This is a genomic window from Nonomuraea sp. NPDC051941 (assembly GCF_044593615.1).
Window position 1 is genome coordinate 1 of the sequence record NZ_JBIUCF010000018.1, and the last position, 57,671, is coordinate 57,671.

50 protein-coding genes and 1 pseudogene (1 of these 51 running past the window's edge) are annotated in these 57,671 nt (G+C 70.4%); 27 read left to right on the forward strand and 24 right to left on the reverse strand.

Features of this window, described 5'->3' with window-relative positions:
- Positions 1-1,231, reverse strand: a 1,231-nt coding sequence (locus tag ACIHFD_RS28540; protein ID WP_397369466.1) for an ABC transporter ATP-binding protein, incomplete at its 3' end; no start/stop codon positions are given.
- A gap of 163 nt (positions 1,232-1,394) precedes the next feature.
- Between ACIHFD_RS28540 and ACIHFD_RS28545 the strand changes: the two genes are divergently transcribed.
- Positions 1,395-1,916 carry a snapalysin family zinc-dependent metalloprotease gene (locus tag ACIHFD_RS28545; protein WP_397369467.1) on the forward strand — a complete coding sequence of 174 codons (522 nt, stop codon included), beginning with the start codon at positions 1,395-1,397 and terminating at the stop codon, positions 1,914-1,916.
- A gap of 456 nt (positions 1,917-2,372) precedes the next feature.
- Here ACIHFD_RS28545 and ACIHFD_RS28550 read toward each other — a convergent pair whose 3' ends face one another.
- Both ACIHFD_RS28550 and ACIHFD_RS28555 read right to left on the reverse strand, forming a co-directional pair.
- Complete coding sequence (locus tag ACIHFD_RS28550; protein WP_397369468.1) at positions 2,373-4,328, reverse strand: glycoside hydrolase family 3 protein; 1,956 nt, start codon at positions 4,326-4,328, stop codon at positions 2,373-2,375.
- A 123-nt stretch (positions 4,329-4,451) separates the two neighbouring features.
- Positions 4,452-4,859, reverse strand: a complete 408-nt coding sequence (locus tag ACIHFD_RS28555; protein WP_397369470.1) for a nuclear transport factor 2 family protein — start codon at positions 4,857-4,859, stop codon at positions 4,452-4,454.
- Between the two features lie 109 nt (positions 4,860-4,968).
- On the opposite strand from ACIHFD_RS28555, the gene ACIHFD_RS28560 reads away from it, so the two are divergent.
- On the forward strand, positions 4,969-5,547 hold the full coding sequence (locus ACIHFD_RS28560) for a TetR/AcrR family transcriptional regulator (protein ID WP_397369664.1): 579 nt from the start codon (positions 4,969-4,971) through the stop codon (positions 5,545-5,547).
- 102 nt (positions 5,548-5,649) lie between these two features.
- Complete coding sequence (locus ACIHFD_RS28565) at positions 5,650-6,675, forward strand: polysaccharide lyase family 1 protein (protein ID WP_397369471.1); 1,026 nt, start codon at positions 5,650-5,652, stop codon at positions 6,673-6,675.
- Positions 6,676-6,681: 6 nt separating this feature from the next.
- Here the strand turns inward: ACIHFD_RS28565 and ACIHFD_RS28570 are convergent.
- Positions 6,682-7,886: pseudogene (locus ACIHFD_RS28570) on the reverse strand (RNA-guided endonuclease InsQ/TnpB family protein); the annotation flags it as partial.
- 345 nt (positions 7,887-8,231) lie between these two features.
- On the opposite strand from ACIHFD_RS28570, the gene ACIHFD_RS28575 reads away from it, so the two are divergent.
- The gene (locus tag ACIHFD_RS28575) at positions 8,232-8,657 is read left to right on the forward strand and encodes a peptidase inhibitor family I36 protein (protein ID WP_350733751.1); all 426 of its coding nucleotides are present in this window, start codon (positions 8,232-8,234) and stop codon (positions 8,655-8,657) included.
- Here the strand turns inward: ACIHFD_RS28575 and ACIHFD_RS28580 are convergent, their stop codons facing one another.
- Positions 8,658-9,248 (reverse strand): TetR/AcrR family transcriptional regulator, encoded by a 591-nt coding sequence (locus ACIHFD_RS28580; protein ID WP_397369472.1) that lies wholly within the window; start codon positions 9,246-9,248, stop codon positions 8,658-8,660.
- Between the two features lie 84 nt (positions 9,249-9,332).
- On the opposite strand from ACIHFD_RS28580, the gene ACIHFD_RS28585 reads away from it, so the two are divergent.
- Both ACIHFD_RS28585 and ACIHFD_RS28590 read left to right on the forward strand, forming a co-directional pair.
- Positions 9,333-10,382, forward strand: a complete 1,050-nt coding sequence (locus tag ACIHFD_RS28585) for a saccharopine dehydrogenase NADP-binding domain-containing protein (RefSeq protein WP_397369473.1) — start codon at positions 9,333-9,335, stop codon at positions 10,380-10,382.
- Positions 10,379-11,287, forward strand: coding sequence for an NAD(P)H-binding protein (locus tag ACIHFD_RS28590; RefSeq protein WP_397369475.1), 909 nt, complete (start codon positions 10,379-10,381; stop codon positions 11,285-11,287). The genes ACIHFD_RS28585 and ACIHFD_RS28590 overlap by 4 nt, the downstream gene beginning before the upstream one ends.
- On the opposite strand, the gene ACIHFD_RS28595 is transcribed toward ACIHFD_RS28590, so the two are convergent.
- Genes ACIHFD_RS28595 through ACIHFD_RS28610 form a run of 4 tightly spaced genes read right to left on the reverse strand, consistent with a single transcriptional unit; the run spans position 11,254 to position 16,847 of the window.
- The gene (locus ACIHFD_RS28595) at positions 11,254-12,966 is read right to left on the reverse strand and encodes an ABC transporter family substrate-binding protein (RefSeq protein WP_397369476.1); all 1,713 of its coding nucleotides are present in this window, start codon (positions 12,964-12,966) and stop codon (positions 11,254-11,256) included. The two genes, ACIHFD_RS28590 and ACIHFD_RS28595, sit on opposite strands and share 34 nt — an antisense overlap.
- The gene (locus ACIHFD_RS28600; RefSeq protein WP_397369477.1) at positions 12,963-15,032 is read right to left on the reverse strand and encodes a dipeptide ABC transporter ATP-binding protein; all 2,070 of its coding nucleotides are present in this window, start codon (positions 15,030-15,032) and stop codon (positions 12,963-12,965) included. The genes ACIHFD_RS28595 and ACIHFD_RS28600 overlap by 4 nt, the downstream gene beginning before the upstream one ends.
- A complete protein-coding gene (locus ACIHFD_RS28605) occupies positions 15,029-15,868 on the reverse strand; it encodes an ABC transporter permease (RefSeq protein ID WP_397369478.1) in 840 nt (279 codons plus the stop codon). The genes ACIHFD_RS28600 and ACIHFD_RS28605 overlap by 4 nt, the downstream gene beginning before the upstream one ends.
- A gap of 1 nt (position 15,869) precedes the next feature.
- Positions 15,870-16,847 carry an ABC transporter permease gene (locus tag ACIHFD_RS28610; protein ID WP_397369479.1) on the reverse strand — a complete coding sequence of 326 codons (978 nt, stop codon included), beginning with the start codon at positions 16,845-16,847 and terminating at the stop codon, positions 15,870-15,872.
- 827 nt (positions 16,848-17,674) lie between these two features.
- On the opposite strand from ACIHFD_RS28610, the gene ACIHFD_RS28615 reads away from it, so the two are divergent.
- The 4 genes from ACIHFD_RS28615 to ACIHFD_RS28630 all read left to right on the forward strand — a co-directional run bounded on the left by ACIHFD_RS28615 (position 17,675) and on the right by ACIHFD_RS28630 (position 21,890).
- The gene (locus tag ACIHFD_RS28615) at positions 17,675-18,682 is read left to right on the forward strand and encodes a cytochrome P450 (protein WP_397369480.1); all 1,008 of its coding nucleotides are present in this window, start codon (positions 17,675-17,677) and stop codon (positions 18,680-18,682) included.
- Positions 18,683-18,693: 11 nt separating this feature from the next.
- Positions 18,694-19,320 (forward strand): sulfotransferase family protein, encoded by a 627-nt coding sequence (locus ACIHFD_RS28620; RefSeq protein WP_397369481.1) that lies wholly within the window; start codon positions 18,694-18,696, stop codon positions 19,318-19,320.
- Between the two features lie 14 nt (positions 19,321-19,334).
- Positions 19,335-20,090, forward strand: a complete 756-nt coding sequence (locus tag ACIHFD_RS28625; RefSeq protein WP_397369482.1) for a class I SAM-dependent methyltransferase — start codon at positions 19,335-19,337, stop codon at positions 20,088-20,090.
- A 213-nt stretch (positions 20,091-20,303) separates the two neighbouring features.
- Positions 20,304-21,890, forward strand: coding sequence for an FAD-dependent oxidoreductase (locus ACIHFD_RS28630; protein ID WP_397369483.1), 1,587 nt, complete (start codon positions 20,304-20,306; stop codon positions 21,888-21,890).
- An 11-nt stretch (positions 21,891-21,901) separates the two neighbouring features.
- On the opposite strand, the gene ACIHFD_RS28635 is transcribed toward ACIHFD_RS28630, so the two are convergent.
- The 6 genes from ACIHFD_RS28635 to ACIHFD_RS28660 all read right to left on the reverse strand — a co-directional run bounded on the left by ACIHFD_RS28635 (position 21,902) and on the right by ACIHFD_RS28660 (position 26,699).
- Entirely contained in the window at positions 21,902-22,654 is a 753-nt protein-coding gene (locus ACIHFD_RS28635; RefSeq protein ID WP_397369484.1) for an SDR family NAD(P)-dependent oxidoreductase, read from the reverse strand.
- A 185-nt stretch (positions 22,655-22,839) separates the two neighbouring features.
- Positions 22,840-23,232: a type II toxin-antitoxin system VapC family toxin gene (locus tag ACIHFD_RS28640; protein ID WP_355201028.1), complete on the reverse strand. Its 393-nt coding sequence runs from the start codon at positions 23,230-23,232 to the stop codon at positions 22,840-22,842.
- Entirely contained in the window at positions 23,229-23,489 is a 261-nt protein-coding gene (locus ACIHFD_RS28645; protein ID WP_350733771.1) for a type II toxin-antitoxin system VapB family antitoxin, read from the reverse strand. The genes ACIHFD_RS28640 and ACIHFD_RS28645 overlap by 4 nt, the downstream gene beginning before the upstream one ends.
- A gap of 33 nt (positions 23,490-23,522) precedes the next feature.
- Positions 23,523-24,785: a four-carbon acid sugar kinase family protein gene (locus ACIHFD_RS28650; protein WP_397369485.1), complete on the reverse strand. Its 1,263-nt coding sequence runs from the start codon at positions 24,783-24,785 to the stop codon at positions 23,523-23,525.
- Between the two features lie 22 nt (positions 24,786-24,807).
- Entirely contained in the window at positions 24,808-26,055 is a 1,248-nt protein-coding gene (locus tag ACIHFD_RS28655; RefSeq protein ID WP_397369486.1) for a RuBisCO large subunit C-terminal-like domain-containing protein, read from the reverse strand.
- Positions 26,052-26,699, reverse strand: coding sequence for an aspartate/glutamate racemase family protein (locus ACIHFD_RS28660; RefSeq protein WP_397369488.1), 648 nt, complete (start codon positions 26,697-26,699; stop codon positions 26,052-26,054). Before ACIHFD_RS28660 ends, ACIHFD_RS28655 begins: the two co-directional genes overlap by 4 nt.
- An 83-nt stretch (positions 26,700-26,782) precedes the next feature.
- On the opposite strand from ACIHFD_RS28660, the gene ACIHFD_RS28665 reads away from it, so the two are divergent.
- Genes ACIHFD_RS28665 through ACIHFD_RS28690 form a run of 6 tightly spaced genes read left to right on the forward strand, consistent with a single transcriptional unit; the run spans position 26,783 to position 32,210 of the window.
- Positions 26,783-27,493, forward strand: a complete 711-nt coding sequence (locus ACIHFD_RS28665) for a FadR/GntR family transcriptional regulator (RefSeq protein WP_397369489.1) — start codon at positions 26,783-26,785, stop codon at positions 27,491-27,493.
- Between the two features lie 26 nt (positions 27,494-27,519).
- Positions 27,520-28,284 carry an enoyl-CoA hydratase/isomerase family protein gene (locus ACIHFD_RS28670; RefSeq protein WP_350733780.1) on the forward strand — a complete coding sequence of 255 codons (765 nt, stop codon included), beginning with the start codon at positions 27,520-27,522 and terminating at the stop codon, positions 28,282-28,284.
- Positions 28,284-29,474, forward strand: coding sequence for a CaiB/BaiF CoA transferase family protein (locus ACIHFD_RS28675; protein ID WP_397369490.1), 1,191 nt, complete (start codon positions 28,284-28,286; stop codon positions 29,472-29,474). The genes ACIHFD_RS28670 and ACIHFD_RS28675 overlap by 1 nt, the downstream gene beginning before the upstream one ends.
- A complete protein-coding gene (locus ACIHFD_RS28680) occupies positions 29,462-30,478 on the forward strand; it encodes a hypothetical protein (protein ID WP_397369491.1) in 1,017 nt (338 codons plus the stop codon). The genes ACIHFD_RS28675 and ACIHFD_RS28680 overlap by 13 nt, the downstream gene beginning before the upstream one ends.
- The gene (locus ACIHFD_RS28685) at positions 30,475-31,173 is read left to right on the forward strand and encodes an SDR family oxidoreductase (RefSeq protein ID WP_363966678.1); all 699 of its coding nucleotides are present in this window, start codon (positions 30,475-30,477) and stop codon (positions 31,171-31,173) included. The genes ACIHFD_RS28680 and ACIHFD_RS28685 overlap by 4 nt, the downstream gene beginning before the upstream one ends.
- The gene (locus ACIHFD_RS28690; RefSeq protein ID WP_397369492.1) at positions 31,170-32,210 is read left to right on the forward strand and encodes an aldose 1-epimerase family protein; all 1,041 of its coding nucleotides are present in this window, start codon (positions 31,170-31,172) and stop codon (positions 32,208-32,210) included. The genes ACIHFD_RS28685 and ACIHFD_RS28690 overlap by 4 nt, the downstream gene beginning before the upstream one ends.
- Before the next feature lie 25 nt (positions 32,211-32,235).
- Here ACIHFD_RS28690 and ACIHFD_RS28695 read toward each other — a convergent pair whose 3' ends face one another.
- Together ACIHFD_RS28695 and ACIHFD_RS28700 are read right to left on the reverse strand one after the other, a co-directional pair.
- Entirely contained in the window at positions 32,236-33,066 is an 831-nt protein-coding gene (locus ACIHFD_RS28695; protein ID WP_397369493.1) for an amidohydrolase family protein, read from the reverse strand.
- 3 nt (positions 33,067-33,069) lie between these two features.
- On the reverse strand, positions 33,070-33,948 hold the full coding sequence (locus tag ACIHFD_RS28700) for an aldo/keto reductase (protein ID WP_350733790.1): 879 nt from the start codon (positions 33,946-33,948) through the stop codon (positions 33,070-33,072).
- A gap of 193 nt (positions 33,949-34,141) precedes the next feature.
- Between ACIHFD_RS28700 and ACIHFD_RS28705 the strand changes: the two genes are divergently transcribed.
- Complete coding sequence (locus ACIHFD_RS28705; RefSeq protein ID WP_397369494.1) at positions 34,142-36,544, forward strand: glycosyl hydrolase family 95 catalytic domain-containing protein; 2,403 nt, start codon at positions 34,142-34,144, stop codon at positions 36,542-36,544.
- A gap of 43 nt (positions 36,545-36,587) precedes the next feature.
- Here the strand turns inward: ACIHFD_RS28705 and ACIHFD_RS28710 are convergent, their stop codons facing one another.
- Positions 36,588-37,676, reverse strand: a complete 1,089-nt coding sequence (locus tag ACIHFD_RS28710; protein WP_397369495.1) for an FCD domain-containing protein — start codon at positions 37,674-37,676, stop codon at positions 36,588-36,590.
- Between the two features lie 161 nt (positions 37,677-37,837).
- Here ACIHFD_RS28710 and ACIHFD_RS28715 point away from each other — a divergent pair, with 161 nt between their 5' ends.
- Genes ACIHFD_RS28715 through ACIHFD_RS28740 form a run of 6 tightly spaced genes read left to right on the forward strand, consistent with a single transcriptional unit; the run spans position 37,838 to position 45,365 of the window.
- Positions 37,838-39,109, forward strand: coding sequence for an ABC transporter substrate-binding protein (locus tag ACIHFD_RS28715; protein WP_397369496.1), 1,272 nt, complete (start codon positions 37,838-37,840; stop codon positions 39,107-39,109).
- Positions 39,106-40,038: a carbohydrate ABC transporter permease gene (locus ACIHFD_RS28720; RefSeq protein ID WP_397369497.1), complete on the forward strand. Its 933-nt coding sequence runs from the start codon at positions 39,106-39,108 to the stop codon at positions 40,036-40,038. The genes ACIHFD_RS28715 and ACIHFD_RS28720 overlap by 4 nt, the downstream gene beginning before the upstream one ends.
- A gap of 32 nt (positions 40,039-40,070) precedes the next feature.
- Positions 40,071-40,841 (forward strand): carbohydrate ABC transporter permease, encoded by a 771-nt coding sequence (locus ACIHFD_RS28725; RefSeq protein WP_397369498.1) that lies wholly within the window; start codon positions 40,071-40,073, stop codon positions 40,839-40,841.
- 2 nt (positions 40,842-40,843) lie between these two features.
- Positions 40,844-42,778: a hypothetical protein gene (locus ACIHFD_RS28730; RefSeq protein ID WP_397369499.1), complete on the forward strand. Its 1,935-nt coding sequence runs from the start codon at positions 40,844-40,846 to the stop codon at positions 42,776-42,778.
- 8 nt (positions 42,779-42,786) lie between these two features.
- Positions 42,787-43,554, forward strand: coding sequence for a hypothetical protein (locus ACIHFD_RS28735; RefSeq protein ID WP_363966693.1), 768 nt, complete (start codon positions 42,787-42,789; stop codon positions 43,552-43,554).
- Complete coding sequence (locus ACIHFD_RS28740) at positions 43,551-45,365, forward strand: right-handed parallel beta-helix repeat-containing protein (RefSeq protein ID WP_397369500.1); 1,815 nt, start codon at positions 43,551-43,553, stop codon at positions 45,363-45,365. The genes ACIHFD_RS28735 and ACIHFD_RS28740 overlap by 4 nt, the downstream gene beginning before the upstream one ends.
- A gap of 144 nt (positions 45,366-45,509) precedes the next feature.
- Here the strand turns inward: ACIHFD_RS28740 and ACIHFD_RS28745 are convergent, their stop codons facing one another.
- Positions 45,510-46,706 (reverse strand): RNA-guided endonuclease InsQ/TnpB family protein, encoded by a 1,197-nt coding sequence (locus ACIHFD_RS28745; RefSeq protein WP_397369501.1) that lies wholly within the window; start codon positions 46,704-46,706, stop codon positions 45,510-45,512.
- A 175-nt stretch (positions 46,707-46,881) separates the two neighbouring features.
- Here ACIHFD_RS28745 and ACIHFD_RS28750 point away from each other — a divergent pair, with 175 nt between their 5' ends.
- The 3 genes from ACIHFD_RS28750 to ACIHFD_RS28760 all read left to right on the forward strand — a co-directional run bounded on the left by ACIHFD_RS28750 (position 46,882) and on the right by ACIHFD_RS28760 (position 50,935).
- Complete coding sequence (locus ACIHFD_RS28750) at positions 46,882-49,788, forward strand: glycosyl hydrolase (protein ID WP_397369502.1); 2,907 nt, start codon at positions 46,882-46,884, stop codon at positions 49,786-49,788.
- Between the two features lie 526 nt (positions 49,789-50,314).
- On the forward strand, positions 50,315-50,584 hold the full coding sequence (locus tag ACIHFD_RS28755) for a hypothetical protein (RefSeq protein ID WP_397369503.1): 270 nt from the start codon (positions 50,315-50,317) through the stop codon (positions 50,582-50,584).
- Between the two features lie 132 nt (positions 50,585-50,716).
- Positions 50,717-50,935: a helix-turn-helix domain-containing protein gene (locus ACIHFD_RS28760; RefSeq protein WP_397369504.1), complete on the forward strand. Its 219-nt coding sequence runs from the start codon at positions 50,717-50,719 to the stop codon at positions 50,933-50,935.
- 65 nt (positions 50,936-51,000) lie between these two features.
- Here the strand turns inward: ACIHFD_RS28760 and ACIHFD_RS28765 are convergent, their stop codons facing one another.
- From ACIHFD_RS28765 to ACIHFD_RS28780, 4 genes are all read right to left on the reverse strand, one after another.
- Complete coding sequence (locus tag ACIHFD_RS28765; protein ID WP_397369505.1) at positions 51,001-51,441, reverse strand: hypothetical protein; 441 nt, start codon at positions 51,439-51,441, stop codon at positions 51,001-51,003.
- A gap of 81 nt (positions 51,442-51,522) precedes the next feature.
- Positions 51,523-53,472, reverse strand: a complete 1,950-nt coding sequence (locus ACIHFD_RS28770) for an alpha/beta hydrolase (protein WP_397369506.1) — start codon at positions 53,470-53,472, stop codon at positions 51,523-51,525.
- 403 nt (positions 53,473-53,875) lie between these two features.
- Positions 53,876-54,259 (reverse strand): hypothetical protein, encoded by a 384-nt coding sequence (locus ACIHFD_RS28775; protein ID WP_397369507.1) that lies wholly within the window; start codon positions 54,257-54,259, stop codon positions 53,876-53,878.
- A 49-nt stretch (positions 54,260-54,308) separates the two neighbouring features.
- Positions 54,309-55,538 (reverse strand): plasmid pRiA4b ORF-3 family protein, encoded by a 1,230-nt coding sequence (locus tag ACIHFD_RS28780; RefSeq protein ID WP_397369508.1) that lies wholly within the window; start codon positions 55,536-55,538, stop codon positions 54,309-54,311.
- Between the two features lie 232 nt (positions 55,539-55,770).
- Between ACIHFD_RS28780 and ACIHFD_RS28785 the strand changes: the two genes are divergently transcribed.
- On the forward strand, positions 55,771-56,868 hold the full coding sequence (locus ACIHFD_RS28785; protein ID WP_397369509.1) for a LacI family DNA-binding transcriptional regulator: 1,098 nt from the start codon (positions 55,771-55,773) through the stop codon (positions 56,866-56,868).
- A 64-nt stretch (positions 56,869-56,932) separates the two neighbouring features.
- Here the strand turns inward: ACIHFD_RS28785 and ACIHFD_RS28790 are convergent, their stop codons facing one another.
- Positions 56,933-57,671 carry the end of an ATP-binding protein gene (locus tag ACIHFD_RS28790; RefSeq protein WP_397369510.1) on the reverse strand. It continues 1,364 nt past the right edge of the window, so the window shows 739 of its 2,103 coding nt (coding positions 1,365-2,103); its start codon lies off the right edge, out of view — the gene reads right to left on this strand; it ends in the stop codon at positions 56,933-56,935.

The window sequence follows — 57,671 nt, forward strand, 5'->3', positions numbered from 1 at the left end:
CGACGAAGGCGATGACCTCGCCGCGTTTGATCTCGATCGAGACCTCGCGCAGGGCGGGCGCCTCGGCGCCGGGGTAGGTGAAGGTGATGTCCGTGCCCGTGATGCGGTCGAAGCCGATCGGGGCCGCGGCCGGGCGGGGGGCGGTCAGGCGGCGCTCGGCGTCCTCGCAGAACTCGAGGAAGTCGGTGAAGTAGAGGCCCTGCTCGTAGAGGCGGTTGGTGGCGTACAGGAAACTGCTCAGCGAGCTCTGGCCCGATCTGATCGCCAGGACGGCGGTGCCCGCCACCGCCAGCGGGATCGCGGCCAGGGCCAGGAGCACGCCGAGGGCCACGTAGACGAGGGCGGTGCCCAGGCCGCCGAGGGCCTCGCCGACCAGGCGGGCGACGGTCTGGCGTCTGGCCAGTTGGAGCAGGACGTCCTGCTCGGCCCTGGCCACCGCGTCGTACATGCGCAGCAGGAAGCCGCGCATCGTGAACGAACGGACCTCGGCCGCGGCCTCTCGCTCGGCCAGCAACTCCGCGATGATCCACTTGCGGCGGCGGGCCGGGATGAGGCCGTACATGGTCGCGTAGCGCATGCGCGCGCTGCGGACCGCCGCCCAGGCGTCGGGCAGGACGGCGAGCAGCAGCAGCGGCAGGAGCACCGGGTGGAGCAGGCCGAGCACGCCGGCCGCGGCCGCGATGCCGACCGCGGCCGTGACCACGTCGATGGCCGACGACACCACGGAGTCGGCCACGCCCGCGCCCCGGCTCCTGGCGCGTTCCAGGGCGTCGTGGAACTCGGGGTCGTCGTAGGCCACGAGCTCCACCCGGCTGGTCAGCCCGTACAGGCGCTCCTCCGTCAGCCGGGTGATCTGCGGGTTGAGGCGCGACTCCGCCCAGCCCGCGCCCGCCTGAACGGTCGTGCGCAGCACGGCCGCGCCGCCGACCAGGGCGAGGCTGGGCAGCGCGGCCAGCACGCGATCGGGGGTCGGGCCCTCGCTGAAGAGGGCGCTGAGGACGCCGGTGGTCGCCAGCAGGCCGAAGGCCGTGAAGACGCCGCCGAGGAGGTTGAGCGTGATCGTGGCCAGGGTGTCGCGCGGGCTCGCGCCCCAGGCCATGCGCATCGCCTGTGTCACGAGCGACGGCAGCCGCCTGGCGATGGTCAGGAAACCGACCTCCGCCATCTTGTCGTTGTGAACATTCCAGGTGGGGGTGGCGATCTCGCCGAGTTCGAGAGGCTCATCCTGCATGCTCTGAGTATGCGTTCGGCCACTGACAGTTTTCATTCGGCTGTTCTCCGCGATGGCCGGGGCCCGCACGCCATATCACCGCGATAGGGGCAATCTGGTACCTCTCCCGGAGCCGGGGTGCGTGCATACCGTGGCGGCACCCCCAACTCCCGGAGGAGGCTCCGTGCCCAGACCCCTTCGTCTCGCGCTCTCCCTCTTACTCGGCCTCACGTTCCTGCTCGTCACCGCGCCCGCGCAGGCCGCGGCCCTGGTCAGGGTCGTCAGGTACGACGCGAGCAGGGCGGCCGAGTTCGTGTCCGTGGTGAACCAGGCGGCCCAGCTCTGGAACTCCAGCGTCGTCAACGTCCGGCTCGTCCAGGGAACGCCCGCCGACTTCGTCGTGTACGCCGACAACGGCTGGCCGCGCGCGCTGCCCACCAGCCTGGGCCGCGGCACGGTCTGGATCGGCCGGCAGGCCACCACGCAGGGCTACAACCCGCTGCGCATCTCCACCCACGAGATTGGCCACATCCTGGGCCTGCCCGACCGGCGCACCGGGCTGTGCTCCGACCTGATGTCGGGGTCGAGCGCGCCCGTGAGCTGCACCAACGCGAACCCCAGCGCCGCCGAGCGGGCCGAGGTCGACCGCAACTTCGCCGGCAGCACGCCGGCGGTCGAGTTCGACCGGCTGCACGTCGACCGCTGACCGTGACCGGGCGGCGGAGGGGCCGGGCGGCCCTTCCGTCACCCGCAGGCGTAGCCGGACGGCAGGCGGTTGTCGCCGTCGTCCCCATCGAGCCCTGTACGCGCACCACGTCGTACCCGGTCACCGTTCCTCGACACCGAGCGGGAGTGAGTCCCGCACAGCGGCACGCCCCGAACGGTCTTGGGCGCACTGGTCCCCCACGTACAACCCTGGGCGGCGACGCACGTCCCGCGTGCGGTCCCGATCCAGAGCGGCAGGCTCCCTGGCGACCTGGCCACACCGACGCGGCCAGAGGCAGCCGGGGAGGCCCCGGCCCATCGCTCCGGTGGAACGGAGGCCCCGAAAGCCGACACCGCACCAGTCGTGCCAGATCGCACACGCAACGTACACGCACCGTTTCAGACTGTCAACGCAAACACTCGCCCAAGCGACCTCATGTACACGGGAATGCCTTCCTCAAAGAACAGTTCCAAGCCCCACGTCGTCGCCGGAGGCGGCCCACGTCAGAGTGGCGGACGACGAGGTGACCGCGGAAGCGGCCGGAGTGCCGGGCGCGGTGGGCGGGGTGGAGTCCCCCTGCCCGTACGTCAGACCGAACCCGTACGGGAACAGCGGCGTCTTCCCGTCCCCGGAGTTGATCGGCTGCTGGGACGCGCTGCTCATCCAGGTCACCGGCAGCTTGCCGGTCGGCTGGACGGTCCCGAACAGCACGTCCGCCACGCCCTGCCCCTCGGTGCCCGGCAACCAGGCGGCGACCAGTGCGTTCCAGCCGGACAGCTGGGAGGCGACGTCGAGGGGGCGGCCCGAGACCAGCACCACGACGACCGGGACGCCGGACGCGCGCAGGTTCGCGATGGTGTTGAGGTCCACGGCGTCCAGGCCCAGGCTGCCGGGCCGGTCACCCTGGCCCTCGGCGTACGGCGGCTCGCCGACCACCGCGACGGCGACGCGGTAGGAGGAGTCGATGCCGGTGCCGTCCTGGCTGTAGGTGACGGTCGTGCCGGAGCCCGCGCCGTTCCTGATGCCCTGCAGGATGGTGGTGCCGGGGGTGATGTTGCCGGACGAGCCCTGCCAGGAGATCGTCCAGCCGCCGCTCTGGTAGCCGATGTTGTCCGCGCTCCGGCCCGCCACGAAGATCTTGCCGCTGCGGGCGAGCGGCAGCACGTTGCCCGCGTTCTTCAGCACGACCTGCGACTTGGCGACCGCCTCGCGGGCCAGCGCGCGGTGCGCGGCGCTGCCCACGGTCGAGGTGTACGAGCGGTCCGTCAGCGGCTTCTCGAACAGCCCGAGCTCGAACTTCTTGGTGAGGATGCGCCGTACCGCGTCGTCGACCCTGGCCGTGGTCACCCGGCCGGCCTGGACCTCGGCCCGCAGCAGGTCGATGAACTGGCGCCAGGCCGTGGGGACCATCACCATGTCGATGCCCGCGTTCACGGCGGTGCGCACGTCGAGCGCGGACGTGCCGGGGGCGCCGTCGATCTGGTCGATGCCGTTCCAGTCGGAGACCACGAACCCGGAGAAGCCCAGCTCACCCTTGAGCACCGTGGTGATCAGGTACTGCTGTCCGTGCAGCCTGGCGCCGTTCCAGCTGCTGAACGAGATCATCACCGAGCCGACCCCGCGCTCCACCGCGGCCCTGAACGGCGGCAGGTGGATCGCCCGCAGGTCGGCCTCGGACAGCCGGGTGTCGCCCTGGTCCACGCCGCCCGTGGTGCCGCCGTCGCCGACGTAGTGCTTGGCGGTGGCGAGCACGGACGCGGGGCCGTTCAACGCGGTGCCCTGCAGGCCCGTCACGATCGTGGCCATGGACGAGGGCAGCTCCGGCGTCTCGCCGAACGACTCGTACGTGCGGCCCCACCGGTCGTTGCGCGCCACGCACAGGCAGGGGGCGAAGTCCCAGTCGACGCCGGTGCCCGACACCTCCTCGGCCACCGCCCGGCCGATGCGCTCGACGAGGGCGGGGTCCCGGGTGGCGCCGACGCCGATGTTGTGCGGGAAGATCGTGGCGCCGGCGACGTTGTTGTGGCCGTGCACGGCGTCCGCCCCGTAGAGGATGGGGATGCGGAGCGGCGTGGCCAGGGCCGCGTTCTGGTATCCGTCGTACATGTCCGCCCAGGACGCGGCCGTGTTGGGCGACGGCGTGGAGCCGCCGCCCGACAGTACCGAGCCGAGCCGGTACGTGGTGACGTCGGAGTTGCCGACCGAGCCGCGTTCGGCCTGGGTCATCTGGCCGAGCTTCTCGTCCAGCGTCATCCTGGACATGAGGTCGGCCACCCGCGTGGGCACGGGGAGGCTGGGGTCCTGGTAGGGGGCGGCCGCATACCAGGACACGGCGGACGCCCGGGGAACGACCAGTCCGGCGGCGACGAGCAGCGGCACGGCCGCCCTGATCGCCCACTGTCTGCTGATCATGGCACGTCCAGAGGTTGTGGGCCGCATGTGGGAGCGCTCCCATGACTCTAGAACACGCCGGTGCCGCCGCCCAGGGCCCAGCCCGCACCCACAACCCCCAGCAGCGCAAACGAGGTGAAAGTTTCACCCCTGCTTACGGGCGAACGGCGGCGGCGCGGACGGGTCCTGGAGCGGGCCGCTGAGCTGGATGTTGGCGATCACCCAGCGCTCGCCCTGCTTGACGGCGACCAGGGTCAGCCGGAACGAGTCGTTGACCTCGTGCCCTCTGACCGAAGTCCGCTGCTCCTGCACGCCGCCCACGATCGCGGTGTCGCCGTGGAGGCGCACCTGCGGGTCGAGAATCTCGAAGTGGTGGTTCTTCAGGTCGCCCCGGTGCCGGCCCGCCCACTGCCGTTTGTCCAACTTGAACCCCACAGGACCGATTCCGGCGAAGTCGTCGCCGAGGAGGTCGTCGAAGGCGTCCGCGTCACCGTCGAACTCGGCCCGCGCCCAGCGGCGGACGAGGTCGAGCACCTGCTCCTGACTGTTCATGATCTGCCCCTCTCTTAACCGGGGAAAATCTCCCCATTTAAATCTGGCAGATACCGGCAACTGGCACAACCCCAACCGGGGAGTTTTCCCCCATATGCTGGTGAGTGTGATGACCAAGCCCATGCGGGCCGACGCGCGGCGCAACCTGGAGCAGATCCTGCTCGCCGCCCGCGACATGGTCGCCGAACGCGGCCCCGACGTCCCGCTCGACGACATCGCCCGGCGCGCCGGGGTCGGCAGCGCCACGCTCTACCGCCGCTTCCCCGACCGCGACGCCCTGCTCCGCGCGGTCGCGCTCGACGCCCTGACCAGGACGGCCGCCGCTGCCAGGGCGGCGGCCGAGGAGGAGCGCGACCCGTTCGAGGCGCTGGCGCGCTACCTGCGCGCGGCGCTCGAACTGCGCGTCTCGGCCGTGCTCCCGGCCCTGCTCGACGCGGTGGACCCGGCGAACGACCCGCTGCTGGCACCCGTGCGCGAGGAGTCCGCCCGCACCATACGCCGGATGATCTCCGACGCCCACGCGGCGGGCACGCTGCCGGAGGGTGTCACGTTCATGGACATCACGACCATGCTCGTACGGATCTCCCGCCCCATCCCCGGGCCGCTCCCGGACGAGGCCAAGCACGCGCTCGCCCGGCGCCACCTGGAGCTGTTCATCCACGGCCTCCGGGCGATGGGGGCGGCGTGAAACTTTCATCGCGGCTTTACCGCCTGTGAGACTGTGCAGATAATATCCAAAGGAAAGCGCTTTCCGACGACCCTTGGAGGCACCCGGCAGACGGAGAGCACTATGCCCTTCACCTCGTTACGCGCCCCACGCTGGACGGCCGTCCTCGTGGCGGCCGCGATCGCCGTACCGTCGATGCGGGCCGTTCCCGCGCAGGCGGTCGCCGCCGACGGACCGACCGGTTTCGCGGCTGTCAACGCCCTCGGCCAGAACGGCACCACCGGCGGCGCCGGCGGCAGGACCGTCACCGCCACGAACGCCACGCAGTTCCTCGAGTACATCGACAGCCTCGAACCCCTGGTCATCCAGGTGTCGGGCACGATCTCGATCACCAGCAAGCAGGGGGTGCGGCCCAACAAGACCATCGTCGGCGTCGGCACCACCGGCCACATCACCGGCGGCGGGCTGGACTTCTACCGCTCGTACAACGTGATCGTGCGCAACCTCCGCTTCACGAACGCCGAGGACGACGCGGTCAACATCGGCCAGCAGTCCCACCACATCTGGATCGACCACAACACGTTCTCCGGCGCGGTGGACGGGTCCGTGGACATCGTCAGGGGCGCCGACTACGTCACCGTCTCCTGGAACCACTTCGACCATTCCGACAAGTCCATGCTGATCAGCCACTCCGACGGCGCCGCCGGCACGGACGTCGGCCACCTCAAGGTGACCATCCACCACAACTTCTTCGACCACAGCCGCCAGCGGCATCCGCGCATCAGGTTCGGGGAGCCGGTGCACGTCTACAACAACTACTTCCTGGGCAACGAGCTGTACGGGGTGGCCTCCACCGAGAACGCCGGAGCCGTCGTCGAGGGCAACTACTTCGAGAACGTGGCGCACCCGCTCTACTCGGCGAGCGGGTACGGCGACAGCGGCCCCGGCCGGGCCGTCCAGCGCAACAACGTCTTCGTGAACTCGGGCACGCCCGAGAGCGCCGGATCCGTCGTCGAGCCTGGCACGTACTACGGCTACACGGTCGACCCGCCGCAGAACGTCCCGGCGGCGGTCCGGACAGGGGCGGGCTACGGCAAGATTCACCCACCGCGGTCCAACATCCAGATCTTGACTTCCTCCTCCTCGTAGACGAAGGGGAGTTCCCACGGTCACCCGTGGAAGTTCCTGTTTCACCGCCGGTCGCCCGCCCGAGAGGACTCTCGTTGAGGTCTTGCACCAGCTCCACAGGCGTTTTACTTGTCCGCCAGCCCGGCGGCCAAGAGGTTGCGGGCCGCGTTGACGTCCCGGTCGTGGATCGCGCCACAAGCGCAGGCCCATTCCCGGACGTTCAGCGGCATCTCGTCTTGCACGCTCCCGCACGCCGAGCACAGTCTCGAGGAGGGGAACCAGCGGTCCACTGCGACCACGGCCCGCCCATACCAGGCGGCCTTGTCCTCCAGCATCGAGCGGAGTTCCCGCCATGAGGCGTCGGAGATAGCACGGGCGAGCTTGCCGTTCTTGACCATGTTGCGGACTGTGAGGTCCTCGATCACGACCGTTTGGTTCTCGCGGACGAGTCGAGTGGTGAGCTTGTGCAGGAAATCCCGGCGGCGGTCGGCGATCCTGGCATGGATGCGGGCGACCTTGAGCCGGGCCTTGGCCCGGTTCGCGCTCCCCTTGGCCTTGCGGGCGAGCGCCCGCTGGGCCCTGGCCAGCTTGCGCCGGTCGCGGCGTTCGTGGCGGGGATTGACGATCTTCTCTCCGGTGGAGAGCGTGGCCAGGGCGGTGATGCCGGCATCCACCCCCACCGCCTGCTCCACTGGCGCGAGAGGATTGATCGTCTCTTCCACGAGCAGGGAGACGAACCACCGGCCCGCCGCGTCCCGGGAGACGGTGACCGTGGACGGATCGGCGCCCTCCGGCAGCGGACGCGACCAGCGAATGTCGAGCGGCGCGTCCATCTTCGCCAGCGTCAACCGGCCGTTGCGCCAGCGGAAGGCCGAGCGGGTGTACTCGGCCGAGGCCCGCGACTTCTTGCGCGATTTGAACGTCGGGTATTTGGCCCGCTTGGCGAAGAAGTTCGCGAACGCGGCCTGGAGGTGGCGAAGCGCCTGCTGCAACGGGACGGAGGAGACCTGCGAGAGGAAGTCGTATTCGCCGCTGCTTTTCCACGCGGTCAGGGCCGCCGACGACTCCACGTAGGAGACGCGACGCCCTTCGACGGTGTAGGCGCGGGTGCGCTCCTCCAGTGCCTTGTTGTAGACGAGACGGACGCAGCCGAACGTCCGGGCGAGCTCTTCAGCCTGCTCGGGGGTCGGGTAGAAGCGGTATCGGTAGGCCCGCTTCACGGTCTGCGCCACGGTTCACATTCTAGTACACGATCAGTCACGCATCGTGCACACGTTCGATCCCGCCACGCCATTCCCCTTCCTCTCCTTGCCCTGCCCGATTACACCGCTGACGGCGACAGCCTCGAGCCAGGCGGCGGAACGAGGACGTACCGACCGCGCACCGAGCCCGGCGGCGGGAGGGGCACCTCGGCGGTACAAGCACAACGGCGATGTGGGCACTACCTCAGCACGGACGCGGCCCGGCGGCTGCACCGGGCGTCATGAGGGCTGCGGCGGCGTTGCTCAACCCCCTTTCCTGACAAGATCCCGCCCTGTATGTTCGATCCGAAAGAAAGTTTCACCCATGGAGGAACGTTGGGCAAGAAGCTTCACATTCTGGCATTACCGATCGCCGCCGCGGCCCTGGCGCTGACGGCCGTTCCCGCGCAGGCGGCCGACGGCTATGACCGTTGCCCCACCAACTACTACTGCCTGTTCTCCGGCCTGGACGGCACCGGCGACATCGTCCAGATCCAGAGCAACACCCCCGACCTGGCCGCCCTCAACATGGCCGACCGTGCCAAGTCCGACTGGAACCGCACGGGATCGACCATCCACCTCTACTCGGAGGCGAACTACGGCGGTTGCTCGGCCGTGACCAGTGCCGGCGGGAAGGGCAACTTCTACACCCCGTTCCGCGACTTCTTCAACTCCGTCCGTTTCGACGGCCCGAACGGCCCGTCGTGCTTCCCCCCTGAGGGGGCGACCGTCAAGGCGGCACAGACCGACTCGCACGGCTGATCACGGCCTGAGCGCCGCCAGGAAGCGGTCGGCCTCCGCGGCGAGCCGCGGCAGGTCGGCCGCCGGGTCGGCGGAGCGGGCCAGCAGCATGCCGCCTTCGCACAACGCGCCGAAGACGAGCTGCGCACGCATGGAAAGGTCGCCGTTGGGGGGCTGTTCGGCTGCCGTGGCCAGGTGGAGGCCGGTGAGCAGGACCCGTAGCGTGTGGGCGTACTCGATCTCGCGGACCGTCTCCCACCCCAGCACCGACGGCGCGTCAAGAAGGACGATCTGCCGGAATCCCGGGTCGAGGCAGCGCTCGAGGAAGGTGCGGCAGCCGCGCCGCAGCGCCGCCCAGGGGTCGGGCTCCGACAGGGCCGCCAACTCCAGTGCGGCGGCGACCTCCTCCTGCTCCCCCACGAACGCCGCCCGAAATAGCGCGAGTTTTCCGTTGAAGTGATGGTAGGCCGCACCCTTGGTCACCCCGGCCTCTGCAGCCACCGCGTCGATCGACGTGAGCGCGTAACCATGGGCCCCGAACAGCTCCCGCGCGGCCCGCACCAGCCGCCCCGTCGTCTCGTCCGAACGCTCAGCCTGGGTACGGCGGATCATCGTGCTCCCATTGACTTACATACTCGCGGTACGTAACTTCGAAGAACAGTTACGTACCGCCAGTATGAAACATGGAGGTGAGTCGTGTCCCCCTCGTCCTCACCGCGCATCGCCGTCTACGGCGCCACCGGCCACACCGGGCGGCTGGTCGCGGCGGAGCTCAGCGCCCGCGGCAAGGAGGTCATCCTGGCCGGTCGCGACGACGGAGCGCTCAAGGCCCTGTCCGACGAGCTCGGCGGGGCGCCCGTGCACCAGGCCCCGCTGGACGACCCCGCCGCGTTACGCGCGCTCGCGGAGCAGGCGACCGTGCTGATCCACTGCGCGGGCCCGTTCACGCACGCCGGCAAGCCCGTCGCCACGGCGGCGGCCGAGGGCGGCTGCCACTACGTGGACCACGCCCTGGAGCAGCACCACACGAAGTGGATGTTCGACACGATGCAGGAGCCCGCGCGGAGAGCGGGCATCACCATGGTCACGGCGATGAGCTTCTACGGCGGGACGGGCGATCTGCTCGCCGCCGCCGTGGCCGACGGCCTGACGGACGTCGAACGGGTGATCGCCGCCTACGCGGTGTCCGGCTGGCGGCTGACCACGGGGGCGAAGCAGACCGCCGAGCTGCTGTTCGCCGACACGCGGCGCATCACCTACACCGACGGCGAGCAGCACGTCGGCTATGTCGAGCCGCGCAACGCCGTCTTCCCGTTCCCGCCGCCGCTCGGCCCGCGCACGATGATCGCCCCCGTCCCGTTCTCCGAGGTCGTCACGGTCCCCAGGCACGTACGCGCGCGAGTGGTCGAGGCGCAGCTCACGGCGGACACGTTCCAGGAGGAGCAGGTGTTCAGCAGCGAGGACGCGGACGCCGACACGCGGGCGAGCTCCGCGTTCACGGTCGCCGCGCAGGTGATCACCGCGGACGGCGGCAGGGCCGGGCAGGTCAGCGGGCGCGACCTGTGGCGCATGAGCGCGCTGACCTCGGTGGAGGCCGCCGTCCGCCTGGCCGCGGACCCGGGGAGCCCCGGCGTGTACGGCCCGGCCGAGGCGTTCCCGGCGAAGCCGTTCCTGCGCGACCTGGAGCGGCTCGGCCTGTTCACCCTCACCCTGCCGAAGAAGCCGGACAAGGAGGAGGAGCGATGATCCTGGTCACGGGCGCGGCCGGCGGCCCGCAGGGCTCGACCGGCCGGCACGTCACGAACCTGCTGCTGGAGCGCGGCGAGGCGGTGCGCGCCTTCGTGCACTCCGACGACCATCGGGCCGAGGAGCTGCGCAAGCTCGGGGCCGAGGTGGTGGTGGGCGACCTCAAGGAGATCACGTCGGTGCGGCCCGCCATGCGCGGGATCAGCAGGGCGTTCTTCACCTATCCGGTGACGGCGGGGCTGCTGGACGCGACCGGCGTGTTCGCCGCCGCGGCCAGGGAGGAGGGGGTGGCGCGTGTCGTCGAGGTGTCGCAGCTCGACGCGTCCCCCGGTGCCCTGACGCCGCGCATGCGCCGGCACTGGGTGGCGGAGCAGGTGTTCGACTGGGCCGGGGTGGGCGCGGTGCACCTGCGGGCCGCGGTCTTCTTCGAGAACCTGTCCGTCGCCGCCTCGGGCGGCACGCTGGCGCTCCCGCTGGGGCCGCGCGACACGCGGATCCCGCTGGTCGCGGGCGAGGACGTGGCCAGGGTCGCCGCCGGGCTGCTGCTCGACCCCGGACCCGCCGACCCGGTGTGCCTGGTGACGGGGCAGATGGCGACGATCGGCGAGGCGGCGGACGCGCTCGGGCTCTCGTACGCCGATCTGCCGCCCGAGGAGTGGGAGGCGCGGGCGCTGGGCGTCTACGGCGACCCGTACACGGTCGAGCATCTGACGCACCTGTGGGCGATCTTCCGCCTCATCGGCTCCGGCGACCACCCGCTGTACCGGGTCACCGAGAGCATCGCGCGCTACGGCGGCCGCCCGCCCATGACGCTGCACGAATGGGGAAACCCCCGGCCGAGGAGCGGCCGGGGGTTCCGTGCGGGCGGGGATCAGCCGGTGAAGCCGACCGCCGACCAGTCGTAGTACTTGTAGCCGCGAGCGCCGAAGTTGGCGATCGTCTTCTTCGTCGCCCAGATCTCCGGACGCTGGTACAGCGGGATGGTGTGCACCAGGTCCCAGATCATCTTGTCGGCGGCGTTCGCCAGCTCGTTCGCCTTGGTCTGATCCGTCTCGTTCCCCACGGCCTCGATGGCCTTGTCGAGCTCCGGGTCGTTGCTCTTGGGGAAGTTGCTCTCGGAGCCGGTCTTGTAGATCTGCGGCAGGCCACCGAGCGGCAGCGGCGTGCCGATCCACGTGAACGGCACCAGGTCGAAGTCGCCCTTGATGATGTAGTCGGTGAAGAACTTGTCGACGGGGACCGGGCGGACCGTGACCTTGACCCCGGCCTCCTTGAGCATGGCCTGCGTGAGCTCGCCCTCAGTCTTCGCGACGGGGGTGTCCGTCGGGATGACGAAGGTCAGGTCCAGCTCCTTGCCGTCCTTCTTGCGGTAGTCGCCCTCCTGCTTCCAACCGGCCGCGTCCAGCATTTGCTTGGCCTTGTCCAGGTTGTACTTGCCGATGTCGCCGGAGTTGTCGACGTAGGCCTTGTGGTTGTTCATGAAGACGTGGTTGCCGAGCGTCTGCAGCGGCCAGTCCATGTCCTTCAGGTCCGACTGCGTGATCACGTCACGGTTGATCGCGTACGCGACGGCCTGGCGGACGGACTTGTCCTTCAGGTTGGTGCTCTGGTTGTTGACCGTGATGTGCCGCCAGTTGGGGCTGAGCGCCTTGCGGATGTCCGAGTTGGGAACTTCCTTGGCGCGCTTCAGGTCGGCGGGGGCGCCGGCCGCGATGTCCGTGGCGTCGAGCTCGCCGTTGGCGAAAGCGTTCACCGCGGCGGAGGGGTCGCTGATCGTCCGGAAGATGAGCTTGTCGAGCTTGGTCTTCTTGCCCCACCACTTGTCGTCACGCACGAGGGTGAGCGTCTTGGTGCCCTCGTCGATCTTCTCGACCTTGAACGGACCCGCGGTGACCGGGATCTTCTGCTTGTAGTCGTTCTCGTACTTGTCCGCGTCGAGCATGTGCGCGGCGGGCAGAAGGTGGTTGGTGGCCCGGTTGAACAGGCCCTGCCATTCCAGGTACGGCTTGGCGAAGGTGACGACGGCGACCTTGTCGGAGTCACCCTTGGTAACCGACTCGATCTTGTCCCAACCGTCCGTGGAAGCCGGCTTGTACTTCTTGTCCTTACCGTTGTTGATCTTCCACGCGGCCTCGAGGTCCTTCCACGTGATCGGCGTGCCGTCCGACCAGTTGGCCTTGTCGTTGAGCGTGTAGGTCACGACCTGCTTGCCCGACGACATGTCGTTCTTCACGTCGGTCACGTAGTCCGGGTTCGGCGTGAAGTTGGCCTTGTCGTCGGACAACATCAGCTGCGGCATGAGCGGGTCGAGCATGTCCGCGGTGTCGGCCTGGTTGCCGTCGACGTGGTTGATGTTCCACTGGGTAGGCCACTGCCCGATGGGGAGGGTCAGCGTGCCGCCGTCCTTGACCTGGTCGTAGGCGACCGGGTTGATGGTGATCGACGGGGTCTCCGCCATCTGCTGCTGAGCCTGCTGCGACTGCTCGGCACTCGGCTTCTTGGCTGCACCGCCACCTCCGCCACAGGCCGCGACGGCCATGGCCAGGACCGCGATGCCCGCAGCCGCACGGTAACGAACCTTCACTTTTCCTCCTGATCGTCCGAGGCCGTGATGACCTCGATCTCCTCCGCGTAGTGGCAGGCGGCACCGTGGTCAACGGCGTTCGCGAGCCGAGCAACCGAGGGCTCTTCGTCCACACACCGCCGTCGCTCCGCCTCGCTGAGCAGGGCGAACTTGGGGCAGCGAGTACGGAACCGGCATCCCGATGGCGGGTCGGCCGGGCTGGGCAGGTCGCCTTCGAGCAGGATCCGCTTCCGGGTTCGCTCCATTTCGGGGTCCGGCAGCGGGATCGCCGACAGCAGTGCCTGCGTGTAGGGGTGGGCTGGATGGTCGTAGACGTTCTCGACCGTGCCGATCTCGGCGATCCTGCCGAGGTACATGACGGCGACCCGGTCGGCCAGGTGCCTGACCACCGCCAGGTCGTGGGCCACGAACAGGTACGACAGCCCCAGCCGGTTCTTCAGCTCCTCCAGCAGGTTGATCACACCGGCCTGGATGGAGACGTCGAGCGCCGACACCGGCTCGTCCAGCACCAGCAGCTTCGGCTCCAGCGCGAGCGCGCGGGCGATGCCGATGCGCTGGCGCTGACCGCCGGAGAACTGCTGGGGATAGCGGTCGGCGTGCTCCGGCGACAGCCCGACCAGTTGCAGCAGCTCGGCGACCCGGGCGTCCAGGTTCTTCCGGCCGTGCGCGCGCAGCGGCTCGGCGATGATGGCGCTGACCGGCATGCGCGGGTCCAGGGCGGCCATCGGGTCCTGGAAGACGATCTGCAGGTCGCGCCTGAGTGCCTTGCGCGCCCCGGAGTCGATCTTGGCGCTGTCCTTGCCGAGCACGACGACCCGCCCGCCCTGCGGCGGCTGGAGCTGCATGATCTGCTGGAGCGTGGTGGTCTTGCCGCAGCCGGACTCGCCGACCAGGGCCAGCGTCTCGCCCTCGGCGATGTCGAAGCTGATGCCGTCCACCGCGAACACGGTGCCGACACGGCGCTTGAAGACCGCGCCCTTCATCAGCGGGTAGTGCTTGATCATGTCGTCGAGTTCGAGCACCGTGTCTCGCTCGGCGCGCGGCACCCGGACCACGTCACTCGGCGGGATGACCGGCACGGGGAACACGTCGGCCCCGGTCAGGCCCTTGTGCTCGATCTCGTGCGAGCGGATGCACGCCACGTGGCGACCGCCGCCGAAGGGGGTCAGCGGCGGCTCCTCGTCGTCGCACATGTCCACCTTCATCGGGCAGCGCGGCGCGAAGGGGCAGCCCGGCGGCAGCGCCGACGGCGAGGGCGGGTTGCCCTCGATGGGCACGAGCGGCCCCTCCTCGCCGTCGACCCTGGGGATCGAGGCGAGCAGACCCATCGTGTACGGCATGCGCGGCCGGTAGTAGATGTCGTCCACCGGCCCCTGCTCGACCGGCTTGCCCGCGTACATGACCAGCACCCGGTCGGCCATGCCCGCGATGACGCCCAGGTCGTGGGTGATCATCACGATGCCGGCGCCCGTCTCGCGCTGCGCGGTCTTGAGCACCTCCAGCACCTGCGCCTGGATGGTCACGTCGAGCGCGGTCGTCGGCTCGTCACAGATCAGCAGGTCGGGGTCGTTGGCGATGGCCATGGCGATCATCGCCCGCTGCCGCATGCCGCCCGAGAACTCGTGCGGGAACGCCTTGGCCCGCAGGTTCGGGTTCGGGATGCCGACCAGGTCGAGCAGCTCGACGGCCCGCTTGGCGGCTTTGTCCTTACCCAGCTTCTGGTGGACGCGCACGGCCTCGGCGATCTGGTCGCCGATCGTGTAGACGGGCGTGAACGCCGACAGCGGATCCTGGAAGATCATGCTGATCGCCTTGCCGCGTACCTTGATCAGCTCGTTCTCGTCCATGCCGAGCAGCTCGCGGTCGTGCAGCTTGACCGAGCCGCTGACCGTGGCGTTGCGCGGCAACAGGCCCATGACCGCGAGCGAGGTCACGGACTTGCCGGAGCCGGACTCACCGACGATGCCGAGCACCTCGCCGCGCTCGACCTCGTAGCTGACGCCGCGCACGGCCTCGATGCCGCCGGGGAAGGTGACGGTGAGGTCCTTGACCTCCAAGATGCTCACGAGTTGCTCCCCGGGTCGAGTGCGTCACGCAGGCCGTCGCCGATCAGGTTCACGGCGAGCACCATGGCCACCAGCAGGCCGGCCGGGAAGACGAACAGCCATGGGTAACCGGTGGCGTTGCGCGAGCCCTCCGCGATCAGCGTGCCGAGCGAGACGTCCGGCGGCTGGATGCCGAAGCCGAAGAAGGACAGCGCCGCCTCGCCGATGATCGCGCCACTGACGTTGAGCGTCGCGTCGATGATCAGCAAGGAGGACAGGTTGGGGACGATGTGCCGGAAGATGATCTTCCAGCTCGGGATGCCCATGTAGACGGCGGCCAGGACGTACTCCCGCTCGCGGAGCGCGAGCGTCATGCTCCGCACCACCCGGGAGGTGATCATCCAGGAGAACGCGGCGAGCAGCACCACGAACCACAGCCAGGTGGCGTCCTTCAGCCTCGGCGAGACGATCGCGATGATCAGGAAGCTCGGGAGGACCAGCAGCAGGTCGACCCACCACATGAGCAGCCGGTCGATCCAGCCGCCGAAATATCCGGCGAACGCGCCCACGACCGCGGCGAGTCCGGTGGCGATCAGCGCGACCAGCAGGCCGATGACGATCGACTTCTGCATGCCGCGCAGCGTGACCGCGTACATGTCCTGGCCGATCGAGGTGGTGCCCCACCAGTGGTCGGCGTCGGGGGCCGACAGGAAGGCCATGAAGTCCTTGTCAGTCCAGTCGTACGAGCCGAAGTAGGGGCCGACGTACGCCAGCAGGACCAGCAGCAACAGGGCGACGATGCCGTAACGCGCCTGCTTGTTGCGGAACAGGCGCCGCAGGACGACTTTCGAACGCATCTCAGCTCACCCGCACCCGAGGATCGAGGGCCGCGACCAGCACGTCGGACAGGAACGCGGCGAACAGGACGCACACGGCGGTGAAGAAGGTCACCGCGGCGACGGAGTTGACGTCGTTCGAGTTGACCGACTCGACCAGCCAGGCGCCCATGCCGTGCCAGGCGAAGATCTTCTCGGTGAACGTGGCACCGACGAACATCGTGCCGAACGCGAAGGCGAAGTACGTGGCGGAGGGGATCAGCGCGGTGCGCAGCGCGTGCTTGGTGAGCGCGGTCCTGCGCCGCAGGCCCTTGGCCATCGCCGTGCGGACGAAGTCCTGACCCAGCACGTCGAGCATCATGTTGCGCTGGATGCGGCTGTAGAAGGCGACCGAGCCGAGGCTGAGCGAGATCGTGGGGAGGATCAGGTGGTTCAGCCGGTTGAGGAACAGGTCCCAGCCTGCCAGCTTCGGGTTGTACTCGCCGGTGTACTCGATCAGCGTGAACCCGAGCCCGTCGTTGAGGCTGTACGTCGCGATGGCCAGCACCGTGGCCAGCACGAACACCGGGATCGCCATGATCACGAAAGAGCTGACGCCTATTAACCGGTCGCTGAACTTGTACTGCTTCACCGCCGAGATCGCACCCAACGCCACCCCCACGGCGAAGCCCACCAGCGTGCCGATGAGCAGCAGCCGGAGGCTGACGAAGATCCGGCGGCCCATCTCGTCATTGACCGAGCCGCCGTTCCAGGTCTTGCCGAAGTCGCCCGTGATGACGCCCTTGGCCCAGGTCCCGTACCGCACGAGCACCGGGACCTTGTCGTTCATGTTGTAGGCGTCCAGCGTGGAGTCGATCACCGACTCGGCGATGGGAGGTTGGCGGGCCTGATACGCGGCTCGCGGGTTCATGGTGGTGGCCGCGAGCATGTACGCGAGACTCGCCGCGATGGCGACCAAGACCACATTTATTGCCAACCTGCGGAGCAGGTACTTGCCCATTACTCTCCGTTCGCGCTGACGGGGGGCGCGCACATCCGGGCCGGAGTGGCGTCCCCGCAACGAAAACCCGTCTCGCGGTGCAAAAACCACTTGCCACGAGATGGCGATCAACGCGCAGAATATAAGCAAAGATGTAACAGTCAGAAACCGTCCGACATAACGGTAAGGTCACTCGCAATAGATCGACATGACCGGAACGGTCACTTACCACACCCCATCTGACCTGCGGAAACGTCCCAATTTAGGCCGATTTTTCGGGATCCATCCGGGGGGTTGTGTCACGAAACCCGGACATAAATTGGCGACTACGCAAAGTGATCCACTTCACGTTGATCTCATCGTCAAGTGAGTTCGGACACCACCTTGACGACACCCCCCGCACCCCCACTCGGGTGCTCCCCCGGCCCTCCGCCGCCGGCACCCCACCGACGAAGGCCCGTACGAGGCATGTCGCACCCGGTCAGCGAGGGGGCACCACCGTCCCACGGCCCGCGAAAAACCGGCCCGGGGCACCGGAAAAGGTCACCGTGGGCACCGGTTTACTCACCGAGAGAATTCGCAGTGCTGTGTCGAGTTGACGCTCTTTACAGCACCCCGGTCGCGAGGGATCATCTCTCTAGAGAGCTTGAGTCTGATTAGGCTGGACAGCCGGTTAGAGGGGCCTCTTGTCGGAAATTGTTGACCACGACCCCATTATCTCCCTCGCCTCTCCCGAACTCCTTGCCGACCCCTATCCCTGGTACGAAATCCTCCGCCGGGAACGACCCGCCTTTTTCTACGACCGACTTAACTCATGGATTTTCAGCCGGTACGACGATTGCGTCTCCGTGCTGAAGGACAGCGCGAACTTCGCCGCCGACTGGCGCCGCGTCGGTGAGACGATGCCGCCGCGGGCGATCAACATGCTGACCCTGGACCCGCCGGAGCACACCGTGGTCCGCCGGTTCTTCATGGAGGCGCTGCGCGAGCAGGACCACCCGGCCCTGGAGCAGATGATCGCGCAGCACACGACCGAGCTGCTGGCCGGTCTCGCACGCCGCCCGTCGTTCGAGTTCCTCACGGAATTCGCCGAACCGCTGGCGCTGTCGACGACCTCCGCGTATCTGGGCGTGCCGATGCCGGATCCGGCCTGGGCCAGCGGGGCCGCCCGGGACATCGTCGCGGGGATGGACGCCGGGCTGTGGCCCGAGCGGGCGCGGCCCGTAATGGCCGCGCAGGAAGAGCTGGCCGTGCTGGTCGAGGGCTGGCTCGCCGATCCGCCGCCCTCCGGCGTCGTCGGCGCCATCGCGCGGCGGGCGGCCGGCAGCGGCGTGGCCCCGGACATCGTCGCCAACACCGTGCGGGGGCTGCTGTTCAGCGGCTACAGCTCCGGCAGCAAGCTGCTCGGGTTGGTGGCGATCGCCCTGCTGCACCAGCGGGCCGGCGAGCTGGAGCGGTTCGGCGAGGCCGACACCGCACGCGCGGTGGACGAGCTGGTCCGCTACGCCTCCCCGATCCAGGCGGTAGCCCGCGCGTGCGTGCGCGACACCGAGGTGGGCGGGACCACGGTGCGCGCGGGGCAGGCTGTCACGCTGTTCCTCGGCGCGGCGAACCGGGACCCCGCGCGGTTCCCCGACCCGGACACGGTGCGGCTGGACCGGCATCCCAATCCGCATCTCGGCTTCGGCCGGGGCCCGAAGTCCTGCCTCGGCTCCCCCTTTACAGCCATCTTCACCCGGGTGGTGCTCCGCGTCCTCGCGGAGCGTTATCCGGGCATCAGGGCGCTCGGCGCGCCGACGTATTTCCCGAACCTGACCGCCCGCAGCATTGCGCGTTTCGACGTTGCCCTTCGGTGAAGGAGGTTTACGTGCTGAAGGTCGTCGGAGCATCGTTCGGGCGGACCGGGACCTCTTCGGTCCGATTAGCGCTGGAGACCCTCGGATTCGGCCCCTGCCATTACATGAAAGAGCTTTTCGCCGCCCCCGCGCATGCCCGGGAATGGCTCCGCGTCGCCGACGGCGGAAAACCCGACTGGAAACGGCTGCTCAATGGTTTCACCTCGACGATCGCCTGGCCGGCGGCATTCTACTGGCGGGAGCTGGCCGCCGCCTTTCCCGAGGCGAAGGTCCTGCTGATCGTGCGGGATCCGGCCTCGTGGTACGCCAGCATGAGCCGCACCCTGTACCGCACCAGGCCCGCCGGCCAGGACACGGCCGTCCGGGACCAGGTCATCGAGAAGATCGTCTGGCAGGGGACGTTCTCCGGGCGGTTCGAGGACCGCGACCACGCCATGGGCGTCTACCGGGCCCATCTGGACGAGGTTCGCGCGGCCGTGCCGTCCGGACGGCTCGTCGAGGTCGAGCCGTCGCATGGCTGGGAGCCGCTCTGCGCGGCCCTGGGAGTCGACGTGCCGGACCAGCCCTTCCCCGTGGCGAACACCACTGGCGACTATCTGCGCCGCGCCGAGCAGGCCGGGGTGCTCCCGCCACGATGAAAAAGGACAGGTAAGTGGCGCTCACCGTTTCATCCACCGCCGACCCGTACGGAGTGGTGGCAGCGCATTGGGACCACCTGCACGTGGGCCCGCGATCAGCCGCGCTGGTCTCCTTCTTCGCCGACCTGGCCCCGCCCGGCGGGCACGCGCTGGAGATCGGCCCGGGTACCGGCCGGATGACCCTGGCGGTGGCCGGGCGCGCGGCGAGCGTGCACTGCCTGGAGCCCTCCCCCGGGATGCGGGCGGTGCTCATGACCAAGCTGGCCGCGCGGCCGGACCTGCGGGACCGGGTGACCGTGCTCGCCGGCGCCGCGCCGGACTTCCCTCTCGACCGGCGCTTCGACTACGTCTACCTGGCCGCCGTGCTGCAGGACGTGCCGCCGCAGGCGCGCCGGCCGCTCTTCGCCGGCCTGGCCGAGCACCTCGCGCCGGGTGGCGTGCTGGTCATGGACATGCTGACGGACGAGGCCGTACCCGACCATCCCGAGCGTGAGATGCGCGGCGCGCACCAGGGAGAGTGCCGCTACACCCTGTCGTCGGCCGTCCGGCCGCTCGGCCCCGACCTGGCCGGAGTGCGGCGCGTCTACCGCACCTACCATCGCGACACCCTGGTGGCCACCGAGACCGTGGAATGCGACTACCACCTCCATCGGCCCGCCGACGTGCTCGCCGACCTGCGCGCGGCCGGCCTGACCGCCGTGGGCGGCTCGGCCGTCGCCGACGAGGTGACCCCGCTCGACGACAAGGGCACGCTGATCGCCCGGCTCTGAGCTCGAGGCCCACCGTGGACGTCCCGCGGCCACCTGCCAGGTTGCCGGGCGCCGTTCGGGCCTCGGAACCGTCCGCCGGACCTCGGCGGACGGCAGCGGCGAGTCAAGGAGGTGCGCCATGCGGTACTGGTACTGATCACTCACACCGTGGCCTGATCCTGCGCGATCAGGCCACGGCCTGGCCCGGGCAACGACACGAACGGGGGTCATCCGATGCTCCAGTCCCACGACACCGAGGTGCTGGTCGTCGGGGGCGGCCTGACCGGGCTGTCCTGCGCGCTGTTCCTGGCCCGGCACGGCGTACGGTGCACGCTCGTCGAGCGCCACCCCGACCTGCTGAGCCACCCCAGGCAGCGCAGCCTGGTCCCGCGCCTCATGGAGATCTACCGGCAGGTCGGTCTGGAGTCCCGGATCCGGGAGAACCGGGTAGATTTCGCGAGCTCCGCGGAATACGTGGCCATCCGCGCGGAGACGCTGGCCGGCGCCCGGCACCTCCCCGTGGACCAGCAGGACGACGCCGCGCGAACCGCCGCCTTCAGCCCCTGCTCGGGCACCCCCATCGATCAGAACCGGGTGGAGGATCTGCTGCGGACCCGGGCGCGTGAGCTCGGCGCGCGGATCAGGTTCGGCACCGAGGTACGCGGCCTCACCCAGCACGAGGACGGGGTGGAGGCGCACCTGCGCGATCTCGACGGCACCGGGCATCGGCTCCTGGCCCGATATGTCGTCGCGGCCGACGGCGGGCGCAGCTCGATCCGGGACGGGCTCGGCATCCCGATGGAAGGGCCGGTCGACTTCTTCCGCCTGCTGACGCTCATGGTCGAGGCCGACCTCCGTCCCGCGCTGGCCGGGCGTACCGTGCACATGGCCTTCCTCGAACGGCCCCGGCCGCGGACGTACCTGATGGCGCTGGACCGGACCGGTCAGCGGTGGGTCTTCGGCACCACGGACGATCCGGACGGCGCAGAGCCGGACGAGGACGAATGCGTCGAGCTGGTACGCGCCGCCGCCGGCCTGCCGGAGGCACGGGTGACGCTCCGGCCGCAGATACCCGGCACCGCCAGGACCGTCCTGCGCTTCGAGGTCGGCGCGGCCGTGGCGGCCGCCTACCGGAAGGGGCGGGTGTTCCTGATCGGCGACGCGGCGCACCTGATGCCGCCGACCGGGGGATTCGGCGGTGTCGTGGGCGTGGAGGACGCGCACAACCTGGCCTGGAAGCTGGCCGCCGTCGTCCATGGTCACGCCGGGGAGCGGCTGCTCGACACGTACGCGGACGAGCGCCGCCCGGTCGCGGAGTTCGCCCTGCGGCAGGCGCTCGCGCGCTACCGGTCCCGCCTGGAACGGCTACCCGCGACCGATGAGGTGCCGGTGGACCGCTCGACCGTGATGATGGGGCACCGCTACCGGTCGACGGCGGTGATCGGCGGCGCGAGCGGAGTGACCGCGCCGGTGGAGGTCTCCGGCCTGTGCGGAGAGCCCGGCACCAGGGCTCCGCACCTCCCGCTCGCCGGCTCCGGCGAGGGATCCACTATCGACCTGTACGGTGACCGTTTCGTCCTGCTGAGCGGCCACGACGGCCAGGACTGGGTGACGGCGGCGGGGAAGCTGCCCATGCCGGTGACCGCCCGGCGGCTGGAGACCGACGGCGCGGCGGCTCGGCACGGCCTCGGGCCGAGAGGGGCGGTGCTGGTGCGGCCGGACGGGTTCGTGGCCTGGCGAAGCCCAGGACCGGCCGCGGATCCCGCCGCGGAACTGCTCGCGGCGCTCACCGCCATCCTGTCCGCGCCACCCCCGGCATAGGCACGGCATGATCACGGCATCCACTTGCCGCCCGCGACGTCGATCGTGAGCCCGGTGAGCCAGGACGAGGCGTCGGAGGCGAGGAAGGCCGTCACGTTCGCGACGTCGAGCGGGGTGCCGAGCCGCCCGAGCGGGTGCTCGGCCAGCATGCGCTCCTGGTACTCCTGCGGCATGCGCTCCGCCAGCCGGTCCGTCATGATCGTCGAAGGCGCGATCGAGTTGACCCGGATGCCGGTGGGGCCGAGCTCGTGCGCCAGTTGCCTGGTCAGCGCGATGATCCCGGCCTTGGCCACCGTGTAGGCCACGGAGGCGGAGGTCGCGGTACGGGCCGCCAGCGACGACATCGTGATGATGGACCCGCTGCGCCGCTCTCTCATGCGCGGCAGGAAACCCTTGATCACCAGGAACGTCGAGGTGAGGTTGGCGTGCAGGGTGGCGTGCCAGTCCTCCTCGCTCGTCTGGTCGATCGGCCGCGGGATCCCGGTCCCGCCACCGGCGAAGATCGCCAGCACGTCCACGGGTCCGATCCTGCGCTCGACCTCCACCCGCATCTCCTCGACGGCGGCGAAGTCGGTGGTGTCGGCGGCGACGCCGAGCGCCCCGCCGCCGATGCTCTTCACGGCCGCCTCGATCGCGGCGGGGTCGCGCCCGTTCACGACGACCCGCATGCCCTGCTCGGCCAGCACCCGGGCGGTCTCCCGCCCGATCCCCCCGGAGCCGCCGGTGACCAGCGCTACCTTGCCCTGCAGATCCGGATACATCATGACTTCCACTCCCTCGCCAACTCGCGGGTTCCCTTGCGAGTCAACGTTGCCCTGTGCAGGGAGCTCGGTACATCAGGCGCGAGGGGCGTTTCCCGCTGCGCCCGTGGGCGTGTGCCAGGGCGCGGTCCGTACTCCGTAGGTCGTACGCGAGGTATGTCAGGGCGGCGGCGTGGAGCACGCAGTCGTCACAGCACCGGTGTGACGTCGGTGTGAACGAAGTCGTCGCCCTTGAAGAGCAGTGGCTCATGACAATCTCTTGCCAGCGCGTAGGAGAAGCAGTCGCCGTAATTCAGCCCAGCTTTGTGCCCACTCCCCCTGCCATAGTCCCAGTAAGCCCGGCGGGCGATGCGTGCCTGCTGCACTGTGACAGGCATGATTTCGACCTTCATCCTGCTCAGGAAATCGTCCAGGAGTCGGGAAGCGGCCGGATCGCGCGTACGCTCGACCACGGCGGCTACCTCCAGATACGTCGCGGCCGACATGCGGCGCAACACGGCATCTCGGATTGCTTCAGTAAAGGCGGCGGCATCCGGCTCTCCCTTGAGGATCGCGACGATCGCGCTGGTGTCAATGATCACGCGGGGAGCCCCGTCTCGGAGTCATACAGGAAGTCGGTGGACAGGTCCGCATCACCCAATCTCGAGCGGATCTTCGCGGCGAGCGCGAGCAGTTCTTCCGCCATCGTGGCGTCTTCTTCCTCCAGACGCTTGGCAAGCAGACGCTCGCGCCGCTCGCGCAGGGCGGAGATGACGGCGGCGGTCTTGCTCTCTCCCGTGAGCGCGCCGATCTCCGCTGCCAGCCGTTCGGCCTCGGGATTTTTGATGTTCAAGCTCACGACGCCTCCTTCTACCCTGTCCTTACTCAGATTCTACCCTTTCTCCCCTGGGCCTTCAGCTGCGACGGCCAGGAAGTAGTCGTCACCGCCCACCTGGCCGCCCTTCAGCGCCACTTCGAGCCCGTCGTATGCAGGATCGTCCGAGTTCAGCACGCATACCGGGGCGCCAGGGGCCAGCGCGGCGACCACGTCCAGGGAGCGGGCGCCGAGCGCGGCCACGACCTGGCCCGAGGTGTCGCCGCCCGCCACCACCAGCCGCCCGACCAGCCCGGCGCGGACGGCCACCGAGGCGATCCGCCCGAGGAGGTCCCCGATAGCCGCCGGGTCCCGGGCCGGGCCGCGGGTCGACTGGACGATCGTGTGGCGCCCCTCCCCCAGGCTCTCCGCCACCTCGGCGAGGAGCCCCGCGAAGGAGCCTGTCGCGCCTCGAAGCCCGCTGAAGGCGTCCAGCACGCGCCACCCCGCCCGCTCGGCCGCGTCGATCTGACGGGCGGTGATCGGAGAGCGGCTGCCCGACACGACCAGCACGGGGGTGGCGGGGCCGAGCGGCTCGGGCTCCCGCCGCCGCCCCGCACCGGCCGCCGCCACGTGGGCGGAGGCGAGGGCGTGGCTCAGGCCGCCGGAGCCGACGCAGTACAGCGGCCCGTCCCGGCTTCCCGCGTCGGCGAGCAGGAGGCGGCCGAGCGCGCGGACGTGCTCCTCGGTCTGGGCGTCCGCCACGAAGGCCGCGTCCTCCCCCAGCGCCCGGTACGCCTCCTCCGACGGCGCGGGTGACGCGGGCAGCCAGCCGACCCGCCCCGCGCCCTGCTCGGCCAGGCGGATCCGGAGGTCCGACTCCGAGGCGGGGGTGACCGGGTGGTCGCGCATCGGCGGGTAGCGGTCGAGCCGGTGGACCTCGGCGCCCGAGCGTACGAAGTGGTTCGCGAACCACGTGTAACGCCCCAGCTCCGGCTGGGCGGCGAGCACCGGGACCGGGCCCCGCGCCAGCCCTTCGCGGTGGAGGGCCGCGATGACCGCCCCGATGCTCCCGTGCGCGGGCGAGGAGTCGAACGTCGAGCAGACCTTGTACTGGATGACCAGCGGCCGCAGCGCCGCCACGGCCTTGAGCACGGGCAGCACCACCGGCACCGGGTCCGCGGAAGCCCGGGCGGTGGTGGCGATCCCGATGACGTCGTACGCGTCGTGCAGGCGGCCGGCGTCGGTGACCAGGGAGCCGGTCAACCCCAACCGCCTGAACTGCCACAACGCGTCGGTCGCCCCCGTGAAGTCGTCCGCGACGAAGGCGAACGACGTCACGTCCGCCTCACCCCTTTCAGCCTCACTTCCGGATCACCCCGCCGAAGTACGTCAGCGCCGCGCGCAGCTCCGGCTCGTCCACCTCGTCCAGCGGCACGCCCGCCACGGAGGCCGCCCAGGCCTGGCGCATGCTGGTGATCCCCGCGGCCGGACCGTCCGGGTGGCCGAGCACGCCGCCCCCGGCCAGCACCAGCAGGTCGGTGGTCCCCGTACGATCCAGGGCGACGGGCGCGGTGCCGGCCCACTGGGCGGACGACAGCACCGGCAGGCAGGGGAAGCCGCCGAGCAGCGGCTCCCGGACCGCCGCCACCGTGGCGGCGACCTCATCGTCCGTGACATAGAACTTGCTGTGGAACCCGCCGCAGTGCAGCTGGTCGACCCCGGCCAGCCGGGCCAGCTTCTGGTACGCCACGTGCCCCATCCCGAGCCCCGGGTGGCGGGCCAGCGCCCCGATGCCGGTGACGTGGCCGTGGATCGGCACCCTGGCGTGCCGGCGCAGCATGGCGACGGCCGGGAAACCGACGACGTTGAGGTTGACCATCACGCAGGTGCCGCCGGCGGCCACCACCAGGTCGTGGTTGCGCAGCATCCGGTCGGGCTCGTCGCTGATGTTGAACGCGTACATCGGCCGCCGCCCGGTCCGCCGCTCCACCTCGTCGAGGGCGGCCGTCACCGCGCGGATCCGCTCGGGGAGCGGGGCGGGCGGGCAGTCGGCGTTCACCTCGTCGTCCTTGATGAAGTCGGCGCCGGCCAGGCCGAGCTCGCGCACGAGCTTCACGTAGTCGGCGGGGCGCAGCCCGACGTTCGGCTTGACGATGGTGCCGATCAGCACGCCTTCGGGACGGGCGACCAGCCGCCGGGTGCCCTCGACGGCGAACCCCGCCGGCAGGTACGCCGACCCGAAGGCGTCGGGCAGCTCCAGGTCCACCAGCTTGAGCCCGGCCAGCTCGCGCAGCTCGTAGAGGTTGCCCGCGACCACCGGGAGCAGGTTCGTGAGCGAGGGACCGGTGTTCGCCAGCGGGAAGCCGATCCTGACCAGGGCCGCCGTCAGGGGCCCGTCCCCGATCGCGCCCGGCAGGGGCTCGGAGCCGGGCGGGGTCTCCGTGATGGACAGCACCACGGCGCTGTGGCGGGCGCGTAACTCGTCGGTCTCGCCGCGCACGCTGACGAAGGTGCCGGTGCTCTGCTCCCCCGCGATCGCGCTCACGGCCTGCTCCAGCGGGAGGCGGGTGAGCACCCGGTACGTCGCGACCGTGAGCTCGCCGCTCACAGCACGGCCGCCAGGTGCTCCATGGCGAGCGGCGGGCTGGCGAGGATCGGGACCGGGGCCTCGACCGTACCGGCCACGCGGGCCATCGACGCCTGGGCCAGCACGATCACGTCCACCTCCGCGGCCAGCGCGGCCAGCGCATCGGCCACCCGCGCGTCGTGCGTGGCGGCGTCCCCGCCCATCAGCGCCTCGAACGCCCCCTCGCACACCCTGGCCGTCAGCGAGACCTCCTTGTCCGAGGCGGCCGCGCGGCGGCGTACCAGGTCGGCGGTGGGTTCGAGGGTGGTGGACAGGGTGGCGAGCACGCCGATCCGGCGGCCGAGGGCGACGGCGCGGTCGGCCATCGGCCGGTCCACCCTGGTCACCGGCACGCCCGTCAGCGGCTCGGCGGCCTCCACGGCGGCGCCGATCGACGAGCACGTCACCAGGATGTGGTCGGCCCCGGCCGCCTCCGCGGAGCCGATGTGGCCGGCCACGCGACGGGCGGTCCGCGGGGTGAGATGACCGGCGGCGATGGTGTTCTTGATCAGGCTGTCGTCGACGATGTTGAAGGTCTCGACTCCCGGCAGGTGCTCGGCGCACAGCTTGGCGAACACGTCGACCAGGGTCGCGGAGGTGTGGATCAGTCCCAGCCTCTTCGTCATGAGCCTCACTTCATCCGATGAAATGTCATCTTCATCGGATGAAATGCTATGAAAAATCAGGCGGGAGCGGTAGCGTCCGGAGCGTGGCAATCGATCCCAAGCGGGACAGGCACGCCCAGGTGGTCCAGACCCTCGGCCCCCGCATCGTCACGGGCGAGCTCGCTCCCGGCACGTCCATCCCCATCGAGGAGGACCTGGTGGGCGAGCTGGGCATCGGCCGCTCCGCGGTCCGGGAGGGCGTGAAGGTCCTGGCCGGCAAGGGCCTGCTGGAGACCAGGCGGAGCGCGGGCACCAGGGTGCGCCCCCGCGAGTCCTGGAACCTGCTCGACCCCGACGTCCTGAGCTGGCGGTTCGAGCCCGAGCCGCGCCCCCGGGACATCCAGATGCTGGCCGACCTGCGGGTCGCGCTGGAGCCGGGCGCCGCCAGGGTGGCGGCCGAGCGGGCGGACGCGGTCGCGGTGCGGCGCATCGACGAGGCCCTGGCCGCGCTGTACGCCACAGCCGACGACCCCGAACCCTTCATCGAGGCCGACCTGGCCTTCCACAAGGCGGTGTTCGCCGCGGCGGACAACGACCTGCTGCTCTACATCTACGACATGATCAGCATCGCCCTGCGCTCCGTACGGCAGGTGCACACCCGTTCGGTCGCGCACAACAAGGAAACGCTGCCCGGCCACGAGCGCGTGGCGCTGGCGATCAGGCGACGGCACCACCGCAAGGCCGAGGAGGCCATGCGCGAGGTGGTCGAGGTCGCCCGCGCCGACGCCGAGCAGCACGTACGCCTCTGCTGCTAGCTATCTCCAGCAAGAAAGAGCTGACTTTGGACGTCCTCATCGACGTGGACGGCCCCGTGGCCGTCGTCACCCTCAACAGACCCGCCAAGCTCAACGCGATCACCCCTGACATGGCCGCCGCGCTGCGTGCCTGCCTGGGCCGGGTGGACGCCGACCCCGCCATCCGGGTCGCGGTGCTCACGGGCGCGGGCGAGCGCTCGTTCTGCGTCGGCAGCGACATCCGCGAGCTGGACGAGTACGCCACGCCGTGGGAGTTCCGCAACCGCGGCGACTACGGCGACGCGGTCCGCGCGCTGCGCAAGCCGATCATCGCGGCCGTCAACGGCTACGCCTACGGCGGCGGCCTGGAGCTGGCCATGGCCTGCGACATCCGCCTGGCGGCCGAGACGGCGACGTTCGCCGCGCCGGAGATCAAGCTCGGCTGGATCGGCGGCAGCGGCCAGTCGGCGCTGCTGGCCCACTCCGTCGGGCCCGGCAACGCCGCCACGATGCTGCTCACCGGCGACCCCATAGACGCCGCTCGTGCTCAGAGCTGGGGGCTGGTCACCGACGTGTTCCCGCAGGAGAAGCTGGTGCCGGCGGCTCTCGAACTGGCCGCGACGATCGCCAGGCGGCCGCCGATCGCCGCGCAGACCGCCAAGGCCAACCTCAAGGCGGCCTACTCGATGCCGCTCGACCAGGCCATCCAGTACGAGCGCGACCTGCAGACCGTCTGCTTCGCCACGGAGGACGCGGCCGAGGGCCGGGCCGCCTTCGCCGAGCGCCGCGAGCCCGTCTTCGAGGGGCGCTGATGGGCGTCCTGGACGGCTACCGCGTGGTCGACCTGTCCATCGCCATGGCGGGCCCGCTGGCCGCCATGCGGCTGGGCGACCTGGGCGCAGACGTGGTCAAGGTGGAGCCGGTGGCCGGCGAGTGGCAGCGGCACGCCCCGGCGGGCGGGGCGACGGGGAACCAGGTGAACGCCTCGTTCCTGTCCCTCAACCGCAACAAGCGCAGCCTCGCCGTCAATCTCAAGTCCGACGAGGGCCGCGCCATCGTGCACAAGCTCGCCGCGACGGCGGACGTGTTCCTGCAGAACTACCGCGCCGGCGTGGCCGAGCGGCTCGGCATGGACTACGACACGATCCGCGCCATCAACCCGGGCATCGTGTACGTCTCCATGTCCGGGTACGGCGAGACGGGCCCGTACGTGTCGAGACCCGGCCAGGACCTGCTCCTGCAGGCCATGAGCGGCGCCATGCTGAGCACCGGGCGCGACGGCGACCCGCCCGCGCCCGCCGGCACGTACGCCATCGACGCCATCACCGCCTACAGCGCCTTCGAGGGCGCGCTGGCCGCGCTGCTGCACCGCGAGCGGACCGGCGAGGGCCAGCGGGTGAGCGTCAACATGCTGGACGCGGCCGTCGCCGTGCAGATGCAGGAGCTGTCGATCTTCACGGTCGGCGGCGTGCCGCAGCGGCGCGGGCACGAGCCGCACGGCCACACCTACATCCGCGCGCCGTACGGGGTGTTCGCCACCAAGGACGGCTACCTCGCGCTCGGGATGCCCAGGCTGGACGCGCTCGCGGTCGCGCTCGACCTGCCGGAGCTGGCCGCCATGGACGGCGACGCCGACGGTCACACCAGGCGCGACGAGATCACCGCGATGGTCGCCGGGCGGCTGCCGGAGCGGACGACGGCCGAGTGGCTGGAGATCTGCGCTCGCTACGACCTGTGGGCGGGCCCGGTGTACGGCTACGCGGAGCTGGTGGCGGACCCGCAGGTCAAGCACAACGGCTCGTTCGTCACGTACGAGCACCGCACCGAGGGCACGGTCACCACGCCCGGCTTCCCCTACGGCTTCAGCGCCACCCCGCCGCGGGTGCGCCGGGGCGCGCCGCTGGTCGGCGAGCACACGAGGGAGCTGCTGGAGGAGCTCGGCTACCCGCCGGAGCGCACGGCCGAGCTGGTGGCGGAGGGCGTGCTGGCATGCGAGGACTGACCTGGGACCATCCCCGGGGGTACGCGCCGCTGGACGAGCTGACCCGGCTCGACCTGGCCGGGGACAACCCCTACGGGGACGTGCCGGAGCCGATCGAGTGGGACCGGCAGCCCTTGGAGGGGTTCGAGTCGGAGCCGATCGCGAAGCTGTGCGAGACGTACGACGTGCTCGTGATCGACCACCCCGGGCTGGGCGCGGCCATGGACGCGCTGGTGCCGATGGACGAGCTGTTCGACGAGCCGGTGGAGACGCGGTCCGTCGGCAGGAGCTACGAGAGCTACCACCTGGAGGGCCGCCAGTGGGCGCTGCCGCTCGACGCGGCCACCCAGGTGAGCGCGGCCGGGCCCGGCGTCGAGGTGCCGAGGACGTGGCCGGAGATGGCGGAGTTCGCGCGGGACGCGCGGATGGCGCTGTGCCTGGGCGGGCCGCACGCGTTCCTCATGTTCTGCGCGCTGTGCTCGGGTGACTTCCTCGACGAGGCGGCCGGGGAGCGGGCGCTGGAGCTCATGTCGGAGCTGCTCGCGCGGGCCGACCGCGACGTGTCGCTGCTCAACCCGATCGGCGTGCTCGACACCATGACGGCCGGTGGGGTCGACTTCTGCCCCCTTCTGTACGGCTACGTGACCTACCCGCTGACCTTCTCGGACGCCCCCGCCTGGCCGGGCGAGCCGCCCGGGAGCGTGCTCGGCGGCACCGGGCTCGTGGTCTCCAGGCGGCGCATCGGCTCGATCCGCGAGGCCGTCCGCGCCCACCTGCGCCGCCTGGTGTCGGAGCCCGTGCAGACGAAGCTGTTCCCGGCCACCGGCGGGCAGCCCGCGGCCCACTCCGCCTGGCGGGGCGACCCCACGCTCGCCACCCTGGAGGCCGCCTGGATCAGGCCGCGCTTGCCCGGCTACATCGCCCTGCAGGAGCGGTCGTCCGCGCTGGTCCGCGACGGGCTGCTCGCCCGCGTCCGGCCCCGCGACCTGCTCAGGGACCTGCACAAGGAATGGAGGCAGACATGACCACGGCGCTCGTGACAGGCGCCGCCGGGGCGCTCGGCAGGGCGATCGTCCGCCGGCTGGCCGCCGACGGCCACCAGGTGGCGGCCCTCGACCTCGACGCCGGCTCCCTCGAAGGCGCGCTCAACCTGAAGGTGGACCTGCGCGACCCGGCCGCGATCGAGTCCGCGTTCGCCGAGACGGCAGCGCGGCTCGGCCCGGTCGGCATCCTGGTCAACAACGCGGCGATCTACCCCGCCAGGCCGTTCCTGGAGGTGCCGCTCGCCGAGTACGAGGACGTGCACGCGGTCAACCAGCGGGCCTACTGGCTGGCCGCCCAGCACGCGGCCGGGCAGATGACCTCGGGCGGCGCGATCGTCAACATCGCCTCGATCACCATGCACGGCGGCTGGTCCGACCTGGCCGCGTACGTGGCCACCAAGGGCGCGGCGGCGGCGCTGACCAGGGCGCTGGCCCGCGAGCTGGGACCGCGGGAGATCCGGGTCAACTGCGTCTCGCCGGGCGCGTTCCCGACGGCGGCCGAGGAGATCCACGAGGACCCCGAGGCGTACAACCGGTTCGTCCTGGAGCGGCAGTCGCTCCAGCGGCGCGGGACGCCCGACGAGCTGGCGGCTGTGGTGTCGTTCCTCGCGGGCCCGGACGCGTCGTTCGTCACGGGCCAGACCATCGAAGTCAACGGAGGGTGGGTGATGGCATGACGCCGGACCGCAGGCGGCTGGCCGAGCTGACCGGGGACCTGAGCGCGGCCGGCGGGGTCCGGCTGGTGACGCTCGGGGACGGGGTCGAGCGGGGCATCAGGACGCTGGAGTTCCGCACCGGCTCGGGGCTGGCGTTCGACGTGCTGGTGGACAGGTGCATGGACATCGGGCACGCCGAGCACGCCGGGCGCTCGTTCGGCTGGCGTTCCCCCACCGGCTTCCGCCACCCCGGGCTGCACGAGAACGCCGACGAGGACGGGCTGTCCTGGCTGCGCTCGTTCTCCGGGCTCATCGTCACGGCCGGGCTCGACCACACGCTGTTCGGGGGCGAGGTGCCCGCCGGCACCTACCGCTACCCGCCCCGGCAGTCGGTGCGGCACGGGCTGCACGGCCGCGCCGGCAACCTCCCGGCCCGGCTCACCGGGTACGGCGAGCGCTGGGACGGCGACCGCTGCGTGCTGTGGGCCGAGGGCGAGGTGCGCCAGGCCGCGGTGTTCGCCGAGAACCTGCGCCTGGTCCGCCGCATCGAGGCCGATCTGGGCGGCGACGAGATCAGGCTCGTCGACACCGTCACCAACGCCGGGTTCGAGCCGGCGCCGCATATGTTCCTCTATCACATCAACCTGGGCTGGCCGCTGCTCGACGAGGGTGCCCGGCTGGAGGCCGACATCCGCGAGACGCTCTGGCAGAGCGACAGCGTGGCCGAGCAGAAGGCCGACCACGTGACCTTCCCGGGGCCGGTGCCGGGGTTCGTGGAGCAGGTGTACGAGCACGCGCTCAACCCCGGCGCGGACGGGCTGCACCGGGTGGCGGTGGCCAACGACCGGCTCGGGATGAAGGTCACCGTGGAGTGGCGGGCGGAGGAGTTCCCGTACTTCTTCGAGTGGCTGAACCTGCGCTCGGGCAACTACGCGGTCGGCCTGGAGCCGTCCACCCACCACGTGTCGGGCGACGCGGCGGCGCGGGAGGACGGCAGCATGATCTGGCTGGGCCCGCAGGAGTCGCGGACGTATCAGACGACCTTCCGCGTCTCCTAGTGCAGCCAGCACTAATGGAGACGGCCTAATGGAGACGGTACGCGCGGCGGGCCGTACCGGCGAAGACCTCGGCCCGCTCGCCTTCCGACAACCCGGCGCACAGGTCGTCCGCGGCCTGTGCGACCTGGTCGTACCCGGCCGCGAGCAGGCAGACCGGCCAGTCGGAGCCGAACATCACCCGCTCGGGCCCGAACGCCTCCAGGACGGTCTCGGCGTACGGCCGCAGGTCGGCCACCTGCCAGGACGCCCAGTCGGCCTCGGTGACCATGCCGGACAGCTTGCAGTAGACGTTCGGGCGGGCTGCCAGCTCCAGGATCCGGCTGCGCCACGGCTCCAGCTCGCCGGTGGCGATCGGCGGCTTGGACAGGTGGTCGAGCACGAACGTGAGCTCGGGCATGGCCGTCACGGTGTCGACGGCGGCGGGGAGCTGGTGCGGCAGCGTGAGCAGGTCGTACGCCAGCCCGGCGGCGGCCACCGCGGCGAGCCCGCGGCGCACGTCGGGCCGGGTGAGCCAGTCGGGGTCCGGCTCGGACTGGACGCCGTGGCGGACGCCCACCAGCCCGGCCGGCAGGCCCGCCAGGGTGTCGGCGGCGTCGGGCGCGGTCAGGTCGATCCAGCCGACGACGCCCGCGACCAGGTCGGACTCGGCGGCCAGCGCCAGGAACTCGCGCGTCTCGGCCAGATCGGGCAGCACCTGCACCAGCACGGTCGCGGTCACTCCGGCCGCGGCCGCGGGCCCGGCGAGGTCGTCGAGGGTGAACGTGCGCCGGACGGGCGCCATCGGCTCGGGGTCGAGCCAGCCGTGCGGGCGGGCGGCGAGGTCCCAGATGTGGTGGTGGGCGTCGATACGGGTCATGCTTCAGTCCAACTCGGTCCAGAGGGCTTCGGGAATCGGGGTGGCGGCCAGGGCGAGGTCCTCGGCCACCTCCTCGGGGCTGCGGGCGCCGACCACGATGCCGGTCACGGCCGGGTGGCGCAACGGGAACTGGAGCGCGGCCGCCGCGAGCGGCACGTCGTACGCGGCGCAGCGCTCGGCCAGGCGGCGCGCCCGCTTCAGCACGGGCTCGGGCGCCGGGGCGTAGTCGTAGTACGCGCCGGGCCCCGGGTCGGCCAGGATGCCGCCGTTGAACACCCCTGCCACCAGCACGCCGGTGCCGCGCTCGGCGCACAGCGGGAGCAGCTCGTCGGCCGCCGTGCGGTCGAGCAGGCTGTAGCGGCCGGCCACCATCACGCAGTCGACGTCGGTCTCCCGCACGAACTTGACCAGCATCTCGGCCTGCGTCATGCCGACGCCGATCGCCCGCACCCCGCCCTGCTCGCGCAGCCGCGCGAGCGCCGGGTAGGCGTGCCGCACGGCCTCCTCCCAGTGGTCGTCGGGGTCGTGGATGAGCAGGATGTCGAACGCGTCGAGCCCGGAGCGTTCGAGGCTGGCGGCGAGCGAGGCGTAGACGCCCTCCACGGTGTAGTCGCGCCTGGCGGGGCCGAGCAGCGCGCCGACCTTGCTGGACACCGTCGCCTCGGACCGGTCGACACCCGCGAGGAAGCTTCCCAGCCTCCTCTCGGCCAGTCCGGAGCCGTAGCGGGGGGCGGTGTCGAAGTAGCGGACGCCCGCGGACCAGGCGGCGTCGAGCGTGGCGGCGGCCTGCTCGTCGCCGACCGCGGTGTAGAGCCCTGCCAGGGGCGCGGTGCCGAGGCCGATCCGGGAAACGCCAACGCCGCTGCGTCCGAGTTTCTCCATGATCGGCAACCTAGCAGAGCTCCCATCTTTCGGCTAGATCTACGGGAGGTATGGACATCAGATGACTTCTTCGCGTAAAGATACATCCTACGTTCACCGCGCTTGTGGCGTCCCTGTGAGCGGCTGCTGAGCCGGACAGGTCGTACGCATCCATGCGCTCCCCCCTCCACCGTGTTCTGGAACAGGAGTGACGGTGTCCAACGACGGCTACACACGACGAGGCGTACTCAAGACCGGCTTAGGCGCCGCGGCCGGGTCCCTGCTCGTGACCATCCCCGCGCACGCCTCCACGGCCGCCGGCCCGCTGAAGCTCTGGTACGACCGCCCGGCGGCGGCCTGGCTGGAGGCGCTGCCGGTCGGGTGCGGGAGGCTCGGGGCCATGGTCTTCGGCGGCGTGGCCACCGAGCGCCTGCAGCTCAACGAGGACAGCATCTGGGCCGGCGGGCCGCACGACTACGACAATCCCGAGGCGCTGGCCGCGCTCCCCGAGATCAGGCGGCTGGTCTGGGAGGACAAGTGGCAGGCCGCCCAGAACCTGGCGGACAAGAAGTTCCTCGGCAAGCCCAGCGAGCAGGCGCCGTACCAGGTGCTGGGCGACCTCACGCTGACCTTCCCGGGCGCGGCGGAGTTCACGGAGTACCGCCGCGAGCTGGACCTGTCCCGGGCCGTCACCACGGTCACGTACGTGCGGGACGGCGTGCGCCACACGCGCGAGGTCTTCGCCAGCAACCCGGACCAGGTCGTCGTCGTCCGCCACACGGCCGACAAGCCCGGCTCGGTGTCGTTCCAGGCGGCCTTCACCAGCCCGCAGGCGTCCTCCACCTCCTCCGCCGGCCGCGACTCCATAGCCCTTGACGGGGTCAGCACCGACACGCAGGGCCTGAAGGGCGAGGTCCGCTTCCGGGCCCTGGCCAGGGCGGAGGCCCGCGGCGGCGCGGTCCGCACCGACGGCGGCACGCTGATCGTCGAGGGGGCGGACGAGGTCACGCTGCTGATCTCCATGGGCTCCAGCTACCGCAGCTACAAGGACGTCGGCGGCGACCCGGCCGAGGTGGCGGGCCGGCATCTCACGCGTGCGTGCGGGCAGCCGTACGAGGTGCTGAAGCGCAAGCACGTACGGGACTACCAGCGGCTCTTCGGGCGGCTCGAGATCGACCTGGGCACCTCGGAGGCCGCCGCGCTCCCCACCGACCAGCGGATCGCGCGCAAGCAGCTCGACACCGACCCGGGGCTGGCCGCCCTGTACTACCAGTTCGGGCGCTACCTGCTGATCTCCTCCTCCCGCTCGCCCGGCTACGCCGCCAACCTGCAGGGCATCTGGAACGACTCGCTCACGCCCGCGTGGGAGTCGAAGTACACGATCAACATCAACTGCGAGATGAACTACTGGCCCGCCGCGCCCGCGAACCTGGTCGAGTGCATGGACCCGCTGTTCGACCTGATCAAGGACCTGGCGGAGACGGGGGCGAAGACCGCCGCGGCGCAGTACGGCGCGAAGGGCTGGGTGGCGCACCACAACACCGACGGCTGGCGCGGGACGGCGCCCGTGGACTTCGCCTTCTACGGCGTGTGGCCCAGCGGCGGGGCGTGGCTGTGCCTGATGCTCTGGGAGCACTACCTCTACACGGGGGACGAGCGGCGCCTGCGCGAGCACTTCCCGCTGATCAAGGGGTCGGTGGAGTTCTTCCTGGACACGCTGCAGACCGATCCCCGGAGCGGCTACCTGGTGACGAACCCGTCGCACTCCCCGGAGGTCGGGCACCACGAGGACGGCGGCGAGAACGTCAGCATCTGCGCGGGGCCCACCATGGACATGCAGATCCTGCGGGACCTGTTCGGGGCCTTCTCGGAGGCGTCGGAGATCCTGGGGGTCGAGGCGGACATGCGCGCCAAGGCCGCGGACGCCCGGTCGAAGCTCGTCCCCAACCAGATCGGCCACCTGGGGCAGATCCAGGAGTGGCAGGAGGACTACCGGGGCGACGCGGCGCTCTCGCGCAGCCGCCACATCTCGCACCTGTGGGGCCTCTTCCCCGGCCACCAGATCGACCCCCGGCTGTCGCCCGACCTGGCCGCCGCCGCCCGGCGCACCCTGGAGCTGCGCGGCGAGGCGGGGGCCGGGTGGTCGCTCGCCTGGAAGATCAACTTCTGGGCGCGGCTGCTGGACGCTGCCGAGGCGTACAAGCGGCTGTCGAACCTGCTGCTGCCCGCCCGTACGGCGCCGAACATGTTCGACCTGCATCCGCCGTTCCAGATCGACGGCAACTTCGGCGGGATGTCGGGGATCACGGAGATGCTGCTGCAGAGCCACGGGGACCAGGTGCACCTGCTGCCCGCCCTGCCCGCCGCCTGGCCGGCCGGGTCGATCCGGGGGTTCCGGGCGCGGGGCGGCTTCGAGGTGGACCTGTCGTGGAGCGCGGGCGCGCTGACCGGGGGGCGGATCCACTCGGACCTGGGCCGCGAACTCACCCTCCGGACTGCCGCGCCGGTGACGGTGACGTCGGGCGGGCGCCCGGTCACGGTCTCCCGCCCGGAGCCGAACGTGATCGTCCTCGACACCCGCCGAGGCACCACCTACGACCTCACCCCGTCCCCCTGACCCCCGCCGCCCGCCCCCGCACCCCGTCCGGAGGCGGCGCCGCTCAGACGGTGGCGGTGGGCGGGGGTGGGGAGGTGCGGGTGCGGGGGCGGGTGCGGGAGGCTTCGCCGCGGGCGTGGGCGGCGAAGAGGCGGGCCGCCTCGTCCGGGTCGCCCGACGCCAGGGCCGCCACCAGGTCGTCGTGGTGGCCCGCCATGGCCGTCCAGTCACCGTCGTACAGCGGGTTGCCCACCACGTGCAGGCTCCACAGGTTCGACTCGATGGTCCGCCACAGCCGCAGCAGGAACGAGTTGCCGCACGCCGCGCAGACCCGCCGGTGGAAGGCCAGGTCGGCGTCGCGGAAGGCGCCGATGTCCCCGTCCTGGGCGGCCTGCCGCATCGCCAGCACGTCGGCCGAGAGCTCCCGCAGGGTGTCGGCCTGGATGCGGGCGGCGGCGCCCCGTGCGGCATACTCCTCCAGCAGCACCCTGATGTCACGGACCTCCCGGGCCTGCTCGTCCGAGATCTCCGCGACGTAGCTCCCCCGGTTGGGATAGGAGATGACCAGCCCCTCGTGCGCCAACCGCTTGATCGCCTCACGCGCCGGGGCCTGGCTGGTGCCGACCCGGCGGGCGATCTCCGCTTCCACCAGCCGCTGCCCAGCCACCAGCTCCCCCGAGACGATCCACCCGCGCAGCAGCGCGTAGACGCGGTCGGACAGGAGCTCCCTGGGCAGCAGCCGGGCCGCGGGCGGCGCGATCTGCTGCTCCTGCCAGATCCGGGCCACCGTCGACTGCGACAGCCCGAGCTGGCGCGCCATCGTACGGGTCGAGGGCACGGCCGTGCCGACCGCCGCGGCGGCGATCACGCGCTCGGCCTCCTGCCGCTCCGCGGTGCGCGGGCGGCCGGGCCGGGGCGCGTCCGCCAGCCCGTCGAGCCCGCGCTCCACGAAGCGGGCCCGCCACTTGGCCACCGTCGCCGGGCTCACCTCGAGCCGGTCGGCGATCTCCTTGCGCGGCAGCCCGTCCGCGCAGGCGAGCACGATCCGGCTGCGCAGTCCCAGACCCCCGGAGGACCCTTCGGCCCACTCGCGCAGCGCGGAGCGTTCCTCCTCGCCCAGCACCAGCCGCTTGTCGTCATCGCGTCCAGCCACGGCCCCACCTTAACGTATTTATGACTCAGTCATCCGCTGGAAACTTATTTGTAGCACCACATAGCCCCTTGACGAGGCCATGTGACCAACGTATTAAATAATCGCTAATCGAGTATCGACCCATTAAAAGGCGTCGCAGATCTCGCCCCCTTGGAGGTGCGATGCGTTCCCCCCATCCATTCCTCGCTCCCACAGCCCTCAGCTGCCTGCTCCTGCTCACCGGCTGCGGCGGGGGTGGCTTCGCCGGCGACTCGCAGGCCAAGCAGGGCGAGGGCGGCCAGATCACCGTGCGCATGCTGGTCAACATCACCCCGAACCTCACCCAGGCGTACTGGGACGGCCTGGTCAAGCCGTTCGAGCAGGCCAACCCCGGCGTCGACGTCAAGGTCGAGGCGCCGACCGGCAAGGGCGTGGCCGACACGCTGCCGCAGCAGCTCGCGGCGGGCAACGCGCCCGACGTGATCGAGACGCTGACGGCGGACGAGACGCTCTCCAAGCAGATGCTCGACCTGACCGACCAGCCGTGGGCGAAGGACACGCCGCTGGCCAAGGAGGCGAGCCTGGGCGGCAAGATCTACACGGTCGGCGTCGGCGTGCAGGCGCAGTCGCTGGTCTTCTACAACAAGAGCGCGTTCGACAAGGCCGGGATCGACAAGCCGCCGGCCACGCTCGACGAGTTCGACGCCGCCATGGGCAAGCTCAAGACGGCCGGGTGGCTGCCGCTGCAGACCGGCGGCGAGTTCCTGACCGGGCTCCAGCTGCTGCAGTTCTCCGGACCGTCGCGCGCCCAGCTCCACCCCACCTGGCAGCAGGACGTCAAGGCGGGCAAGCTCAAGGCCGGCGAGTCGCTGCTGCCCTACCTGGAGCGCTACCGCACCTGGATCGACAAGGGCTACGTCGACAAGAACGCCCTGGGCACGAAGTACGCCGACGCCGAGACCGCGTTCCTGTCCGGCAAGGCCGCCATGTACGTGATGGGCAGCTGGTTCACCGCCGCCGAGGCCAAGTCCACGAAGGACTTCGAGGTCGGCGTCTTCCCCGCCCCGGTCGACAAGGGCCAGGCGTACCCGGGTCCGCAGGGCGCCACGATGGCGGCCCCGTACATGATCCTCAAATCCACCCCGAACAAGGACGCGGCCCTCAAGCTCGTGCAGTGGCTCGTCACCGACCAGGCGGCGGTCAAGAGCCAGCTCAAGCAGGACGGCAACTTCCGCGCCGGCGTGGAGCGCGAGTTCACCCCGCTGGAGAAGCAGGTACAGCAGATCCTCGACAGCGCCCCCTCCGGCGTCCCGCAGGGTGAGGGTTACGGCGACGCGACCCTCCCCAAGGGCTTCAACGCCGCGTGGAACACCGAGGTCCAGGGCCTGTACGTGGGCAAGTCGCCCAAGGAAGTGGCCGAGGGCGTGGACCGCTGGCTGGCCGGCCGCAAATGACGCTCACCCGGGAAGCGCCCCCAGCCATCCCCGAAGCCCCCGCTCTCCCGAAGACCAGGCGTGGCGACGGGTGGGCCACCACGATCATGGTCGCCCCCGCCACCGTCCTCTACACCGTGATGCTGATCGTCCCGGTCGGCCTGGCGCTCTACCTGAGCCTCACCGACTGGGACGGCTTCAGCGCCGACCCCGCCTTCGTCGGCGCCGCCAACTACCTCGACCTCCTCGACGACCCCGAGCTGCGCCGCGCGGCCCTCGTCACCTTGCTGGTCGCCGCCGCGGGCACGGCCGGGCTCAACCTGCTCGGCCTCGGCTTCGCCCTCCTGGTGAACGGCGCCTCGAAGGCGAACACGTTCTTCCGGATCGTCCTGTTCTATCCGCACGTGCTCAGCGCCCTCGTGGTCGGCTTCCTCTGGTCGGCGATCCTCGGCACCAACGGCGCGGTCAACAACCTGGTGACGAAGTGGGGCGGCGAGGTGCTGCCGTTCCTGTCGGACCCGGCGTGGGCCACGATCACCATGATCGGGGTGCTGGTGTGGGCCGGGTTCGGGGTCAACGTGGTGCTCTACCTGGCGGGGCTGCAGGCCGTGCCGCACTCCCTGATCGAGGCGGCGCGCATCGACGGCGCGACGCGCTGGCAGGTGTTCAGGAACGTGACGCTCCCGGCGCTCGGCCCGTCCGTGACGGTCAACATCGTGCTGTCGCTGGTGACGCTGCTCAAGACGTACGACCTGGTGGTGTCGCTGACGGCGGGCGGCCCGGCCGGGCAGACGCAGACCGTCGCCTACCTCATCCTGTGGAACTCCTTCCACGACGCCCGCCTCGGCTTCGGCTCCGCGCAGTCGGTGCTGCTCATGCTGGTGACGGCGGCGCTGGCGTTCGTGGTGACCAAGCTGCGCAGGCGCGGCGAACTGGCGGTCCACCAGTGAGAAGGACATTCCTCTGGGCGACCGTCGCCTTCATGCTCATCCCCCTGTACGTGCTGACCGTCAACGCGTTCAAGGGCCAGCAGGACATCATGGCCGATCCGTTCGGCCTGGGGGGTCTCACGCTGGAGCCGCTGGGCAGGGCGCTGACGAACCCCCAGTTCAACGTGGTCAAGGGCTACGCGGTCACGCTCCTGTTCGTGGTGGCGGTCAACGTGCTGTCGGTGGTCCTGGCGGCGCCGGCCGCCTACGTGATCGCACGCAGCCCGAAGCGCCGCTTCCGGATGCTGATGCTGTTCTTCCTGGCCGGGACGTTCATCCCGGGCCAGGTGTTGGTCATCCCCGTCGTGTACGTGCTCAAGACCCTCGGCCTGATGGGCACCATCCGGGGGTTCGTGCTGTTCGAGACCGTGTTAACGCTACCGTTCTCGATCTTCCTGTACGCCGGCTACATCGCCACCATCCCGGCCGTGCTCGACCAGGCGGCGGCCGTGGACGGGGCCGGCAGGCTGCGTACGTTCTGGCAGATCGTCTTCCCGCTGATGAGGCCCGCGGTCGCCACGATGGTCATCCTCAACACCTTCTCGGTGTGGAACGACTTCGTGAACCCGCAGATCATCCTGGGCCCCGGCAGCGGCCTCTACACCGTGACCACCGGCGTCTACGCGGCCGTCAGCCAGTACTCCACCGACTACACGGTGGTCTTCCCGACGCTGCTGCTGGCCATCGCCCCGCTGCTGGTCTTCTTCGTCTTCATGCAACGGCACATCATCAGCGGCCTGACCGCCGGAGCAACGAAAGGGTGAAGATGCGGACAGTATCTCCGGGACCCGCGAACGGTCCCTCTGTCACGGCGACCGTCCCGCTCGGCGTGCCACCGGTCTGGGCGGTGCTCGAGCGCAGGCTGTTCGACGCCCTCGACGAGGCCTGGCGGGCCTTCGCCGCCCGCTACTGCGGCCCCGACGGCCGGCTCGTCTACCACGGACCGGCCGCCGACCGGGACGGCGCCGACGACTTCTACGAGGCGTTCTTCAACTGGCCCACGCTCTACCAGCTGGGCGGGGCCGACGACCTGCTGGACGCCTCGAAGCACCACTGGGAGGGCGTGACCGCGCAGCTCACCGAGCTGGGCTACCTGGTGGACGAGTTCGAGCGCGGCTATGACTGGTTCCACCAGGGCGAGTCGCTGCTGCTGTTCTACGGCATCTGCGCCGCCGACCCGCGCGACGAGCGCTTCCGCGAGCGCGCCCGCCGCTTCGCCGACCTCTACCTGCCCGGCTCGGCCAACTACGACGCCGAGCACGACATCATCCGCGCCCCGCACAACGGCGCCGGCGGCCCCCGCTACGGCCTGCAGTGGGAGTGGGCCTCCTACCACACCGACCTGATCAGCATGCGGCCGTACGGCCTGCCGCTGCGCGACCTGCCGGGCATCGCGGAGTGGGCGGACCTGGGCGACCCGAGCAACGCCGCCCGCATGGGCGCCGCCATGAACGAGCGCCTCGGCCGCGGCGACGTGGCCGTCAACCTGGCCGCGACCAGCCTGGCCGTCAACGCCTGGCTGTACGACGGCGACGACCGCTACCGCGACTGGGCCCTGCGCTACATCGGCGCCTGGGAGCGCCGGGCCGCGGCCAACGGCGGGATCCTGCCCGACAACGTGGGCCTGTCCGGCGAGGTCGGCGAGCTGCACGGCGGCCGCTGGTACGGCGGCACCTACGGCTGGCAGTGGCCGCACGGCCTCTACAGCGTCGGCGCCGCCGCCGCTATCGCCGCCGTCAACGCCCACCTGCTGACCGGCGACGAAGCCGCGCTCGCCATCGGCCGCGACCCCCTGGAGATCGTGTACGACCAGGCCGTCCAGGCCGGCGTGACCGAGACGGAGATGAGCACCAGCGACCGCTGGCTGGCCGAGCTGGGCGACGAGGCCGGCAAGCCCACCATGCTGGTGCCGAACCGGCACGACGACGGGGGCTGGTTCGACTTCCAGCCGCCGCAGCTCGGCCTGCCCGTCTGGCTCTGGTACACCTCGCTCGGACGGCAGGACGCCGAGCGGCTCGACCGGCTGAGAGCCGCCTCCGGATACGACTGGGCCACGGTGCGCCCGTTCCGGAACAAGGAGGAGGCCGGGCACGAGGCGCCCTGGCTGGAGTTCCTGCGCGGCGCCAACCCCGGCTTCCCCGAGGCCATGCTGTCCACCGCGCTCGGGCAGGTGCAGCGCCGGATGGCGCTCATCGACGCCGACCACGAGGACCTGTCCGCCATCCACGTGCACCACTGGCAGCGGCTCAACCCCGTGCTCACCGAAGCGCTGCTGCAGCTCGTCACCGGCACCCCGCAGGTGCTCTACAACGGCGGGCTGCTGCCCACCCGGCTGGCCTACTTCGACGCCGACCGCCACCGCCCGGGGCTGCCCCGGGACGTGGCCGCGCTGGTCGACTCGGTACGCCCCGACGGCACCCGCGTCGAGCTGGTCAACCTCGGCCTCACCCACACCCGAAGAGTCGTGCTCCAGGCGGGCGCGTTCGGCGAGCACCGCATCGACCGCGCGGTCATCACCCGGGGGGACGAGGACTACCCCGGTGACCCGCGCTCCTACACCACTCCCCCGATCACCGAGTCGGAGCGGGAGGTGACGGTGGACGGGCCGCGCCTCGTCGTCGAACTGCCGCCCGGCCGCCGCATCCGGCTCGACCTGCACACGACCGCGCGCGTCCGCACGCCGTCACACCAGTACTACTGAGGAGTTACATGGACGACGCCATCTGGGATCTGCCTGTTCGCGGGCAGCTGCCCGCCGGACCCGACCCCGTCCTCGTGGAGGGGCTGAAGCGGATCAGCTCGGCCACCGCCTGCGCCAAGCTGCACGCCCAGGGCATCCGGCGGACCTTCATCGAGGGACCGCGTCCCATCGCCCAGGGGCAGAAGATCGCCGGGCGGGTCCGCACGCTGCAGTTCATGCCACAGCGCGAGGACATCGCCTCCGGACTCGGCCAGGAGTACGTCGAGCGGCACACCGCGCTGTGGGCCGTGCTGGAGACGATCGAGCCCGGCGACGTGCTGCTCGTGCAGGCGTACGGCAGCGCGTACACGGGCTGCTTCGGCGACATGCTGGTGCGCTACTTCAAGCGCAAGGGCGGCGCGGGCATCGTCGTGGACGGCCGGATCCGGGACCTTCCCCGGGTGAGCGGCATCGGGCTGCCGCTCTGGACGACGGGCGCGACCCCTCATTACGCCTCGCAGGCGGAGCTGTTCCCGTGGGCGTACGACGTGCCGGTGGCCGTGGGCGGGGCGCTCGCGCTGCCCGGCGACCTGTGCGTGGCCGACGACGACGGCGCCGTGGTCGTGCCGCGCCGGCGCGCCACGTCGGTGCTCGAGGCCGCCGCCGACCACGAGCAGTGGGAGCGCTACAGCCGCGCCCGCATCGAGGAGGGCGGGGCGCTTTCTGACTACTACCCACTCACCCCCGAGACCCGCGCCGAGTACGAGCGGTGGCGGGAAGTTAAGGAGAGCCAGTGATCCTCAGGTCCCTGGGCGCGGTCGTCTTACTCCTGGGCGGACTGACGACCCCGACCCCGGCGGCTGCCGCCAAGACGTGTGACTATTTCGTCTCCCCCTCAGGCGGCGACCGCGGCGACGGCAGCGCCCAGCGCCCGTGGAAGTCCATCGAGCAGGCCCGCGACCAGCTCCGGGCCAAGAAGAAGTACCACCAGAACTGCGACATCGTGGTCAACCTCAAGACCGGTGACTACGTGGTCGACAAGACGATCACCTTCACCGAGGCCGACTCCGGCGAGAACGGCCACAAGATCATCTACCGCAGCGCCGACGGCCCCGGCAAGGCCAGGCTGCTCGGGGCCAGGCCGTTGACCGGCTGGCAGAAGTACGACGACAACATCTACAAGACCAAGGTCGACCGGAACTTCTACACCCTCTTCGAGGACGGCAAGCGCGCCACCACCGCCCGCTACCCCAACAGGACCAGCGACGACCTCTGGTCTCCGTACCTGTTCTCGGTGCTGCCCGAGGCGGAGTACCAGGCCGTGCACAACTGGCTCTTCTTCGACCCCAAGGACGTCCCGAAGGAGTGGGACGCCGACTTCGACAAGAACGCCCAGATGGTCGTCTGGTCGGGCGGGTCGTGGAGCTGGTTCAGCGACACCGTGCCGCTCGGCGGGGCCGACTTCCGCAAGAACTTCTTCACGTTCAACCACGACACCCGCTTCAGCCTCGTCAACAGCCGCAGCGGCTCGCGTTACTTCCTGCAGAACACGCTGCGCTTCCTCGACCAGCCGGGCGAGTACTACTTCGACTTCGCCAACAGCGAGGTCTACTACTGGCCGAAGGGCTCGATCGACAAGGTCGTGGCGCCCACCGTCAAGACGCTCATCTCGCTGGCCGGGTCCTCGCCCGAGCGGCGGGTGCAGAACCTCGCCTTCGACGGGCTGGCGCTGCAGTACTCCGACTTCGTCGACTGGTACCGCTACGGGTGGAACGCCGCCGGTGACTCGGGATACGAGCACAAGTACCCGATCTACGACCGGCAGATCGAGTTGCCGCGCAACCGGTTCGGCATGATCACCGTGACGAACTCCCGCGACATCGACCTGACCAGGCTGCACCTGTCCGACAGCGGTTACACGGGCGTCTTCCTGCTCTTCGCCAACGAGCGCGTCAAGGTGACCGACAGCCTGCTGGACAACATCGGCGGCGACGGCATCAAGGTGGAGGGCGGCTATCCCGGCGAGGGCGACATCACCGGGCACCACACGTTCGCCAACAACTACATCTACCACGTCGGCGAGCTGGTGCCCGGCGACGCGGCCGGCATCGAGATGATGAACACCGGTAACAACGTGGTCAGCAACATCGTCGTCAAGCACAGCGCCCGCTACGGCATCAGCCTGGAGGTCCGTCCCGAGATCAAGAACGAGGACAACTACGCCCGCAACAACCGGTTCTCCTACATCCGCCTGGAGGAGACCGGCCTCGACAGCGGCGACATGGGCGCCTTCTACACCTACGGCGTGCACAACGTCGAACCGCACCCGATCGACAACTACGTCTCGCAGATGGTGATCGGCGACGTCATCAACGACCCCGCCGGGCAGATGCCGGACTCCGGCACGCGCGGCGTCCACATGGACGCGGGCGGCTGCGGGTTCTCGATCGAGAACGTCGAGGTGGGCAAGGTCAGCGACGACAAGTACCAGGCCTACAAGTGCAACGAGGTCAAGAACGCCAACTGGGCGGACGGCTTCGACACCTCGAAGATGGAGTACGACAAGATCGGTGTGACGAGCGCGTTCCCGTACCCGATCCCCAGCTAGACGCGGTCGCGAGGGTCCGGCCGGGCCGGGCCCTCGCCCCTGGGCCTCCGAGCAGCCTGCGTCCCGCGTCCGTCGCGCGGGCGCCGCACCCCCTGGAGCGCACGCATCGTGACTCCTCCGCTCTATGAAGGGAGCGGCTTCTCGCTAAGCCGCTTGCGCAGCCTCGCGAAGGGCAAGCCCTGCCCTCAAGATGTTGATCGCCGCGTTCACGTCGGCGTGCGCGGAAAACCCGCACCCCGTACATCGGAAGACGGCTTGGGTGACACGGTTCTCCTTCGCGCAGTGCCCGCAGCGCGAGCAGGTACGGGAGGTGTTGGCGGGGTTCACTGCGATCAGCTCTCGACCGGCGCTTTCAGCCTTGTGCGACAGGATCGTCAGGAACGCGGACCAGCCCGCGTCGAGAATGTTCTTGTTCAGCCCGGATTTGGCCGACTGGCCGTTAGCCAGGTAGCCGCCTTCGCCGTCCGGTTTCGGCGCGGCACGCCGGGTCATGCCCGCGACGTTCAGCGCTTCGTGCACGATCACGTCGTAGCCGCGGACCAGCGCGAGCGCGGCTTTGTGCGCCGAGTCGAGGCGTTGCCGCCGCACCTTGGCGTGCAGGGCCGCCACCCGTGCGACGGCCTTACGGCGCCGCTTGGATCCTCGTTTCTTACCGGCGAGGTCCCGCTGGGCCGCTGCCAGGCGGCCGGCGCACGTGGCAAGGTGCCGCTGGTTTTCGATGTGGTCGCCGTCGCTGGTCGTGGCCAGCGAGGCGACGCCCATGTCAATACCGGCGACCGCGCCCGTCGCGGGAAGGGTTTGTGCGGGCACGTCATCGCACGACAGCACGACGAACCAGCGGGCGCCTTCCCGCTTGACGCTGATCGTCTTGACGATGCCCAGCACACGGCGGTGTTGGTGGACCCGGACATGCCCGACGCCCTGCAACCGCACGTAGGTCGCGGTCGGGTGGTGGGGCTGGGAGTCCCACCGGCAGCCGTCGCCGTCCTTGGGCCACTCGACCGTGTCGAACCAGCCTCGCCCCTTGAAACGCGGGAACCCTGGCGTGCGGCCTGCTTTGACACGGTCGAAAAACGCCCGGTATGCCTTGTCCAGCCTGCGGAGGGTGGCCTGCTGGGAGGAGAACGACCATCGGCCCTGACCGTCGGAGTCGTCGGCGCGGATGTGCTTCAGCTCCGCCGACTGCTCGCCATAGCGCACCGTCACCCCGGCTTTGCGGTAGGCCGTACGGCGGTGTTCGAGAGCCGCGTTGTACAGCTCCCGGTGGTCTTCCAGGCACTGTGCGAGCGCGGCGGCCTGCTTGCTGGTGGGGCGCAGCAGGAACTTGAACGACCTGCGCACACCCACCCCCCACGCTCGGTAACGAGACCACCACGATATCGGCTGGCACCGACAAACCCGGAAGGAAATCTGTGACCCGCGGACCTGACAGGTCAAGGCACGCTCGGGCCTTGACGGCCCTCCCGCTCCCGATTCCCCCATCGCCTGAAGACGACGGTTACCTCGGGAGACTCTGATGGACGACCTCTCGCGCCGCGGCTTCCTCTTCACCGCGACCCTCGCCGTCACCCTCCCCGTCTCCCCCGCCTCCGCCTCAGGCCATCCGGGCGCTGGGTGGTTCGCGCGGCCGCGCCGGGCCGTGCGGCCGATGGTGCGCTGGTGGTGGCCCGACGCCCACGTCGATCCCGCCGAGATCCGGCGGGAGGTGGACGTGCTCGCCGACGCCGGGTTCGGCGGGGCGGAGATCGCGGCGGTGCACCACAGCATCCGCGACAAGTCTGTGCTGGACCCGGCCCGGCACGGCTGGGGCACCCCCGCCTGGAACGCCGCCGTCGAGGCCGCGCTCGACCAGGCGGCCCGGCGCGGCCTGACCATCGACCTCACCATCGGCCCGTCCTGGCCGGCCGCCGTCCCCACGATCACTCCCGAGCATCCGGCCGCGGTCAAAGAGCTGGCGCACGGCTCGGTCGCCGTGGCCGGGGGCGCCACGTACGCGGGCGAGGCGCCGCCGCCCGCCGTCGCCGGGCATCCCGCGCGTACGCTGTTGCTGGTCCAGGCGGCCCGGCTCGATCCCGCGAACTCCACCCGCAAGGAGACCGGCCTCGACCCCGCCTCGGTGGTACGGGTGCCCGTGAACGACGGGCGCGTCGACTGGACGGCGCCCGCCGAGGGCGAGTGGGTGCTGATCGCGTACTGGGAGCGGGGCTCGGGCCAGCGTCCCGAGTCCGGCCCGCATACCGTGCCCGAGGCGTACGTGGTGGACCACTTCAGCCGGGCGGGCACCCGGGCGGTGATCGACTACTGGGAGTCCACGCTGCTCACGCCCGCCGTGCGGAGGCTGCTGAAGCGGGCGGGCGGTGCGCTGTTCGAGGACTCCATCGAGATCGAGAGCGACGCCCTGCCGTGGACGCCGGGGCTGCTCGCGGAGTTCGAGCGGCGGCGGGGGTACTCGCTGGCGCCGTTCCTGCCGGTGGTGGTGCTGGCGGAGGAGGATCCGGTCTTCGCGTACGACGCCGTGCTGACCAGGCATGCCCGCAAGGACTACTGGGACACGGTCTCCGAGCTGTTCAACGAGCACCACTTCGGGATGCTGCGCGACTGGGCGCATTCGATCGGCCTGGAGCTGCGGGCGCAGCCGTACGGGCTGCAGACCGACGCCATCGCCGCCGCGGCCATTCTGGACGTGGCCGAGGGTGAGTCGCTCGGCTTCAAGAACCTCGACGACTACCGCTGCCTGGCCGGGGGCCGGGACCTGGCGGGGCGCGAGGTGTTGTCGTGCGAGGCGGGGGCGTACGCGGGCGGGGCGTACACGACGACCTGGACGAAGCTGCTGCGTACGGTGGGGGGCGCGTACGCGGCGGGGCTCAACCAGACCGTCCTGCACGGTTTCTCCTACGCCACGGCGCCGGGTGCGGCCTGGCCGGGGTTCGCCGCCTTCACCCCCTACTCGGGGACGGTTGGCTACGCCGAGTCGTGGGGTCCGCGCCAGCCCACCTGGCGGCATATCGGCGATATTTCCGGATATTTCGCGAGAATCCACCAGATCATGCGAGAAGGTGCGCCACGTGCTGATGTGGCGGTGCTGCGGCAGACCGGCTACACCAAGACCGGCATCGGCGCGGCCTGGTTCACCGCGAGCGGCGTCCCCACCGGGTGGACCCACCAGTTCATCAGCGCACCCCTGCTCGACCTGCCGTCCGCCCGCGTCTCGGGCCGCCGGCTGGCGCCTTCCGGGCCCGCCTACAAGGCGCTGTTCGTGGAGGGCGACCGCTTCTACGCCTCCGAGTGCACGATGACGGTCGCGGTGGCGCGGCGACTGCTGTCGTACGCGCGGGCCGGGCTGCCCGTCGTACTCCTCGGCGCGTGGCGGTCCGCCTCGGTGCCGGGGGTGGCCGCAGAGGGGGAGAACGAGCGGCTTCGAGCGGTTCTGACCGACCTGCTGGCCGAGCCGTCCGTCCGGCTGATCACGGACCAGGCGGAGGTCCCGGTCGCGCTCGCCACCCTCGGCGTACGTCCCGACATGCGCTACGCCACCGCATCCACCCTCCTCGCAGCCCGCCGGGTGGCCGGCGACGTGGACTACTACTACCTCTGCAACGGCAAGCACACCGAGAACCCGAAGCCACCAGTGGCGCCCATCGACCACGACGTCACGCTGGCGCGCACGGCCCGCGACGGCGTCCCGTACCTCCTGAACCCGTGGACCGGCCGCGCCGAGCGCCTGGCGCTCTACACGGCCGACACCGACGGAATCCGGCTACGGGTGAGGCTACGCCCCGGCGAGTCAACGGTGCTGGCCATCGGCCGCCCCGGCCTCTTCGGGACCGGCCCGGTGCAGGAACCTCACGCCGTGGCCACGGACGCCGACCTGGTGAGGTACGACCTGGGCACACTGGTCGTGCGCGCCTCCCGCGCCGGGACCTACACCACCACGCTCTCCGACGGCCGCACCGTCACCACCGTGATCGGCCCGGTGCCCGAGCCGGTGCCCCTGTCGTCGTGGCGGCTGGAGGTCGAGGACTGGCGTCCGGAGGGCACGACCACGCACCGACTGACCCTTGACCAGCTCACCCCCTGGGCGGACATTCCCGAGCTGACCGACACGTCCGGCATCGGCGTCTACACCACCGATGTGCGACTGGAGGGCGGGGCGTACCTGGATCTCGGCGCGGTGACCGACACCTGCCGCGTACTCGCCGATGGCCATCTCCTGGACCCCGTGAACCAGCTCAACCCGGTCGTGGACCTCGGCCGGGGCGTCCTCACGCTCCAGGTGGAAGTAGCCACACCCCTCGGCAACCGGCTCAGGGTGACGGACCCGACGGTCTACGGCGGCCTGACCCGCCAGCCCTACGGCCTCCTCGGGCCCGCACGGCTTGTCCCGTACGGCGAGGCCCGCCTACGCCTGAACTTCGAACCATGATTATCATACCGACGGCACCATGAGGCCATGAATGCTGCGGCCAGCGAAGCCACGCCCGACTGCGCGGAATCATCTCGGGCCGCGCTCTATATCGCCCACGACGTACCTGGCCCGAAGGTCAGAGGCCATCAGCATGCCGGAGCAACTCGCCGCCGAAATCGATGCACATATCGGCCCTTTGCCGAGCAACTCAGGACCGGACAGGCACCGGCGAGCATGCGCACGATCCGCTCTCGGTTGATGATCGTGCCCGTCACCGAGCAACTGGCCGATCTGACATTCAGCCGAACTCACATCCGCCCTGCCCCCATTTCGCCAGAACGGGCCCCTTTCGCGCCCGAGGCGCCGGCACCCAATCACATCCCGCGGGAGAAACACACCGGATGCCGGGAGAAACAATCACACCCGAGCACGAAGCGATGACCTGCACGAACTCCAAGGGTGTGGCACTGTGCTCACCGTCAGACCTTGCACCCGCGCACTGGTGCGGGATTGCCCTTCCCACCTTCGCAAAGGCAGGAATGCGGTGAACATAGAGGCACAGATCCTCAATTTGATAACGCGTATCCGGGCGCTCGAGGAGAGCATGCAGCCTGGAGACGACAGCTCCAAGACGATCGGCATTGCCCTGGTGCTAGCGGATCTCGCCGACATCCGGGCCGAGATGAGACAAGACCTCGCGGCCCTCGGTGACGAACTCGCCGGTCTTCGCCGCCACATGAACGACTGCTTCGCCGCCATCCGGTCCGAGCTGCTGCACAGACTCGGCGGGCTCCCACCCGAAGTGACCAACTAGCGACCTGGGGGGCCAGCCGATCACGGGACGGCGAACAGCCCCGTCTGAGAGTGCCCTTCGCGCACGGAGCCTCAGGCGGGGCCGTCTTTTGAGACACGCCCTGGGCGGTGACAAGGCAGGCAACTGGGAGCGGTGGAGAACATCCCACTGGCCGAAGCGCGGAAAGAACGCGGCTTGGGACAGAAGGACGTTGCAGCGATCATAGATGTGAGTGTCGCCCGGGTTTCGCAGATCGAGCATGGCGAGGTGGGGGCTCGATGTCATCGCTCGCTATGTCGAGGTACTCGGCGCACGCCTCGACTTGGTCGTCGACTTCGGCGACCGGACCTTGCGATTGCCTGTCACCGATAAGACCCTAGACAGCGTGGCCTGACACCTCTTCGATCACCCATCATCCCACGGAAGGTCTGCCGGGTTCAGGGCGTGGAGGAGGGCTCAGGGGTGCCGTTGGGCCACAGGCAGGTGGAGGTGGAGCCCAGGGTGAGCGCATCACCCTCCGACCAGCCGAGAGTGATGAAGAAGTCGTCCGGGCGGGAGCGCGCGTGGATCTCCAGGCCGTCGTCCGACTCCGTCTCGATGTAGTGCCCCTGGCTCTGCCAGTATGCCTTCACCTGCGCGGCGACCTCATCCAGTTTGTTCTTGGGCAATTCGCGCAGGAAATATGAGCGATTTACCACAATCCGGTCTTCGGAGCCGCCATCAAGAGGATCGAGGCAGAGGCCATCGTTCAGACTAGGTTGGTGCAGCTCCAGCTGAGGCTTGGGATGGATGACACTGACTGTCCCGTCGATGAGCTGCTTGATCCGAGCGAGTGCTTGGGCCTTGGTGATCGTCGGTTTGTCGGCCGAGGCGTTCATCGCTCCTCCTAGAACTCCGCCGGGCGCGCACCCGGCGACGAGGACCGCAGCTGCGGTGATCAACATCACGGAGCGGAACATCTACTCCCCCGACGGAGTGGGTGAGGGCTGCGGGATGGGCGACGGCGGGGACACCGGTTCCTGAGAGGGGTGCAACGGAGATGGCGTCGGCAGCAGCGACGGAGGCGACACCGGCTTCGGCGTCGGGAGCTTCATCACTCGATGGTACTGACCGTTGACAATGAATCCCATGTTCCTCAGCGAGGTCGACTCGGTGTCCCAGTAACCGGAGTGGGTTGCGATGTCGTATCCAGTAAAACCCAGGGCGCCCGAGACCGGCGTCTCATCGACGCGGAAACGCTGGGCGCCGAAGGCGATGTTGCTGGGGTCGGTGCCGAAGGGGCCTGGACCGTTCGGGAGGGTGGGTTGCAGCACGCCCGAGATAGGGTGCCGCCCGCCGCTCAACGGAAAGTGCCCCAGGTCGGCTACCGGGTCCTGCGGCGACTCCCCCACCCACACCTGCCTAACCCCTAGATCGCCGGCCTGCATCGCCATCGTCCCCGGACTGCCCACGAGGATGAGCTGATCGGCGAACGTCCCCTTCCTCGTCTGGGCGGCGATGCCTGTAACCACGCTGCCATAGCTGTGGCCCAGAACGGTGAACCGTAGGGTGCCGGCCGCCTGGTGCGTGGCGTGCAGGCCGTCCAGGAAGCTGGCCAGCGGGCCGGCTCCGGCCTGGGCGAGATGGTGTGAGGCGACGGAGGTGTCCGCCCGGAGGATCCCGGCGTCGAGTTGCGGGGCCGTGTAGCCGAGCCAGAGGATCGAAGCGGTTTTCGTGTGGGGGGCCGAGCGGCTCGCCTGGTCCCAGAGGGTTCCGGCGCGCGCCACGTCGGCGCCGATCCCCTCCAGGGTGCTGCCCGTGCCCGGCACAGAGGTGACCACCGAGTCGGCCTTGTCAGGGTCGCCGAAGGAGATGGCGGCCTTGCCGAGTCCGCCCAGTTCGAGGGCGAGCAGGAGGGCGGGCGGGCGGCCGTTGACCCCGCCCAGGGCCAGGCTCTTGGTGACGGCATCGATCTGCCGCTGCTGCTTCTCCAACTCCTCGATCTCGCGGCGCGTGCTCATCCTCCGCCACGCGTCCGCCATGATGATCCCCTTCGCCAGGGGCTCGTCCAGGGCCCGGAGCTCCGCCAGCCGCTTGGCGATGGCGTCCTCGCGCATGGCGAGGTAGGCGCGGTTCGCGCTGTCGCGGGTGGCGGCGGGCACGCCGTTGAGCGAGCCGACCAGTTGCGGCGCGGCCTCGATGAGCCGCCGTTGGGCGGCCGGGTCGAGCATCTGCCACCAGGCGCTGACCCGGGCGGCGAGGGTGAGGTCCTTGCCGGTGTTCTGGGCCGCCACCATCTTCTCCAGCGCCGAGGTGTCGCCGGCTGCGGCAGCGGAGAGGGCGTCGCCGATGGGGCCCGGGGCGGGGGCGGACCCGCCGAACAGGCCGAAGCCGAGCACGGCCGCGGTGGCCGCCTCTCCGTCGGGGCGCTGCTGGAGCACGGTCAGCCGTCTGCGCAGGTCGACGACCTGTCCGGCGGCCCACGCGCCGACGTTCCCGACCTGCTGGGCGGGCGCGGCGCTGACGCCCGCGGAGCCCAGCGCCGCCGAGAGCAGACCTCCCGCGGCGGGGAGTTCGTGCCCGGCGCGCTCCAGGTCCGCCACCATGCGGGTCATCGCCTCCACGTCCATCCCGGCGTAACCGCCGCGCGCGGACGGGGCGGCGGGAGGCGGGGTGGACAGCGACGGAGCGGGGGCGTGCCCGCCGAGGGCGCGGATGCGGTCGGCGATCTGCGCGGCCGCGGTCTCGAAGGCACGCTGCAGCCGGGTCCGCTGGTCACCCATGGCCTGGCTGAACGGTCCGGCGCCGCCGCCGACCCAGGCGTGCGCCGCCATGTAACGCATGCTGGAGTCGAGCGCGCCGACGTGATCGCCGGCCAGTCGCACCACCCGCGCCAGGGCCTCCTCCAACCCTGCCGTGTCACCTGCCACAACCTCGTACGGTGACACAGTAGCCACCGTACGGAGTCAGGCTATAGCCAGCCGTTATCGGCGGCCATCACTGAGCGGCCGAGCATGATAAGGCGCACTATCGGGCCTATCTCTTCTCCAGAACGCCGCCCCGCTCGTTCACCTGTGGGAACGCTACCGTGCGTCCCCCTCAAGGAGGTTGCGCCACAGGTGCTTCACCTCCGCGTCCGAAGCCAAGGGCTCTCGCTGACCCGGTCGCCCTTGGACGACCTCTCCGTTCGGCGGATATGGCCGAGGCCACCGGCCACGCAGAGCTCGTACACCGTCGGCAGGCATTCGCACGTGTGGCCGCGGACCCTGACGGACTTGCATCTGGCTGTCGGGCCGGACCATTCGATGGCCCCGTGCCCCTCTCTCAGCGGCTTCACGTGCGGGCCGTGAAATTCCTCCATCGTGATGTCGATCTCCAAGGCCGATTGTGATGTCCGGGTGACGGGACGTCGCTCAACGCGGTGGTCTCCCTGAGGGAGTCGGGCAGGGGGTGGGCGACCTGCCGGTTCGGGCAGCAGATCACGCCGATCGTGGCGAACCGGCCACCCTGCGGCCATTCGCCCCACTGCGCGTCCACACCCCGGGACAGCAGGTCGAGGGCCGTCTCCAGCCGGTCCTCAAGGGGCACCCGATCTGGCAGCAGAAGCGCCTCGCGCACTTTCGCGTACTCACCCGCCATCCAGTCCACCGCCTGCTCAGCCTTCTCAAATGTGGCCGCGATGCGTGATGTGGGCTTGGCCGGCTCATCTGTTGCCACGGCGCGCCGCACCGATCCTCGCCTTCTTGGCGACCAGGTGGAGCGGATATCAAGCGATGTTCAGCACCGCTCGCCGGACCGCCACCAGATCGAAACGCCTCGGATCGAACTCCGCGGCGCTGGTCAACCCCGCCCATCGCACCAGGTGCTCGTGCTCCTCATGACGGGGATCGGCCAGAGCGGCCCGGAACTCGCGGTACCCCCACGTCCCGCCACAGTCCTCCGGCGGGCAGGCGCCTTCTCCTGCCACGACCGCCGGATACCGGACGCCCTCCTCGGCCGCCATCGCCCGCTCAATGACGATCTCGTGCTCCCAACTGTCGCCGAAGTCGTACTCCCAGCTGATCCGCATGCCCGCGCCGCCCGCTACCTCGGCCAGGGTCGTCTTAGTCTCGTCCAGCAGGCCGTCGTCCCATTCGAGCGAGGGCCGGCCGTAGCGCCGCTCTCCAATGGTGAAGACGTGCAGGTGATAGTCCTCCCATCCCATGGCCACGGCCAGGATGCGGTGCAGGCGCTCCAGCGAGATCCCGGCTGACACCCGTAGCCGCCGCCACACCACCGGGTCTTCGGTGTCCAGCAGCGTGACCTTGAGTTCGTACACCGGTTCGCCCGGAGCGGCCTCCCCCAGGGTGCGCCGTATCTCCTCCTGGCCGAGCGAGGTCAGCGCGGCTTCCCCGTTCGTCAGCTCGATCGCTCCCAGGTGCGCCAGCGCGCTCAGCATCCGTTCGGTGTCCCGGTCGTTGGATTTCCTGGCGCGTTCTGGCTTCTCGATGAGGAACGGTGCCGACGCCCGTTCCCAGGACAGCTCGTACAGCTCCGTCAGCGGCGCGGACCCGCCGTACAACCGGGTCAGCACGGTACGCACGACGGGCGCGAACTCCTCATGCAATGGCGAGGTCCACCACCCGGCTGGGCACACGGCCTCCGCCAGCCGTGGGAACGCCTCGAACGCCGCCTGCCACAGCGCGGCCGGGCGAGCGAGCGTCGGGGCGGCCTTCTTCACCGGGACCAGCCGTCCTTTGACCACCCTCACCAAGCCGGCGGCCCTGGCCCACAGGAAGACCCTCTGCAACCCGGAGAGCTCGGCGCTGGACGTGGTCTTGAACACTCTCCCACCGATGTCCGGGTCGACCGCGTCACCGGTGTCCAACAGGTCCACCAGGGTCCTGGCGTCGGCCAGGGTGATCTGGCCGGTGGCGGTCAGTTTCCGGCCCGCGCCGACCCACTCGGTGAAAGCGCGCAGTTCCCGCACCACCGGCGAGTCCTCTGCCTCATGCACTCATCCAGCTAACACCAGTGGGACGCTCCTCGTTGCTCGGCGAGGCTCCCTATGCTGGAATCTTTGGACGCGGAACGTGACTCTCGCGCTCAGCCAGGCGGTCCTGCACGGCTCCTCGTAAGCCGAGGCCTGCACCACCGGGGACCCATGAGTCTCGTGAGTCACGGGGGACCTGTATGGGGTGTCCCGGCCCATAAGCTGGGTTCGTGAATGCCGGAGTGAGACGCGAGTGGTGACGCGCAACGACGTGGCGCGGCTGGCGGGCACCTCGCCCGCCGTGGTCAGCTACGTGATCAACAACGGGCCCCGGCCGGTCTCCGCGGCGGCCCGGCAGCGTGTGCTGGACGCCATCAAGCAGCTCGGTTACCGCCCCAACGCGGTGGCCAGATCGCTGCGCTCGCGGCGCTCGTGGACCATCGGGGTGATCGCCTCCGACAGTGCCGGCGGGAAGAGCCCGTTCTTCGGGCAGTTCACCCGGGCCTGCGAGGAGGTGGCCTGGCAGCGGGGATACTCGGTGCTGTTCGGCAACTCCGCCGAGGATCCGGCACGGGCGGAGGGCTATGTCAGGGGGTTCCTGGAGCGGCAGGTCGACGGGCTGGTGCTGATGCGGGTGCCGGTCTCGGCCGATCAGGCCGAGGAGATGCGGGGACGCGTTCCGGTGGTCACCATCGACCACGCGGCGCCGCCGTTCTTCTCCCGGCTCGCGGTGGACGACGAGGAGGGCGGCTATCAGGCCACCCGGCACCTCCTGGAGCACGGCCATCGCCGCATCGGCTTCGTCGGCGGCCCGCTGGACATCACCCCGGTGCGGCTCAGGGCCGCGGGCTGGCGCCGCGCGCTCCAGGAGGCCGAGGCCGCTGCCGGGTCGGAGGCGAGGCTGGTCGAGGAGGGGACGCTTGCCCAGGAGGCGGGGCTCGTCGAGGAGGGCGAGCTTGCCAAGGGGGCGGGGCTGGTCGAGGAGGGGGAGTTGAGTCTGGAGGGTGGCTACGAGGCCGCGCTCCGGTTGCTGTCGTCGCCCTCGCGTCCCACGGCCCTGTTCGCCTCCATCGACGGCCAGGCCATCGGCGCGATGCGGGCCGCCGCCGATCTCGGGCTGCGGGTGCCCGGGGATGTGGCGGTGGTGGGGTTCGACGGGGCGCGGGAGGCGGCGTACACGGTGCCCGGGCTTTCGACGATCAGCCAGCCGATAGACGAGATGGCCCGCCACGCTACGGAGACGCTGGTCGGCGCCATCGAGTCGGAGGGTGTGGAGCCGGTGACCAAGATCTTCTCCGCCACGCTGGTCACCCGCGGCTCCTGCGGCTGCCCCGAGCCTCGCCTGCACCGCTGATCACGCAGCCGTTGATCACGCAGCCGCTGATCACCCGGCCACGCGTGCCGCGGGCAGCGGCTTGTCACGGCTCTTCCAGTGCGTACGCGATCGCCCGGGAGAGCCCGAGCCGCGTGCCGTCCCGGAAGGCCGCCGTGAACGCCTGAGCCCCCAGCTCCCGGCGGGCCCGCTCGGCGCACTCCTGGTGCGATCTCGCCTGGTACCGCATCCGCGCCGGAGAGGCGGCCACCGCCTCCCACAGGACATGGGCGGCTCCCAGCAGCCGGGCGGCCCGCTCGTACCGGCCACGTGCCGCGGCCGTCCAGGCCAGCACCTCCAGGGACTGCGGAAGGCCCCACCGGTCGTTCGCGGCGCCCCAGAACGCGGCCACCTCCCGCATCCTGGCCTCGGTCTGCTGCAAGTCGCCCTGCTCCCAGCGGGCCATGCCGACCGCGTACAGTGCGTACGCGCGGAAGAGCGTAGCGTTACGCCTCTCGCACAACGTCACGAGTTCCTCACTGTACTCGGCGGCCCGGTCCGGGCGCATCGTGGCGGCGAAGAGGCCGGCGACATACAGGGTGACCCCCACCGCGTGGACGTCGCCTCTCGCCCAGTGCCGGGCACGGGCCTCCTCCAGGAGCGCGAGCCCGCCCTCGACATCGCCCTCGGACAACGCCGCCACGCCTGAGAGCTGGACGGCGAACGCGAGCGCCCTCTCGTCCCTCAACTGACGCGCGAGCGCCAGGCACTCCCGCGCGTCGGCCGCCGCCGCATCGCCCTGGTAGTGGGCGAGCAGCCCGTCGGCCCACAGGCCCATCGCCCTG

Excerpts from the sequence above, each read along its gene's own strand:
- ACIHFD_RS28685 (WP_363966678.1), top strand. The coding sequence starts at position 30,475 with ATGACCACGGCGCTCGTGACAGGCGCCGCCGGGGCGCTCGGCAGGGCG.
- ACIHFD_RS28590 (WP_397369475.1), top strand. The coding sequence starts at position 10,379 with ATGATCCTGGTCACGGGCGCGGCCGGCGGCCCGCAGGGCTCGACCGGC.
- ACIHFD_RS28560 (WP_397369664.1), top strand. The coding sequence starts at position 4,969 with ATGACCAAGCCCATGCGGGCCGACGCGCGGCGCAACCTGGAGCAGATC.
- ACIHFD_RS28765 (WP_397369505.1), bottom strand. The coding sequence starts at position 51,441 with ATGAACGCCTCGGCCGACAAACCGACGATCACCAAGGCCCAAGCACTC.
- ACIHFD_RS28715 (WP_397369496.1), top strand. The coding sequence starts at position 37,838 with ATGCGTTCCCCCCATCCATTCCTCGCTCCCACAGCCCTCAGCTGCCTG.
- ACIHFD_RS28630 (WP_397369483.1), top strand. The coding sequence starts at position 20,304 with ATGCTCCAGTCCCACGACACCGAGGTGCTGGTCGTCGGGGGCGGCCTG.
- ACIHFD_RS28730 (WP_397369499.1), top strand. The coding sequence starts at position 40,844 with ATGCGGACAGTATCTCCGGGACCCGCGAACGGTCCCTCTGTCACGGCG.
- ACIHFD_RS28605 (WP_397369478.1), bottom strand. The coding sequence starts at position 15,868 with ATGCGTTCGAAAGTCGTCCTGCGGCGCCTGTTCCGCAACAAGCAGGCG.
- ACIHFD_RS28660 (WP_397369488.1), bottom strand. The coding sequence starts at position 26,699 with ATGACGAAGAGGCTGGGACTGATCCACACCTCCGCGACCCTGGTCGAC.
- ACIHFD_RS28680 (WP_397369491.1), top strand. The coding sequence starts at position 29,462 with ATGCGAGGACTGACCTGGGACCATCCCCGGGGGTACGCGCCGCTGGAC.
- ACIHFD_RS28720 (WP_397369497.1), top strand. The coding sequence starts at position 39,106 with ATGACGCTCACCCGGGAAGCGCCCCCAGCCATCCCCGAAGCCCCCGCT.
- ACIHFD_RS28735 (WP_363966693.1), top strand. The coding sequence starts at position 42,787 with ATGGACGACGCCATCTGGGATCTGCCTGTTCGCGGGCAGCTGCCCGCC.
- ACIHFD_RS28690 (WP_397369492.1), top strand. The coding sequence starts at position 31,170 with ATGACGCCGGACCGCAGGCGGCTGGCCGAGCTGACCGGGGACCTGAGC.
- ACIHFD_RS28750 (WP_397369502.1), top strand. The coding sequence starts at position 46,882 with ATGGACGACCTCTCGCGCCGCGGCTTCCTCTTCACCGCGACCCTCGCC.
- ACIHFD_RS28635 (WP_397369484.1), bottom strand. The coding sequence starts at position 22,654 with ATGATGTATCCGGATCTGCAGGGCAAGGTAGCGCTGGTCACCGGCGGC.
- ACIHFD_RS28555 (WP_397369470.1), bottom strand. The coding sequence starts at position 4,859 with ATGAACAGTCAGGAGCAGGTGCTCGACCTCGTCCGCCGCTGGGCGCGG.
- ACIHFD_RS28695 (WP_397369493.1), bottom strand. The coding sequence starts at position 33,066 with ATGACCCGTATCGACGCCCACCACCACATCTGGGACCTCGCCGCCCGC.
- ACIHFD_RS28565 (WP_397369471.1), top strand. The coding sequence starts at position 5,650 with ATGCCCTTCACCTCGTTACGCGCCCCACGCTGGACGGCCGTCCTCGTG.
- ACIHFD_RS28580 (WP_397369472.1), bottom strand. The coding sequence starts at position 9,248 with ATGATCCGCCGTACCCAGGCTGAGCGTTCGGACGAGACGACGGGGCGG.
- ACIHFD_RS28700 (WP_350733790.1), bottom strand. The coding sequence starts at position 33,948 with ATGGAGAAACTCGGACGCAGCGGCGTTGGCGTTTCCCGGATCGGCCTC.
- ACIHFD_RS28610 (WP_397369479.1), bottom strand. The coding sequence starts at position 16,847 with ATGGGCAAGTACCTGCTCCGCAGGTTGGCAATAAATGTGGTCTTGGTC.
- ACIHFD_RS28675 (WP_397369490.1), top strand. The coding sequence starts at position 28,284 with ATGGGCGTCCTGGACGGCTACCGCGTGGTCGACCTGTCCATCGCCATG.
- ACIHFD_RS28725 (WP_397369498.1), top strand. The coding sequence starts at position 40,071 with ATGCTCATCCCCCTGTACGTGCTGACCGTCAACGCGTTCAAGGGCCAG.
- ACIHFD_RS28550 (WP_397369468.1), bottom strand. The coding sequence starts at position 4,328 with ATGATCAGCAGACAGTGGGCGATCAGGGCGGCCGTGCCGCTGCTCGTC.